The organism is Streptococcus oralis, from assembly GCF_026782375.1.
Taxonomy (GTDB): domain Bacteria; phylum Bacillota; class Bacilli; order Lactobacillales; family Streptococcaceae; genus Streptococcus; species Streptococcus oralis_CL.
On the sequence record NZ_JAKUWJ010000004.1, the window covers coordinates 1 to 57671 of the forward strand.

Here is a 57671-nt window from a genome sequence, read left to right on the forward strand (position 1 = left end):
CCCTGTGAGATATGGAAGTCGCTTAGCTTTTATCCGCCATAGCTCAGTTGGTAGTAGCGCATGACTGTTAATCATGATGTCGTAGGTTCGAGTCCTACTGGCGGAGTCAGATAAAAAGAACACCTGGTGGTGTTCTTTTTTCTTATGTTACTATTAGTTCGTCTCACCTAACGAACTGAGATAAATAAACTACCTGCTATGAGAGAGTGTGTTGTTTGTTATGCCAATAAAAATCCAAATGCTATACAATAAAGGTCTTTAAGCTAATTGTAGAGTAAAAGGAGAAACCATGGTACAAAAGGCTCATAGTTATCAAAAACAAAGTGGCACTGTAAGTATCACATTGTGTTTAATCCTAAGTACTGACGAAAAGTTATCATCTGTAGGTACTGGCTGATAATTTGACCTTATATTCCCGAGTGCAGATTATCCGTTAGAAGTTTGGTTATGATTTTATAAATGAAGTAAACTTCTCAAAATTCAAAACTTAATTTTTGAATCTATAAATGTCTTTATATTTTATTTTTAGTTCGTTTGGCTTTAAATTCTACTTTTATAGGATTTGAAGCTTTTTTAGCCCTTATTTTTGTTAGACTAGTGTTAATAATAAGAAAGGGATTTTTTATATGCTTCAAAATTTTTATGATCGAGCATTTGTTTTTTTGAAATTAGTTGAACAAGAATATGCTTCTTTAGGGCAGAGTCGTGCTGAGTGGGAATCACTTCATCTTCGTTTTTTACTTTATTACTTGATAAGATTTAGAATTACAAGCGTTAAAGACTTTAATTTATATCATTTTCAGACGGCATATCGCTTGTATCTTGATAAATTCCTTCAAGAAGGTGCCGTCCTAAACTAGTAAGGGTCATATATTTCATTTATCACGAACAATAATGAATATTTAATTTGTTAATTTAAGGATTTTATTTAAAATATAAGGATTTGATTTTTATAATTTACAGAAATTCCAAATCTTTTCTAGTGTTTCTTCTTGATAAAATAGTGTTTTTTTCTTATAATAAATTGTAAGATATAATTGCGGGTGAAATTCCTGCCATGTATATGAGAAAGGACGAGCTCCTAGTAGCTCAGACGAATTTTATTATGACTTCAGTTGTTGTTGTAGGTACCCAGTGGGGTGATGAAGGTAAAGGGAAAATTACAGATTTTCTTTCAGCTAATGCAGAAGTGATTGCTCGTTATCAAGGTGGTGATAATGCTGGTCATACAATTGTGATTGATGGCAAGAAATTTAAGTTGCACTTGATTCCGTCAGGTATTTTCTTCCCTGAAAAGATCTCTGTCATCGGGAATGGGATGGTTGTAAATCCTAAATCTCTAATAAAAGAGTTGACTTATCTTCATGAAGAAGGTGTGACAACAGATAATTTGCGCATTTCGGACCGTGCGCATGTCATTTTGCCATATCATATTGAATTAGACCGTCTACAAGAAGAAGCTAAGGGCGACAATAAAATCGGGACTACTATCAAGGGTATTGGTCCAGCCTATATGGATAAAGCTGCTCGTGTTGGAATTCGTATTGCAGATCTTTTGGATAAGGATATTTTCCGTGAACGCTTGGAACGCAATCTTGCGGAAAAGAATCGTCTGTTTGAAAAATTGTATGACAGTACTCCTATTTCAATTGATGATATTTTTGAAGAATACTATGAGTATGGTCAACAAATCAAGCAATACGTGACAGATACATCCGTTATCTTGAATGATGCGCTTGATAATGGCAAACGTGTGCTGTTTGAAGGTGCGCAAGGTGTTATGCTAGATATTGACCAAGGTACGTATCCATTTGTTACATCGTCAAACCCTGTCGCTGGTGGTGTGACAATTGGGTCTGGTGTTGGTCCAAGTAAGATTGACAAGGTTGTAGGTGTCTGTAAAGCTTACACAAGTCGTGTAGGAGACGGACCTTTCCCAACTGAATTATTTGATGAAGTGGGAAATCGCATCCGTGAAGTAGGTCATGAATACGGTACAACAACTGGCCGTCCACGTCGTGTGGGTTGGTTTGACTCAGTTGTGATGCGTCACAGCCGCCGTGTATCTGGGATTACCAATCTTTCATTGAACTCTATAGATGTTTTGAGTGGTTTGGATACTGTGAAAATCTGTGTCGCCTATGATCTTGATGGTCAACGTATTGATTACTATCCTGCTAGTCTTGAGCAGTTGAAACGTTGTAAGCCAATCTACGAGGAATTGCCAGGTTGGTCAGAAGACATCACTGGAGTCCGTAATTTGGAAGACCTTCCTAAGAATGCACGTAACTATGTTCGTCGTGTAAGCGAGTTGGTTGGTGTTCGTATCTCAACTTTCTCAGTAGGACCTGGTCGTGAACAAACTAATATTTTAGAAAGTGTTTGGTCATAGGAGATTTTTAAGATTAGTTTAAGACAGGTTGGGTATACTATAGACAGTTACAAGAAGACCTCCTAACTTGTTGTAACAAATATCCTAAACTTTTCTTTTTCATAATAATCTCCCTATTAAGTCACCGCATTCGGTGGCTTTTTTTGTGTTGAGAATCATGATATAATAATAAAATCGATAAGTAGGAAAAGAGAAGAACGATGAATTATACAGTTGAAGAAAAAGAAGCCTTTATGAGAGAGGCTTTGAGAGAGGCTGAGATTGCCTTAGAACACGATGAAATTCCAATTGGTTGTGTGATTGTCAAGGATGGAGAAATCATTGGTAGGGGGCATAATGCGCGCGAGGAGTTGCAACGGGCGGTCATGCATGCAGAAATCATGGCTATAGAGAATGCGAATGTGAGTGAAGAGAGTTGGCGCCTGCTGGATTGCACGCTTTTTGTGACCATTGAGCCTTGTGTCATGTGTAGCGGGGCGATTGGGCTTGCCCGTATTCCAAACGTGGTTTACGGGGCTAAAAACCAGAAATTTGGTGCAGCTGGGAGCTTGTACGATATTTTGACAGATGAGCGTCTCAATCATCGTGTAGAGGTGGAAACGGGAATTTTGGAAGATGACTGTGCAGCGATTATGCAGGACTTTTTCCGAAATCGACGGAAAAAATAATTTCTCTTTAAAAACAGAAGGGAATGTGGTATAATGAATAGTGGAGCAACAGTTCTGCGTGAAGCGGGTCAGGGGAGGAATCCAGCAGCCCTAAGCGATGTGAATTGTGTGCTCTTTTTTCGTGCTTTTTTCGAATAAATAAGATAAAATAGCCTAGAATAAATGATTATAGAAAAGAGAAAAATATGAAAATTCGTGGTTTTGAATTGGTTTCGAGTTTTACAGACGAAAATTTATTGCCGAAACGAGAGACAGCTCACGCGGCTGGTTATGATTTAAAGGTTGCTGTGCGTACGGTTATTGCGCCAGGAGAGATTATCTTGGTTCCGACAGGGGTTAAGGCCTATATGCAGCCGACAGAAGTGCTCTATCTTTATGACCGTTCATCAAACCCTCGCAAGAAGGGCTTAGTCTTGATTAACTCGGTTGGGGTCATTGATGGGGATTATTATGGAAATCCTGGGAATGAAGGCCATATCTTTGCTCAGATGAAAAACATTACTGACCAAGAAGTGATTCTTGAAGTTGGAGAACGTGTGGTCCAGGCTGTCTTTGCACCATTTTTGATTGCAGATGGAGATGAGGCAGACGGCGTGCGAACTGGTGGATTTGGGTCAACTGGACACTAAGATGAAGATTATCTTTGTACGTCATGGGGAGCCAGATTATCGTGAATTAGAGGAACGTTCTTATACAGGTTTTGGGATGGATTTAGCACCTTTATCTGAGAAAGGACGGCAACAAGCTCAGGAACTTTGGCAAAATCCTTTGCTACAATCGGCTAATCTACTAGTGACTTCAGCAGTAACGAGAGCTTTAGAAACGGCTTTTTATGTATCTTGTGCTACTGGCCTTCCTTTGAGGGTGGAGCCTTTGTTACACGAATGGCAGGTCTATGAATCAGGCATAGATAGATTTGAAGAGGCTAGAACACTATTTCTAGAAAACAAGGGGGAGTTACTTTCTAATAGCCCTATTCAATATGAGACAGCTACGGAAATGAAGTCTCGGTTTCTAGAATGTATGGCTAAGTATAGAGACTACCAGACTGTGGTAGTTGTCGCTCATCGAATGCTCATGCGCCAATTTGTATCAAACGAGAAGATTGATTTTTGCCAAGTGATTGAGTGTGAGATAGAGATTTAGAAAGAGGTTTATCATCGCAAAGAAAAAAGCGACATTTGTATGTCAAAATTGTGGGTATAATTCCCCAAAATATCTAGGGCGTTGTCCTAACTGTGGGTCTTGGTCTTCTTTTGTAGAAGAGGTTGAGGTTGCCGAGGTCAAGAATGCGCGTGTGTCCTTGACAGGTGAGAAAACCAAGCCCATGAAACTGGCTGAGGTGACTTCCATCAATGTCAATCGAACCAAGACGGAGATGGAGGAATTCAACCGTGTACTTGGAGGCGGAGTGGTACCAGGGAGTCTCGTCCTTATCGGTGGGGATCCAGGGATTGGGAAATCAACCCTTCTCTTACAAGTATCGACTCAGCTGTCCCAAGTAGGGACTGTTCTCTATGTCAGTGGGGAGGAGTCTGCCCAGCAGATTAAACTCCGTGCAGAGCGCTTGGGGGATATTGATAGCGAGTTTTATCTCTATGCAGAGACCAATATGCAGAGTGTTCGCGCAGAAGTAGAAAAAATTCAGCCAGACTTCCTCATTATTGACTCCATCCAGACTATTATGTCTCCTGAGATTTCAGGGGTGCAGGGGTCTGTTTCTCAGGTGCGTGAGGTGACCGCTGAGCTTATGCAGCTGGCTAAGACCAATAACATTGCCATCTTTATCGTAGGGCATGTGACCAAGGAAGGGACCTTGGCTGGTCCGCGTATGTTGGAGCATATGGTGGATACGGTGCTTTACTTTGAAGGGGAGCGCCACCATACCTTCCGTATTTTGAGGGCAGTCAAAAACCGTTTTGGTTCCACTAATGAGATTGGGATTTTTGAGATGCAGTCGGGTGGATTGGTTGAGGTACTCAATCCGAGTCAAGTTTTCCTAGAGGAGCGTTTGGATGGGGCTACTGGTTCATCCATCGTGGTAACTATGGAAGGGACCCGTCCGATTTTGGCGGAGGTTCAGGCTTTGGTAACACCAACCATGTTTGGAAATGCTAAGCGTACGACGACTGGACTTGATTTCAATCGTGCAAGTCTGATTATGGCTGTTTTGGAAAAACGAGCAGGGCTTCTCTTGCAAAATCAGGATGCCTATCTCAAATCTGCTGGCGGTGTGAAATTGGATGAGCCTGCTATTGACTTAGCCGTTGCAGTGGCTATTGCCTCTAGTTACAAGGACAAGCCTACCAATCCTCAGGAATGTTTTGTGGGTGAACTGGGCTTGACCGGAGAAATTCGGCGCGTGAATCGTATCGAGCAACGTATCAATGAAGCGGCAAAACTGGGCTTTACCAAGATTTATGTACCCAAGAATTCCTTGACAGGAATCACTCCACCCAAGGAAATTGAGGTTATTGGTGTGACAACGGTTCAGGAAGTTTTGAAAAAGGTCTTTGCATAATCCGTGACAAATCCTCTTAAAAATGATAAGATAGGAGAAATATTTGACTATCAAATTTTCGAGGAGGGAATCGTGTCGTATTTTGAACAGTTTATGCAAGCCAATCAGGCTTATGTTGCCCTACATGGGCAGTTAAATCTGCCACTTAAACCCAAAACAAGAGTAGCCATTGTGACCTGTATGGACTCACGTTTGCACGTTGCGCAAGCTCTGGGCTTGGCACTTGGGGATGCTCATATCTTGCGGAATGCGGGTGGTCGAGTGACTGAGGACATGATTCGTTCGCTGGTGATTTCCCAGCAACAAATGGGGACAAGAGAGATTGTGGTATTGCATCATACAGACTGTGGTGCTCAGACCTTTCAAAATGAAAGTTTTCATGAACATTTGAAACACGAGCTCGGGGTTGATGTGTCTGATCAAGATTTTTTACCATTTCAGGATGTTGAAGAGAGTGTGAGAGAGGATATGCAATTGCTTAGAGAGTCTCCACTGATTCCTGATGATGTGGTTATTTCAGGTGCTGTCTATGATGTGGATACAGGAAGTATGAGAGAAGTATACTAACTTTGTCTCGAAAAAATCTCATCCTAGCATAAAATCGATTGTTAAAATGTAGGATTTTTAGTTTTAATATAGCTAATATAAAATAGCACAAAACAAGGGTATAAATGTTTACTCTTGTTTTATTTTTGATTGAAAAATAAAGGAAAAAGCGCTACAATGGTAGATGGAAAATGTTGTGTAAAAACAAGTGATACATAAATACCGGAGGAAATCATGTCTTTTTCTGATTTAAAGCTGTTTGCCCTTTCTTCTAATAGAGAATTGGCAGAGCGTGTGGCGCAAGAAATTGGGATAGAGTTGGGGAAATCGACTGTTCGCCAATTTTCAGATGGGGAGATTCAGGTCAACATCGAAGAATCAATCCGTGGAAAACACGTCTTTATCCTACAATCAACTAGTTCACCTGTAAATGATAATTTACTTGAAATTTTGATTATGGTGGACGCTTTGAAGCGTGCTAGTGCAGAATCTGTCAATGTTGTTATGCCCTACTATGGCTATGCACGTCAGGATAGAAAAGCGCGCGCGCGTGAGCCAATCACTGCAAAACTCGTTGCAAACATGCTAGAAGTTGCTGGCGTAGATCGTTTGTTGACGATTGATTTGCACGCTGCACAGATTCAGGGATTCTTTGATATTCCTGTAGATCACTTGATGGGTGCTCCATTGATTGCGGACTATTTTGAACGTCGTGGCATGGTCGGCTCTGACTACGTGGTTGTCAGCCCAGACCATGGTGGGGTGACTCGTGCTCGTAAATTGGCAGAGTTTTTGAAAACTCCGATTGCGATTATTGACAAGCGCCGTAGTGTAGACAAGATGAATACCAGTGAAGTGATGAACATCATTGGTAAGGTCGAAGGTAAGACTTGTATCTTGATTGACGATATGATTGATACAGCTGGAACTATTTGTCATGCGGCGGATGCTCTTGCTGAAGCAGGTGCTGTTGAAGTTTACGCAAGCTGTACGCACCCAGTTCTTTCTGGACCAGCTATGGACAATATCCAAAAATCAGCTATTAAAAAATTGGTTGTTTTGGATACTATCTACCTACCAGAAGAGCGTTTGATTGATAAGATTGAACAAATTTCGATTGCTCATCTTCTGGGCGATGCTATTATTCGTATCCACGAAAAACGTCCTCTTTCTCCATTATTTAGTATCGAGAAAAAAATCTAAACTTTCACTTGAATAAACGAATTTCCTGGCAAGCTTTTTCTCTTGCTAGGAATTTTTTTTGTAGTCAAAATCTGCAAGCCTTCTCAAAATATGCTATACTGATGAAAAAGGAGGATTTCTATGAGCCAAGAATTTATCAATCCAAGTGATGGTGTGATCCGTCAGTATCTTGCAACCAGTAAAACGTTAGCAGTAGTAGGCTTGTCCGATCGTGAAGAAACAACTAGCAACCGAGTGACTAAGGAAATGCAGGCTCGGGGCTATAAAATCATTCCAGTCAATCCCAAGGTTGCAGGTGGGGAAATCTTGGGAGAGAAGGCTTATGCGAGTCTAGCTGAGATTCCTTTTCCTGTGGATATTGTCAATGTATACCGACGGAGCGAGTTTTTACCAGATGTGGCGCGTGATTTTCTCAAGGCTGATGCCAAGATTTTTTGGGCACAACTGGGACTTGAAAGCCTAGAAGCGGAAGAAATCTTGCGTGCTGGAGGATGCGACGACATCGTGATGAATCGCTGTATCAAGAGAGAACACACACGCTTAATTCTTGAACAATAAAAGGTAGCCATTGGCTACCTTTTGTGTTAAAAAATACCAATCAAAACTTGCATGCCAAGACTGGTAAGGATGATGGCAATCCAGCAAAGGCCTCCAAGAAGAATGGACTTGCCGCTGGATTTGATCAATCCAATGAGATTGGTTTTGAGACCGATGGCGCTCATGGCCATGACGATAAGGAATTTGGAGAGTTGCTTAAGAGGGGTAAAGATACTACCGGACACACCGAGAGAGGTAAGGAGAGTCGTTAAGAGAGAAGCCAAGATAAAGTAAAGGATAAAAAGTGGGAAGACTTTTTTTAGTTGGAAACCCTGGCTATTTTTTTGTTGGCGACTTTGCCAGAAGGAGAGAAAGAGCGTGATAGGAATAATGGCAAGGGTGCGTGTGAGTTTAACAATGGTTGCAGACTCAAGGGTATTGGTCTGATAAAGACTGTCCCATGCGCTGGCTGTGGCCGTTACAGAAGAAGTATCATTGACCGCAGTTCCTGCAAAGAGGGCGAAGCCTTCATTTGATAGGTGAAGCCAGGTTCCTAGAGTTGGAAAGATGAGTGCCGCTAAGACATTGAAGAAAAAGATAACGGAAATGGCTTGGGCGACTTCTTTTTCCTTGGCATGGATAACGGGTGCTGTCGCAGCAATGGCAGAACCACCACAGATCGAAGACCCCACTCCAATCAAGGTAGCCAGTTTAGTATCCAAAGCAAAAAAGCGCTGGAAGAGGTAGGCAACAATCAAGGAAATCGAAATGGTGGAGAGGATAACAGGTAGCGAAGATTGCCCAACTGCGAAGACTTGCGAGATATTGAGACCAAAACCGAGCAAAATAACGGCATATTGAAGCAATTTTTTTGAACTAAAGATCAAGCCGGCATCCAGTTGTTTATAGGCTGATAGAAAAGGGTGAAGGAGCATCCCTATAAAGATAGCAAAGACAGGTGCTCCCACGACAGGAAAGAATCCTCCTAGGTACCAGGATATGAAAGAAATGAGAAGGCAGGCCAAGATTCCTGCTCCATTTTTTGATAAAAATGACATATAAACCTCCGAAAATAAGCACTTATTATTATAGTCCTGTCGAGAAGAAAAGTAAAACAGAAAGTGAAAATTCTTGATTTCAGATGGATTTTGCGGTCAGGGAGCTTTTGTAGTATAATAGTACTATGTTCTGTAAGTAAGGGGGTATCTATGGACTTAACCAAGCGCTTTAATAAACAGTTAGATAAGATTCAAGTGTCCTTGATTCGTCAGTTTGATCAGGCCATTTCAGAGATCCCTGGAGTTCTGCGTTTGACCTTGGGAGAGCCTGACTTTACGACGCCAGATCATGTCAAGGAGGCAGCCAAGCGAGCCATTGACCAGAATCAATCCTACTATACAGGGATGAGTGGATTACTGACCTTGCGCCAGGCAGCTAGTGATTTTGTAAAAGAAAAATACCAGTTGGACTACAATCCTGAAAATGAAATCTTGGTTACTATCGGAGCGACAGAGGCTTTATCTGCTACTTTGACAGCTATCTTGGAAGAGGGGGACAAGGTGCTTTTGCCAGCTCCTGCTTATCCAGGCTATGAGCCTATTGTCAACCTAGTTGGGGCAGAGATTGTCGAGATTGATACAACTGAAAATGGTTTTGTCTTGACTCCTGAAATGTTGGAAAAGGCCATTTTGGAGCAGGGGGACAAGCTCAAAGCGATTATTCTTAATTATCCAGCTAATCCGACAGGGATTACCTATAGTCGAGAGCAGTTGGCAGCCTTGGCAGCCGTTTTAGGCAAGTATGAGATTTTTGTGGTCTGTGATGAGGTCTACTCAGAATTAACCTATACAGGGGAAAATCATGTATCATTGGGAACTATGCTGAGAGATCAAGCCATTATCATCAATGGCTTATCTAAGTCTCATGCCATGACAGGTTGGCGTTTAGGCTTTATCTTAGCACCAGCAAACTTCACAGCTCAACTCATCAAGAGTCACCAGTACTTGGTGACTGCCGCAAATACCATAGCCCAACATGCTGCAGTAGAAGCCTTGACCGCTGGTAAAAACGATGCAGAGCCTATGAAGAAGGAATATATCCAGCGTCGGGATTATATTATTGAGAAGATGACAGCTCTTGGCTTTGAAATTATCAAACCAGACGGTGCCTTCTATATCTTTGCTAAGATTCCAGCAGGTTACAATCAAGACTCCTTTGCTTTTCTCAAGGATTTTGCCCAGAAGAAGGCTGTTGCTTTTATCCCGGGTGCTGCCTTTGGGCGTTACGGAGAAGGCTATGTTCGTCTGTCTTATGCAGCCAGCATGGAAACGATCAGAGAGGCCATGAAACGACTTGAGGAGTACATGAGAGAAGCATGATTCAATCTATCACGAGCCAAGGTTTCGTACTCTACAATCGTAACTTTCGGGAGGATGATAAGCTAGTCAAGATCTTCACCGAGCAGGCTGGCAAGCGCATGTTTTTCGTCAAACACGCAGGTCAGTCTAAATTAGCACCTGTTATCCAGCCCTTGGTGCTGGCACGATTTCTCTTGCGAATCAACGATGATGGACTCAGTTACATTGAGGACTATCATGAGGTGATGACCTTTCCCAAAATCAATAGCGACCTCTTTGTCATGGCTTATGCGACTTATGTTGCGGCTCTTGCAGATGCTAGTTTGCAGGATAATCAGCAGGATGCTCCCTTGTTTGCCTTCTTGAGAAAGACTCTAGAGTTGATGGAAGAAGGTATAGATTATCAAGTTTTGACCAATATTTTTGAAATTCAAATCTTAACCCGATTTGGAATCAGCCTCAACCTTAATGAGTGTGTCTTTTGCCATCGGGTAGGTCAGGCCTTTGACTTTTCTTTCAAATATGGAGCCTGCCTCTGTCCAGACCATTACCATGAGGACGAGAAACGTTGCCATCTGAATCCCAACATCCCTTATCTGCTCAATCAATTTCAGGCTATTGATTTTGAGACCTTGGAGACCATTTCGCTTAAGGCTGAAATCAAGCAAGAGCTACGCCAATTTATGGATCAACTCTACGAAGAGTACGTTGGGATTCACCTAAAATCAAAGAAATTTATTGATTCCCTAGCCGACTGGGGACAATTACTAAAAGAGGAAGACAAATGAAAAAAATCGCAGTAGATGCTATGGGGGGCGATTATGCACCTCAAGCCATCGTTGAGGGTGTCAATCAAGCCCTAGCTGACTTTTCAGATATTGAGATTCAACTTTACGGAGATGAAAGCAAAATCAAGCAATATCTAACAGCCACAGAGCGCGTTAGCATCGTCCATACGGATGAAAAAATTGATTCCGACGATGAGCCGACAAAAGCTATCCGTAAGAAGAAAAATGCCAGCATGATATTAGCGGCTAAGGCAGCCAAAGAGGGAGAGGCAGATGCTGTTCTTTCCGCAGGAAACACAGGTGCCTTGTTGGCAGCAGGATTCTTCATCGTGGGTCGTATCAAGAATATCGACCGACCTGGACTTATGTCAACATTGCCAACTATAGATGGAAAAGGCTTTGATATGCTTGACCTCGGTGCTAATGCGGAAAACACTGCTCAGCACCTCCATCAATACGCTATTCTCGGCTCCTTCTATGCCAAGAATGTTCGTGGGATTGCAAAACCACGTGTTGGTTTGCTCAACAACGGAACAGAAAGCAGCAAGGGAGACCCGCTTCGTAAGGAAACTTACGAATTGCTAGTAGCTGATGAAAGTTTGAACTTTATCGGAAACGTGGAAGCGCGTGATCTGATGAATGGCGTTGCGGATGTTGTCGTGACAGATGGTTTCACGGGAAACGCAGTGCTCAAATCTATCGAAGGGACAGCTATGGGAATCATGGGCTTGCTCAAGACAGCTATTACAGGTGGTGGCCTTCGAGCGAAGCTAGGTGCTCTCCTTCTCAAGGATAGTCTTAAAGGGTTGAAGACACAGCTCAACTATTCAGATGTTGGAGGGGCAGTCTTGTTTGGTGTCAAAGCACCTGTTGTTAAGACCCATGGCTCAAGTGATGCCAAGGCTGTGTACAGTACGATTCGCCAGATTCGTACCATGCTAGAAACAGACGTAGTTGCCCAAACTGCACGTGAATTTTCAGGAGAATAACAGATGACAAACAAAGAAATTTTTGACCGTATCGTGACCATTATCCAAGAAAGACAGGGAGAAAACTTTGTCGTAACAGAAGCCTTGAGTTTGAAGGACGACCTTGATGCAGACTCAGTGGACTTGATGGAGTTCGTTTTGACGCTAGAAGATGAATTTGGAATCGAAATCAGCGATGAGGAAATTGACCATCTTCAAAGTGTAACAGATGTAATTGAAACCATTAAAGGTAAAATATAGCCAAAAGCAACATGCAAGTCATGTTGTTTTTTTGTTTGCAGAAAAAAGAAAAACGTTAAAATTTTTAGTAGAAATTGCGAATAAAGAGACGAGAAAGAAAAAAAGGAGGATTATCTATGTATGTAACCGGTTTTTATCCCTGGTTCATTAAGTGGTTTTTAAAATAAAAATGAATGAATTGTTCATTTTCGAATTGTTTTTCGAATAGATAGATAAGAAGAAAAGGAAGGAGACTACGCGATGTATTTACCAATCTTATTGCCATGGTTGATTAAATGGTATTTAAAATAGATGAAATTTACCTGTTCATTTTAAATCACTTCTCGAATAGATAAGTGAGAAGAAAAGGAAGGAGAGAAAAAATGATTTCAGTTATTTTTCCAATCTGGTTTTTAAAATGGTTTAAAGCTTAGAGACCATAAACTAAAAAATAAAAATAAAGGAGAAAAAAGATGACAAACTTTGACAAAATGGAACAGAACTTTGTAGCTCTTACAGAAGAAGAGTTGATGGATGTGGATGGGGGAGCATGGCCGATTGTAGCTTGGGTGATTGCTAATCCTGTGACAGCAGCTAAAATTGCTGGTGGAATTACTGCAGTAGGAATTGCAGGTTATAATTATGTGACGGGTAGATGGTAATAGAAGGAGGAGATGATATGGAAAAATCTATTTTAGAATTTGAAACAATGACTGATACGGACTTGCAGGAAATTCAAGGGGGAGCCTTTCCCCTTCTTATCCCTGTGGCAGTCGGTTTTGTAAAAGGATTTGTATATACAGGTGGAGCTATTTTAACAACTCGAGCACTCTTTTCAGGTAAATAGGAGTCTGCTATGAAAAAAATCTTATTAGGATTTGCTGAGGGGTATTTTGTCGTATCGATCATTATTTATATCGTAACGTATTTGATTATGAAAAATCCGATTAATACCCTGTTTTATCCAGAAACCTATCCAATTCTGCTTGGTCTGTTTTATCTAGGATACAAGTACAAAACAAAAGAAAGTACGAATGGAAATTGATTGACCGTCAGATCGGAGTTTGAGATGAAAGTTGTTCAATTACTAGGAAAAGCTTGGCTAGAGACCACTGTATTATTTAGCTCGATAGCTTATCTAATTATTAGAATCGTAGCTGATGTAAACAAAATAAATCTACCTACGATTTCCTTGTTTTTAGTGGTTTTTATTTTACTGTGTCGTGGCCAAGGAGAATAGAATGAATAGGATTGTAAAATATTTTCTACTATATTATTTTCCTATTTTTAATGAATATTTTCAACTTTACGATTCTAGCAACTCTTGGCTTTCAGCTAACAATGAGTGAAAGTAGTTATATGGTACCCCCGGTGTTTGCGTTTATCGTTTTATACGCCATTCACAAAAGAAGTGGGAAAGGTAAGAAATCTGTGTAATTGAATATTCTAGGCAGGACTCTTGTTCTGCCTATTTTCTTTGGTAAAAGTGCTGTTCAGGTGAGGATATTGTTTTTTCAGAAATAATTCCCTTATTTCTTCCTTGTTTGGTTAAAATAATCTTACAAAGTTTTTAAGAGATTATTAGAAAAAAGGAGATGGATATGAAATTTGGGAAAAGGCACTATCGTCCCCAGGTGGATCAGATGGATTGTGGCGTGGCTTCCTTGGCCATGGTATTTGGCTACTATGGTAGTTATTACTCCTTGGCTCATCTACGAGAACTAGCTAAGACGACCATGGATGGAACGACTGCTTTGGGTCTTGTAAAAGTGGCAGAGGAGCTTGGTTTTGAAACGCGGGCTATCAAGGCGGATATGACGCTCTTTGATCTGCCAGATTTGACCTTTCCTTTTGTGGCTCATGTGCTCAAGGAAGGGAAGTTGCTCCACTACTATGTGGTGATAGGTCAGGATAAAAAGCATATTCATATCGCTGATCCGGATCCTGGTGTCAAGCTGACTAAGATTTCCCGTGAGCGATTTGCTCAAGAGTGGACAGGGGTTAGTATTTTTATGGCACCATCTCCGGGCTATAAACCTCATAAGGAGAAGAAACAGGGGCTCCTATCCTTCTTGCCGATTTTACTCAAACAGCATGGCTTAATTACCAATATCGTCCTAGCGACACTCTTGGTAACATTGATCAATATCGTGGGTTCCTACTATCTTCAGTCCATCATTGATAGTTACGTGCCAGACCAGATGCGCTCGACCTTGGGCATCATCTCAATAGGACTAGTCATCGTCTATATTCTCCAGCAGATTTTGTCATATGCCCAAGAATACCTTTTACTTGTTCTGGGGCAACGGCTGTCCATCGATGTGATTTTGTCTTATATCAAGCATGTTTTTCACCTGCCAATGTCCTTTTTCGCGACACGCAGGACAGGGGAAATCGTTTCTCGTTTTACAGATGCCAATAGTATCATTGATGCGCTGGCGTCGACCATCTTGTCTATCTTTTTAGATGCGTCGACCATTTTGATTATTTCGCTTGTCTTGTTTTCACAAAATATGACGCTCTTTTTCATTAGTCTGCTTGCACTTCCTATCTATACCGTGATTATCTTTGCCTTTATGAAGCCTTTTGAAAAGATGAATCGGGATACTATGGAAGCCAATGCGGTTCTATCTTCTTCTATCATCGAGGACATCAACGGTATTGAGACTATTAAGTCTTTGACCAGTGAAAATTCACGCTATCAAAAGATTGATAAGGAATTTGTAGCTTATCTGAAAAAATCCTTTACCTACAGTCGGGCAGAAAGTCAACAAAAGGCTCTGAAAAAAGTTGCCCAGCTCCTGCTCAATGTTGCCGTTCTCTGGATGGGAGCTGTTCTGGTCATGGATGGTAAAATGAGTTTGGGCCAGCTGATTACTTATAACACCCTGCTTGTTTATTTTACCAATCCTTTGGAAAATATCATCAACCTACAAACCAAACTTCAGACAGCGCAAGTTGCCAATAACCGTCTGAACGAGGTCTATCTGGTAGCTTCGGAGTTTGAGGAGAAGAAAACAGTCGAAGATTTGAGCATGATGAATGGAGATATGACCTTTAAGCAAGTCCACTATAAGTATGGCTATGGTCGTGATGTCTTGTCGAATATCAATTTGACCATTCCTCAAGGCTCTAAGGTAGCTTTTGTGGGGATTTCAGGATCAGGTAAGACCACCTTGGCCAAGATGATGGTTAATTTCTACGATCCAAGTCAGGGAGAGATTAGTCTGGGTGGTGTCAATCTCAATCAGATTGATAAAAAAGCCTTGCGCCAGTACATCAACTATCTGCCTCAACAGCCCTATGTCTTTAACGGAACGATTTTGGAGAATCTGCTCCTTGGAGCCAAGGAAGGGACGACGCAGGAAGATATCTTACGAGCAGTTGAATTGGCTGAGATTCGGGAGGATATCGAGCGCATGCCACTGAATTATCAGACAGAATTGACTTCGGATGGGGCAGGTATTTCTGGGGGGCAACGGCAGAGAATTGCTTTGGCGCGTGCTCTCTTAACGGATGCGCCTGTTCTGATATTGGACGAGGCGACTAGTAGTCTGGATATTTTGACAGAGAAGCGGATCGTGGATAATCTCATGGCTTTAGACAAGACCTTGATTTTCATCGCCCACCGCTTGACCATTGCTGAGCGAACAGAGAAGGTTGTTGTTTTGAATCAGGGCAAAATTGTCGAAGAAGGCAACCATGCAGACTTGCTTGCACAGAATGGCTTTTACGCTCATTTGGTCAATAGCTAGAAAGAGGAGAGGATGAAACCAGAATTTTTAGAAAGTGCGGAGTTTTATAATCGTCGTTACCATAGTTTTTCCAGTCGCGTGATTGTACCCATGTCGCTTCTGCTCGTGTTTCTGTTTGGATTTGCAGTCTTTGCAGAGAAGGAAATTAGTTTGTCTACCAGAGCCACTGTCGAACCTAGTCGGATCATTGCCAATATCCAGTCGACTAGTAATCAACGGATTGTGGCAAATTATCTGGAAGAAAACAAGTTGGTCAAGCAAGGGGATCTGCTCGTTCAGTACCAGCAAGGGGCGGAGGCTGTCCAGGTTGAGGCATATGCCAGTCAATTGGATATGTTAAAGGATCAAAAAAAGCAGTTGGGGTATTTGCAATCCAGTTTGAAAGAGGGGAGTGATCAATTTCCAGAGGCGGACAAGTTTGGATATCAGGAGATGTTTCGAGACTATCTCAGCCAAGCTAGTAGTCTTAGGAGCAATGTTTCGCAGCAAAATGCCAGCATCTCCTCGCAGAATGCGGCAGCAAGTCAGAGCCAGGCCGAGATTGGCAATCTTATCAGCCAAACAGAGGATAAAATTCGAGATTACAAAACAGCTAAGTCGGCGATTGAAACAGGAGCTCAACTAGATAGTCAAAATGCAGCCTACTCTTTTTATCAGACCTATAAAAACCAAGCTGGAGATGATTCGCAAGCTAAATCGCAAGTTATTGCACAGGTGGATGCACAAATTGCTCAGCTAGAGTCTAGTTTAGCTACTTATCGTGTGCAGTATGCTGGATCTGGAGCTCAACAAGCCTACGCAACGGGACTGGATAGTCAACTTGAATCCCTCAAGTCTCAGCACCTAGTCAAAGTCGGTCAGGAATTAACTCTTCTAGATCAGAAAATTTTGGAGGCGGAGTCTGGTAAGAAAGTCCAAGGAGGTCTGCTGGACAAGGGGAAAATTACAGCAAGTGAGGATGGGGTGCTTCACCTTAATCCTGAAACCAGTGATTCTACAATGGTTGCAGAGGGGACATTGCTAGCCCAACTCTATCCATCCTTGGAAAAAGAAGGCAAAACTAAACTCACGGCTTATCTTACTTCAAAAGATGTTGCAAGGCTCAAGGTCGGTGATTCTGTCCGTTTCACTACAAGCAAGGATGGTAATAAAGAGCTCGTTCTTGTTTCTGCGATTACGAATATTGACGCGACAGCTACCAAGACTGAAAAGGGCAATTTCTTTAAAATAGAGGCGGAAACCAGTCTGACTCCTGAGCAGGCAGAAAGTCTTCGCTATGGTTCAGAAGGACGTTTGACACTAATCACAGGGAAGAAAAGCTATTTGCGCTATTATTGGGATCAATTTTTGAACAGAGAATAATGTTCGTCTTTTTTCGAGATAACTGATTGAAAAACTGTAAGACAAAGGTGTTTTGCAGTTTTTTCTTTACGCAACAAGTACTATTTTGTTAATAGTTCGTAAAAATCTTGAATTTTTGTTTGTTTTGTGGTAGAATGTGCTCAAGTAATACGAAAGGCGAACTTTAAAATGTCAAAAAAATTGATCTATTCGGGAAAAGCCAAGGATATCTATACAACTGAGGATGAAAATCTCATTATTTCAACTTACAAGGACCAGGCAACTGCCTTCAACGGTGTCAAGAAGGAGCAGATTGCGGGCAAGGGAGTGTTAAATAATCAGATTTCATCTTTTATTTTTGAGAAATTAAATGCGGCTGGTGTAGCGACTCACTTTGTGGAGAAAATTTCGGACACGGAACAGCTCAATAAAAAGGTTGAGATTATTCCTTTGGAAGTCGTGCTTCGCAACTACACGGCTGGTTCCTTTTCAAAACGTTTTGGCGTAGAAGAAGGTATCGCATTTGAGACTCCAATTGTAGAATTTTACTATAAAAATGATGATTTGGATGACCCCTTTATCAATGACGAGCATGTGAAATTCCTTAAAATTGCGGATGACCAGCAGATTGCTTACTTGAAGGAAGAAACGCGTCGTATCAATGAGCTCTTGAAAGCCTGGTTTGCTGAGATTGGTCTTAAATTGATTGACTTTAAGCTAGAGTTCGGTTTTGACAAGGATGGTAAGATTATCTTGGCAGACGAATTTTCGCCAGATAACTGCCGACTTTGGGACGCTGACGGTAACCACATGGATAAGGATGTTTTCCGTCGGGGTCTAGGTGAATTAACCGATGTCTACGAGATTGTCTGGGAAAAGTTGCAAGGTTTAAAATAACATCTTTAAGGTCATTTGGAAAAATTGCAAGAGCTGAAATAAAGGAATAAGAATTGATGGATAAACGTATTTTTGTTGAGAAAAAGGCTGATTTTCAGGTCAAGTCAGAGAGTTTGGTAAGAGAGCTCCAGCACAACTTGGGATTGTCAACTTTGAAAAGTATTCGCATTGTGCAGGTTTATGATGTCTTTGATTTGGCAGAGGACTTGTTTGCGCCTGCAGAAAAACATATCTTCTCTGAGCAGGTGACAGACCATGTATTGGACGAATCGGCTGTGCAGGCTGATCTTGCTAACTATGCTTTCTTTGCTATCGAAAGCTTGCCTGGTCAATTTGACCAGCGTGCAGCTTCTTCACAGGAAGCCTTGCTTTTGCTTGGTAGCTCAAGTGATGTAACGGTCAACACAGCACAATTGTACTTGGTTAATAAAGATATTGATGTGACTGAGTTGGAAGCGGTCAAGAACTACCTGCTCAATCCAGTGGATTCTCGTTTCAAGGATATCACGACAGGAATTGCCAAGCAGGAATTTTCTGAGTCAGACAAGACAATTCCGAAATTGACTTTCTTTGAAAGCTATACGGCAGAAGACTTTGCCCGCTACAAGGCCGAGCAAGGGATGGCCATGGAAGTGGATGATTTGCTCTTTATCCAAGATTATTTCAAGTCAATCGGGCGTGTGCCGACGGAAACAGAGCTCAAGGTCTTGGACACTTACTGGTCTGACCACTGCCGTCACACGACTTTTGAGACAGAGTTGAAGCAGATTGATTTCTCAGCTTCTAAATTCCAAAAACAATTGCAGGCGACCTACGACAAATATATCGCTATGCGCGAGGAGTTGGGCCGTTCTGAAAAACCGCAAACCTTGATGGATATGGCAACTATTTTCGGTCGTTATGAGCGTACTAATGGGCGTTTGGACGATATGGAAGTGTCTGACGAAATCAATGCCTGCTCGGTTGAAATCGAAGTGGACGTTGATGGTGTCAAGGAACCTTGGCTCCTCATGTTTAAAAATGAAACCCACAATCACCCAACGGAAATTGAGCCTTTTGGTGGCGCTGCAACCTGTATCGGTGGAGCTATTCGTGACCCATTGTCAGGTCGTTCCTACGTTTATCAAGCCATGCGTATCTCAGGTGCTGGAGATATTACAGCACCGATTTCTGAAACTCGCGCTGGTAAATTGCCGCAACAAGTTATTTCTAAAACAGCTGCTCATGGTTATTCTTCTTACGGGAATCAAATCGGGCTTGCGACGACCTACGTTCGTGAGTACTTCCACCCAGGCTTTGTAGCTAAACGCATGGAGTTGGGTGCCGTTGTTGGTGCAGCTCCAAAGGAAAATGTGGTTCGTGAAAAACCTGAAGCGGGAGATGTCATTATCCTCCTCGGTGGTAAGACTGGCCGTGATGGTGTCGGTGGTGCGACAGGTTCTTCTAAGGTTCAAACAGTTGAGTCTGTAGAGACTGCTGGAGCAGAGGTTCAAAAAGGGAATGCCATCGAAGAACGCAAGATTCAACGTCTTTTCCGTAATGGCGCTGTCACTCGTCTTATCAAGAAATCCAACGACTTTGGTGCTGGTGGTGTCTGTGTAGCTATCGGTGAATTGGCAGACGGTCTTGAAATTGACCTCAACAAGGTTCCTCTTAAATACCAAGGTTTGAATGGTACAGAAATTGCCATCTCTGAATCACAAGAACGGATGGCAGTTGTGGTGCGTCCTGAAGACGTAGATGCCTTCGTTGCAGAATGTAACAAGGAAAATATTGATGCGGTTGTTGTGGCAACAGTGACTGAAAAACCAAATCTTGTCATGCACTGGAATGGTGAAACGATTGTTGACTTGGAACGTCGTTTCCTTGATACCAATGGTGTGCGTGTGGTCGTAGATGCTAAGGTTGTGGACAAGGATGTCGAACTTCCAGAAGAACGTCAAACATCTGCTGACACACTAGAAGCTGATACCCTTGCGGTTCTATCTGATCTCAACCATGCCAGTCAAAAAGGCTTGCAGACCATCTTTGACTGCTCGGTCGGTCGTTCTACGGTCAATCACCCACTTGGCGGTCGTTACCAATTGACACCGACTGAGGCTTCTGTGCAGAAATTGCCAGTTCAACACGGTGTGACTCACACTGCGTCTGTCATGGCCCAAGGATTCAATCCATATGTGGCAGAATGGTCTCCATATCATGGCGCTGCCTATGCGGTTATCGAAGCAACTGCTCGTTTAGTTGCTGCTGGTGCAAACTGGTCCAAGGCTCGTTTCTCTTACCAAGAGTATTTTGAGCGGATGGACAAACAAGCTGAACGTTTCGGTCAGCCAGTAGCAGCTCTCCTAGGTTCTATCGAAGCACAAATCCAACTTGGCTTACCATCTATCGGTGGTAAGGACTCTATGTCTGGTACCTTTGAAGAATTGACCGTACCACCAACCTTGGTCGCTTTTGGGGTGACGACGGCAGATAGCCGTAAAGTTCTTTCTCCTGAGTTCAAGACTGCTGGTGAAAACATCTACTACATTCCTGGTCAAGCCCTCTCTGCAGAGATTGATTTTGATTTAATTAAGCAAAACTTTGCTCAATTTGAAGCCATCCAAGCTGACCACAAAGTAACATCTGCATCAGCTGTCAAATACGGTGGTGTTCTTGAAAGCTTAGTTCTTGCTACTTTTGGAAATCATATTGGTGCAGAGGTAACCTTGCCTGAACTTGAAACGGCTTTGACAGCTCAATTAGGCGGATTTGTCTTCACCTCTCCTGAAGAAATCGCTGGAGTAGAGAAAATCGGTCAAACAAGCGTAGACTTTACACTGACTGTCAACGGTGTGAAGCTAGATGGACTGAAACTTGACAGTGCCTTCCAAGGAACATTGGAAGCAGTCTACCCAACTGAATTTGCCCAAGCAAAAGAACTGGAAGCAGTGCCAGCTATCGCTTCTGAGATAGTCATTAAAGCTAAAGAAACTATTGAAAAACCAGTGGTTTACATCCCAGTCTTCCCAGGAACCAACTCGGAATATGACTCAGCCAAGGCTTTTGAAAAAGAAGGAGCAGAGGTCAACTTGGTGCCATTTGTGACCTTGAATGAAGAAGCTATTGTCAAGTCAGTCGAAACCATGGTTGACAATATTGGCAAGGCTAACATCCTTTTCTTCGCGGGTGGATTCTCAGCTGCGGACGAGCCGGATGGATCAGCTAAGTTTATTGTCAATATCCTGCTCAATGAAAAAGTGCGTGTAGCTATTGATAACTTTATCGCTCGAGGTGGCTTGATTATTGGTATCTGTAATGGATTCCAAGCCCTCGTCAAATCGGGTCTCCTTCCATATGGGAACTTTGAGGATGCTAACAGTACCAGCCCAACCCTCTTCTACAATGATGCCAACCAGCACGTGGCTAAGATGGTGGAAACTCGTATTGCCAATACCAACTCACCATGGCTTGCTGGCGTGAAAGTTGGTGACATCCATGCCATCCCAGTCTCACACGGTGAAGGTAAGTTTGTCGTGACGGCTGAGGAATTTGCAGAGCTCCGTGACAATGGCCAAATTTTCAGTCAATACGTAGACTTTGACGGCAAGCCAAGTATGGATTCTAAGTACAATCCAAATGGTTCAGTCAACGCCATCGAAGGAATTACCAGCAAGAACGGTCAAATCATCGGTAAGATGGGTCACTCAGAACGTTATGAAGACGGTCTCTTCCAAAACATCCCAGGAAATAAAGACCAGCATCTGTTTGCGTCGGCTGTGCGTTATTTCACAGGGAAATAAAAGGTATAAAAAATGACATACGAAGTAAAATCTCTTAATGAAGAATGTGGTGTTTTCGGTATCTGGGGGCATCCAGATGCTGCTAAATTGACCTATTTTGGTCTCCACAGTCTTCAGCACCGTGGTCAGGAGGGGGCAGGAATCCTCTCCAATGATCAGGGGCAATTGAAGCGTCATCGCGATATGGGGCTTTTATCAGAAGTGTTCAGAAATCCTGCTAATTTGGATAAATTGACAGGGACCGGAGCGATTGGACACGTGCGTTATGCGACTGCTGGCGAAGCTTCTGTAGATAATATCCAGCCCTTCCTCTTTCGCTTTCATGATATGCAGTTTGGATTGGCTCACAACGGAAACTTGACCAATGCCGAATCGCTCAAGAAAGAATTGGAACAAAGAGGAGCTATTTTCAGTTCAACTTCGGACTCGGAAATCTTGGCTCACCTCATTCGCCGTAGTCACAACCCTAGCTTGATGGGCAAAATCAAAGAAGCGCTCAGCCTTGTCAAAGGTGGCTTTGCTTATATCTTGCTGTTTGAGGATAAGTTGATTGCTGCGCTTGATCCTAATGGCTTCCGTCCGCTTTCTATCGGAAAAATGGCAAACGGAGCGGTGGTGGTTTCGTCTGAAACCTGTGCCTTTGAAGTCATTGGTGCCGAGTGGATTCGTGATGTGAAACCAGGAGAGATTGTAATCGTGGATGACAATGGGATTCAGTATGATAGCTATACGAATGATACCCAGTTGGCGATCTGCTCTATGGAGTATATCTACTTTGCCCGTCCTGACTCTAATATCCATGGTGTTAATGTCCATACAGCTCGCAAACGTATGGGGGCTCAATTAGCGCGTGAGTTCAAGCACGAAGCGGATATCGTAGTCGGTGTGCCAAATTCCTCACTCAGCGCAGCTATGGGATTTGCAGAAGAATCTGGTCTGCCAAATGAAATGGGTCTTATCAAGAATCAATACACGCAACGCACCTTTATCCAACCGACTCAAGAATTGCGGGAGCAAGGGGTGCGGATGAAACTGTCTGCTGTTTCGGGTGTCGTTAAAGGCAAACGTGTGGTGATGATTGATGATTCCATTGTTCGTGGGACAACCTCTCGCCGTATCGTTCAGCTTTTGAAAGAAGCAGGTGCGTCCGAGGTTCACGTTGCTATTGGCAGTCCAGCGCTAGCTTATCCATGCTTCTACGGGATTGATATCCAGACGCGTCAGGAGTTGATTGCGGCTAATCATACGGTTGAAGAGACTTGTCAAATCATTGGTGCAGATAGTCTCACCTATCTTTCTATTGATGGCTTGATTGAATCCATCGGGATTGAAACAGATGCGCCAAATGGTGGGCTTTGCGTCGCTTACTTTGACGGGGACTACCCAACTCCTCTCTACGACTATGAGGAAGAATATCGTAGAAGCTTGGGGGATAAGACCAGTTTTTACAAATAGACGGATAAAGACTCTCCATGAAAGGAAAGGAAGAGAAGATGGCAAATAAAAATGCGTACGCCCAGTCGGGTGTAGATGTTGAAGCAGGTTATGAAGTTGTTGAGCGGATCAAAAAGCACGTGGCTCGTACGGAGCGTGCGGGTGTCATGGGAGCTCTTGGTGGCTTTGGTGGCATGTTTGACCTTTCAAAGACAGGGGTAAAAGAGCCTGTCTTGATCTCAGGGACTGACGGTGTCGGGACCAAGCTCATGCTAGCTATCAAGTACGACAAGCATGACACGATTGGGCAGGACTGTGTAGCCATGTGTGTCAATGATATCATCGCTGCAGGTGCGGAGCCCCTCTATTTCCTTGACTACGTCGCGACAGGAAAGAATGAACCAGCTAAGCTAGAACAAGTCGTTGCTGGTGTGGCAGAAGGTTGTGTGCAGGCTGGTGCTGCCCTCATCGGTGGTGAAACAGCTGAAATGCCTGGTATGTATGGCGCAGATGACTATGACTTAGCTGGATTTGCGGTTGGTGTGGCTGAAAAATCCCAAATCATCGATGGTTCAAAGGTGGCAGAAGGGGATGTTCTTCTCGGACTTGCTTCAAGTGGGATTCACTCAAACGGCTACTCACTCGTCCGTCGTGTCTTTGCGGACTACACAGGTGAGGAAATTCTGCCAGAATTGGAAGGAAAGAAACTCAAAGAAGTTCTTCTTGAACCAACTCGTATCTACGTTAAAGCTGTTCTGCCACTCATCAAGGAAGGTTTGGTAAACGGTATTGCCCACATCACAGGTGGTGGTTTCATCGAGAATGTCCCTCGCATGTTTGCAGATGATCTAGCAGCAGAAATCGAAGAAGACAAAGTTCCAGTCCTTCCGATTTTCAAAGCCCTTGAAAAATACGGTCAGATCAAGCATGAAGAAATGTTTGAAATCTTCAACATGGGTGTGGGGCTTATGCTTGCAGTGAAACCAGAACATGTGGAACGTGTCAAAGAACTTCTCGACGAACCAGTTTATGAAATCGGTCGGATTGTCAAGAAGACAGATGCAAGTGTGGTGATAAAATAATGGCTAAAAAGATTGCTGTTTTTGCCTCTGGCAACGGCTCAAACTTTCAGGTGATTGCGGAACAATTTCCAGTAGAATTTGTCTTTTCAGATCACCGGGATGCCTATGTACTTGAGCGTGCCGAAAATCTTGGAGTTTTATCCTATGCCTTCGAACTCAAGGAGTTCGAGAGCAAAGCAGACTACGAAGGAGCTATTGTCGAGCTCTTGGATGAGCACGAGATTGATCTAGTCTGTTTGGCGGGTTATATGAAAATCGTCGGTCCAATTTTTCTAGCATCTTATGAAGGCCGTATCATCAATATTCACCCGGCTTACCTGCCAGAATTTCCAGGAGCTCATGGGATTGAGGATGCTTGGAATGCTGGCGTTACTGAGAGTGGCGTGACCATTCACTGGGTGGACTCCGGTGTGGATACAGGAAAGGTTATTAAACAAGTGCGTGTGCCAAGGCTAGCGAATGATACCATTGACAGTTTTGAAGCTCGGATTCATGAGGCGGAGTACAAGTTGTATCCAGAAGTTATTAGAGAATTGTTGGACAATTAAATGAAAAAATGGTTGGAAACACTTGCCTTGATTACCTTGGCAATCATTCTACGTTTACTGGTAAATTTTTTCTTCCCAGAGATTCCCTATTGGGGGAGATTTTTACTGACAGTAATTTTGGGAGTCTTGGTAATCGTCTCCCTACACTTTATGAATCGAAAAATTCGTAGGTAGAGAATTTGAAAATGAAAGGAAAAAACATGACTAAACGCGCCTTAATCAGCGTCTCAGACAAAGCGGGCATTGTTGAATTTGCCCATGAACTCAAAAAACTTGATTGGGACATTATCTCGACAGGTGGAACCAAGGTTGCCCTTGATAATGCTGGGGTGGAGACCATTGCCATCGATGATGTGACGGGCTTCCCAGAAATGATGGACGGTCGTGTCAAGACCCTTCATCCAAATATCCATGGTGGACTCTTGGCTCGTCGTGACCTGGATAGCCACTTGGAAGCGGCTAAGGATAATAATATCGAATTGATTGACCTTGTTGTGGTAAATCTTTACCCATTCAAGGAAACCATTCTTAAACCAGACGTGACTTATGCGGATGCCGTTGAAAACATTGATATCGGTGGTCCATCAATGCTTCGTTCAGCAGCGAAGAGTCATGCCAGCGTGACCGTTGTTGTAGACCCTGCTGACTATGCTGTTGTTCTTGACGAATTGGCAGCAAACGGCGAAACATCTTATGAAACTCGCCAACGTTTGGCGGCTAAGGTTTTCCGTCACACAGCAGCTTACGATGCCTTGATTGCAGAATACTTCACAGCTCAAGTGGGTGAAAGCAAACCTGAAAAACTCACTCTGACTTATGACCTAAAACAAGCTATGCGCTATGGGGAAAATCCTCAACAGGATGCTGATTTCTACCAAAAAGCCTTGCCAACGGCTTACTCAATTGCTTCGGCTAAACAGCTCAACGGTAAAGAATTGTCCTTTAACAATATCCGTGACGCTGATGCAGCGATCCGCATCATCCGTGATTTCAAAGACCGTCCAACCGTTGTGGCTCTCAAACACATGAACCCATGTGGAATCGGTCAGGCTGATGACATCGAGACTGCTTGGGACTACGCTTATGAGTCTGACCCAGTGTCTATCTTCGGTGGGATTGTCGTTCTTAACCGTGAGGTGGATGCTGCGACAGCTGAGAAGATGCATGGCGTTTTCCTTGAAATCATCATCGCACCAAGCTATACGGATGAAGCGCTAGCCATTTTGACCAACAAAAAGAAAAACTTGCGTATCCTTGCCTTGCCATTTGACGCTCAAGAAGCGAGCGAAGTGGAAGCAGAATACACAGGCGTAGTAGGTGGACTTCTGGTGCAAAACCAAGACGTGGTCAAGGAAAGCCCAGCTGACTGGCAAGTGGTAACCAAACGCCAACCAACCGAGACAGAAGCAACTGCTTTTGAGTTTGCATGGAAAGCTATTAAGTATGTCAAATCAAACGGTATCATCATCACTAATGATCACATGACGCTTGGTGTTGGCCCAGGTCAAACTAACCGTGTGGCTTCTGTTCGTATCGCCATTGACCAAGCCAAAGACCGTCTTGATGGCGCAGTCCTTGCTTCTGATGCCTTCTTCCCATTTGCCGATAATGTGGAAGAAATCGCCAAAGCAGGGATCAAGGCCATCATCCAACCAGGTGGGTCTGTCCGTGACCAAGAGTCTATCGAAGCGGCTGATAAATACGGCTTGACTATGGTCTTCACAGGAGTAAGACATTTTAGACATTAATTAAATAGAGGCTGAGCAAAAAGTCTTTAAAATCAGAAAACGCATAATATCAGGTATCGAAAATCCCTGATATTATGTGTTTTATTGTGAGAAGACTTACTCTATTTTCGCCTGAAATTGGGTTTTTACCCAGTCTCTTTTTCGAAATTAAGTAGTAGATTCATAAAAAATTATGAGAAGAGAAACTTGTTGGTAGGTTAGAAAAACATCATAATTTTAGAATAAAGGTGATAAATAAAGTTATGATAAATCGTGTTAGAAGTAGATATTTTTGATATAATGAATGTTAGAAGGGCAAAATTAAGGAGGGGATTAATTTGGAAATTAAAAAAAATTATTTAATAAATAGATTTTTTTCCAGAAATACTATAAAAAACCTCGTACAAAATAAAAAAGATCCAATTTTTGAGTGTGTATCGCAGCATCATAAATTAGGTAATAATTTGTCTATAATTCAAAATACTTATATGAAACTCTCTCAATCATATAGAAATGAATATTTTTATAAAAATACGTTGTTAAATAAATTATTATTAGGGGTACATAGTATAAATACTACTACTGCTTTGACTGAAATACCTGTTGGAAATGCAAAACCAGATTTTATTTTAATAAATGGAAAAGCTGTGGTATATGAAATCAAAACTGAATTTGACAATTTTGACAGGTTAGAAAATCAAATCACAGAATACTATAGAGCATTTAATCACGTTGCAATTGTTACTCATGAAAAAAATGTAAATCTAGCTTTGGAGAAGATCAGGTTGTTAAAAAAACCTGTAGGTCTTTATGTGCTCCAAAGAAACAGCAAAATTAAAACAATAATTAAACCAGAGAAGTACAATACTGATTTAGATAGGGAAATAATTTTTAAAATACTTCGTAAGGGGGAATATGAAAATATTATTGAGAAACATTTTAATTCGTTACCAGATGTGTCTCAATTTGAGTATTATGACGTTTGTAAATTATTAACCAAAAAGATTCCATTGGAACAGTTTTATTCGGACTTTCTTATGGAATTAAAGAAGAGAAATTCAATAGATAAAGATTTATTTGCAGATGTTCCTTATGAACTTAAATTTTTGGTGTATTTCATGAATTTTAAACCTAAGGATTTTAAGGCATTAAAGCAGTTTTTAAATGAATAAAGGAGTATTTATATGTATTTTCCATATTTGAGAGGAAGGAAGTATGAGTTAATTGCTCTTAGAGAATTGTTAGAAAATAATAAATTAGGAAGCGCTGTAATTCCAATTATTGAACCGGTAAGATTATCTCCTACACTGGTAAGTACTTTGGAGAGTTTTAAAGATAAGAGGCAGAAATGTTCCATTGTAATGAATCCAGGTGTAGGATCTTTTTTGGAGGAATATAGCGATTTTTCTAAAAGTAATCTTGCTACTCGATTGGATAGTTTGATTGATGAAAGTGAGAATTTTTATTATGTTTCGTTGATAAGTAAGGATTATAGTTTAGAAGATAATTTTAAGTCTATTGCGGATATTGGCAAACAAATAACAGTATGTAAGAAGCCCGATGATTTACAAGGATATAATAAAAATTATATGGATCAAGAGACGGCGTATAATTTTATTTCAGAAATAGGAAGACTAAAAAGAGAAGTTCAGGGAAATAAAGTCAAGATTGTTGACAATTTTGTTAAATTAGCAAGAAATACAGATTATTCAGACAAAGATGATGAATTCTTCTCAGATGATCATAAATATTTTATAGCAGATGAATATAAGGGATTTTCTGACTATTCCATTGTAGGAGAGGAGTATAGTGAATCAGGTTTTGCTCCTTATGCGGTCGCCATTCACATCGTTTATTTTGATTCTGATGAAAATCTAAGAATTCACCATTTTGTATCAGAAACAAACCAAGATCCAACAAACCCAGCTGGTAAGTTTAAGGAAGCACTTGAAAAATTAATTATATTTGTCAATGAGGGCCGAGTGGAAAGAACGCTGGCGATAAATGAATTCGAAAAATTGTATAAAACGGGTTCTTATCCAGGTCTTGGCACAGTAAAGAAATTGTCCATTATGCATCATATTGAATTGGTTAGTAAGTATCTTGACCGGAGCAGTGGAGACAGTGAATGAAAATTTGTAAAGATTGTTTTGCAGATGAGATTCTTAAAAACGAAGTTAATATAGCTGAAAGGCAAGCTAGCTGTGATATTTGCTCAAATAATAATGTTTGTGTTTATGATACACAGTATGACTACTATTTAATTCCATTTTTGAGCTCTCTCGTTTCTATTTTTTCTCCAGTAGATAAAATAGAAAATTTCCCAGTTGGGCAAGAAACGCTTCTAAAAACAGAAATAGCTGCAAATTGGAATATATTTACTACTAAAGAGGAGTTCAAGATTCACCAAATGCTTTCTGAGATTTGTAAAAATCTATTCGAAGAAAGTCCTGAATTGTTAACACACCCTGTTGGAGTAAAGCAGATGTATGACCCAATCTATTTACAAGAACATTCATTGTTCAGTAAGAGTTGGGAACGCTTTGTTGATGATATTAAATATAACAATCGTTTTCATTCAAATCAAATTAATAAATGTATTTTAAAAAAGTATTGCGAAGCGATCCAAAAGACTTATTCAGAAGGAGAACAATTCTATAGGTGTAGGATTTCAAAGGACGGGAAACAATTTGAATCAGAAGATATAGGAGCGCCGCCTAAAGGTAAATCTGCTGACGGAAGGGCTAATTCTAAAGGAGTTGCTGTGCTTTATTTAGGTGATTCAGAAACGACAACAATACATGAAACAAGAACAGGGCTATATGACCATGTATGTATTGGAACTTTTAAGTTAAATTCTCCCATAACAGTCATTGATTTTAAAAAAATAAATGAAATTAGCCCTTTTCAAGATGGAATTATTGATGATATTGCTGAATTAGCGATTAATAAAAAACATCTAGAAAAGATCGATTCTGAGATGGGGAGAGTAATGAGAAAGTCTGATGACATTCTAGATTATATACTTACTCAATACATAGCTGATTTTGTGAAATCTCTAACCAAACCAATTTCTGGAGAATTAATTTATCAAGGAATTGAATTTCGTAGCGTTATGAATCCCGAAGGATTCAATTTAGCTATATTTACGCCGAATTGTTTTGAGGTAACTGATATAAGGATGAAACGAATAAATCATATTTCTTATAGCTGGTAAGCTTAATACCTAGCGAAGCTTTTCTACATATTTTAGAGATATTCTGCACCCAATACCGCCTTGTTTTATAATGAGGCGGTATTGAGTGTTTAAAGACTAAAAATGGAATAGGCTCAGTAAGTTTACTCGATGTTGTATTTTTTCTCGCAAATATAATTAGATTAAAACGAACGTTTGTGATATAATATTAGTAAATAATTCGCAAAAGAGGTTGAGAAATGAAGCTGTTAGTTGTTGGTTCGGGTGGTCGTGAACATGCCATTGCTAAGAAGTTGCTTGAGTCAAAAAGCGTTGAAAGGGTTTTTGTTGCCCCTGGAAATGACGGAATGACTCTGGATGGTCTGGAATTGGTAAATATCTCTATTTCCGAACATTCTAAGTTGATTGACTTTGCAAAGGCCAACGATATTGCTTGGACTTTCATAGGTCCAGATGATGCTTTGGCTGCAGGTATCGTGGATGACTTTAATCAAGTTGGGCTTAAGGCTTTTGGTCCGACTAGGGCTGCAGCGGAGCTGGAGTGGTCCAAGGATTTTGCTAAGGAAATCATGGTCAAGTACGACGTTCCGACAGCAGCCTATGGCACATTCTCAGATTTTGAGGAAGCCAAGACCTATATCGAAAAGCAGGGGGCTCCTATCGTGGTCAAGGCGGATGGCTTGGCCCTTGGGAAAGGTGTCGTTGTTGCTGAGACAGTCGAGCAAGCGGTCGAAGCCGCTCACGAGATGCTTTTGGACAATAAATTCGGGGATTCAGGTGCGCGTGTAGTTATCGAGGAGTTTCTTGAAGGTGAGGAATTTTCTCTCTTTGCCTTTGTTAATGGGGACAAGTTCTACATCATGCCAACAGCTCAGGACCACAAACGTGCCTATGATGGCGACAAGGGGCCTAACACTGGTGGGATGGGTGCCTTTGCGCCAGTTCCACACTTACCACAGAGTGTGGTTGACACGGCAGTGGAGACTATTGTCAAGCCAGTCCTTGAGGGGATGACCCAAGAAGGGCGTCCTTACCTTGGTGTCCTTTACGCAGGGCTTATTTTAACAGCTGACGGACCTAAGGTCATCGAGTTCAATGCTCGTTTTGGAGACCCCGAAACTCAGATTATCTTGCCTCGTTTGACATCTGACCTTGCACAAAATATCACGGATATCCTCGATAGCAATGAGCCAGCTATTACTTGGACGGATAAGGGTGTGACACTAGGTGTGGTTGTAGCATCAAACGGCTACCCACTCGCTTATGAGAAAGGTGTCAAGCTTCCTACCAAGACAGAAGGCGACATCATCACTTACTATGCCGGAGCTAAATTTGCTGAAAATGGGGAAGACCTTCTTTCAAACGGAGGCCGTGTCTATATGCTCGTCACCACTGCTGATACCGTCAAAGAAGTCCAAGAAACCATCTACAAGGAACTTGACAAACAAAATACAGAAGGCCTCTTTTACCGAACAGATATCGGAAGCAAAGCAATTAAGTAAAGATATAAGAATAACGCGACGAAGTCGCCAAACACGCTAATGGTCGTTTAATTTGCGAGCGTTAGCGAGCTGATATAGAGCAATCACCGCCGTTGTGAAAGAACGATTGGATTATAAGCCAATCGTTCAGGGAAATCGGAAGACCTTGGGCTTCCGATTTAGGCATGAGACACCTTTGGTGGCTGCTGCCGTCCCTCACAACCTAAGGTGATTGTCAAAAAAAAGGAAGAAATAGGATTAAAAATGAAACCAGTAATTTCCATCATCATGGGCTCAAAATCCGACTGGGCTACCATGCAAAAAACCGCCGAAGTCCTAGACCGCTTCGGTGTAGCCTACGAAAAGAAAGTTGTTTCCGCACACCGTACACCAGACCTTATGTTCAAACTTGCCGAAGAAGCACGTAGTCGTGGTATTAAGGTTATCATCGCAGGTGCGGGTGGCGCTGCTCACTTGCCAGGTATGGTAGCTGCCAAAACAACCCTTCCTGTCATTGGTGTACCAGTCAAATCACGTGCTCTTAGTGGCGTGGACTCGCTCTACTCTATCGTTCAGATGCCGGGCGGTGTACCTGTTGCGACCATGGCTATTGGTGAAGCAGGTGCGACCAATGCGGCCCTCTTTGCCCTCCGTCTCCTTTCAGTAGAGGATCAGGCTATTGCGACAGCATTGGCAGATTTCGCAGAAGAACAAGGAAAAATCGCAGAGGAGTCGACGAATGAGCTCATCTAAAACAATCGGAATTATCGGTGGTGGTCAGCTGGGTCAGATGATGGCCATTTCTGCTATCTACATGGGTCACAAGGTTATCGCGCTGGATCCTGCGGCGGATTGCCCAGCCTCTCGTGTGGCGGAAATCATCGTGGCGCCTTATAATGATGTGGACGCCCTCCGTCAGTTGGCGGAGCGTTGCGATGTCCTGACCTATGAGTTTGAGAATGTCGATGCTGACGGTTTGGATGCCGTTATCAAAGACGGTCAACTCCCACAAGGAACAGATCTACTTCGGATTTCCCAAAACCGGATTTTTGAGAAGGACTTTCTTTCCAACAAGGCACAAGTCACTGTGGCACCCTACAAGGTCGTGACTTCAAGCCAAGATTTGGCAGATATCGACCTCTCTAAAAACTATGTCCTCAAGACTGCGACGGGTGGCTACGATGGCCATGGTCAAAAGGTTATTCTTTCAGCAGACGATTTGGAAGAAGCCTATGCGCTAGCAGATTCAGCAGACTGTGTTTTGGAAGAATTTGTCAACTTTGACCTTGAGATTTCTGTCATCGTGTCAGGAAATGGCAAGGACGTGACAGTTTTCCCAGTTCAGGAAAATATTCACCGAAACAACATCCTTTCAAAAACTATTGTGCCTGCCCGCATTTCAGAAAGTCTAGCAGCCAAAGCCAAAGCTATGGCGGTGCGAATCGCAGAACAACTCAACTTGTCTGGAACCCTTTGCGTGGAAATGTTTGCGACCGCTGATAACATCATTGTCAATGAGATTGCCCCACGCCCACATAACTCTGGTCACTATTCAATCGAAGCCTGCGACTTCTCTCAGTTTGATACCCATATTCTAGGCGTTCTGGGAGCACCATTGCCAGCCATCAAACTACATGCACCTGCTGTCATGCTCAATGTCCTCGGCCAGCATGTCGAGGTCGCTGAAAAATATGTCACAGAAAATCAAAGCGCCCACCTCCACATGTATGGTAAAATAGAAGCGAAGCACAACCGCAAGATGGGACATGTGACTTTGTTTAGTGATGTACCGGATAGTATGGTTGAGTTTGGGGAGGGGATTGATTTTTGAAATGACAGAAGAATTTGATGAATTGCTGGATGATGAAATAACGACCGTAACACTGACTTATACGGACGATTTGATTGTTCCATAGATTGCGGATAGAGAGGGGATTCATATTTTAGAGAGAGAGCTGGCAATCAGCTAGTCTTAGAATATTCTTGTTCCGTGAAGGAAGTTAAGGATTATCTGAGTAGTTACGGCCTGCCTAGACTTCCTGAGAGAATTTCATTTGAATTTTCTATACATGAAGACTCAGAAAATGATAATCTTTAAAGCTAAATGGAGACCAGTTTATGATTCAAATTATTGTCAACGCTTTTGTGGAGGAAGGAAAAGAAATCGCCGTTGTGGAAGTACTCTTTGTCATTGCCGACCATGAAAAAGTAAAAGCCAATATCAGGAATTAAAAATTCAATATCCAAACAATTATCTGGCTATCTATGATTCGCCATTGGATACGGATCTAAGTAGCTTGCCGCACTATCCGTCGGTAGCTATAAGCAAGGAGGAATTTGATTAGTCTATGAAAACTATCGGTCTGATTGGTGGTATGAGTTGGGAGAGTACCACATCTTACTACCAAATCATCAACGAAACCATCAAAAAAGAGCTGGGTGGCTTGCATTCAGCTAAGATTCTACTTTATAGTGTTGATTTTGCAGAGATTGAGCATTATCAGGCAGTTGGAGACTGGGAGAAAAGCGGTCAACTGTTGGCAGATATTGCTCAGCGTTTGGAGCAAGCAGGTGCGGATTTCATCGTTATTTGTACCAACACCATGCACAAGGTTGCTCCGCAGATACAAGAAAAGATTACGATTCCAATCTTGCATATTGCGCAGGCAACTGCGCAGGCCTTGTTGGCTGACGGTATTCAAAAAGTCGGCCTCCTAGGAACCAAATACACCATGACTCAAGATTTTTACAAGGAAAAATTAATAGAGTCTGGGTTAGAAGTACTGATTCCAGACCAAGCTGGCATTACGGAGGTTAATCGAATCATTTATGACGAACTCTGCCTAGGGGATATCAAAGAAAGCTCAAAACAGGCTTATCTTGCCATTATAGATGAATTGAAAAAAGCAGGTGCTGAAGCTGTTATCTTGGGTTGTACCGAGATTGGTCTCCTCGTCAAGCAATCCGACACCGACCTGCCTCTCTACGACACAACAGTGATCCATGCAGAGAAAGCAGCGGAGTGGGCGGTAAATAAGTGACCATAGAAGACAAGCATAACCGTAGGGTAGGACATGTGACTTTGTTTAGTGATGCGCTAAATAGTGTGGTTGAATTAGGGAAAAGGATTGATTTTTAGGAGAAGACTATGATTCAAATCATCGTTAACGCATTTGTTGAAAAGGATAAGACTGGAGTAGTCGTCGAAGTCTTGTATGCTAGTAGCGATCATGAAAAAGTGAGAGCTAAGTATGAAGAGTTGGTCGCTCAATATTCTGAAAACTATTTAGTTATCTATGATTTGCCGATGGATACGGATTTGAATACACTGGATCATTATCCATCTGTGTGGATTGGGAAAGAGGAGTTTGAGTAATATGAATTGGGAAAAGATTGCGCTTTTTGTTGGTTTGATTGCAGACGCATTATCTATATATTTAGCCTTTAAAAATGATAATGAAAATGGTATAACAGTTCAAAATTATAGCGTATATATCGAGCAGAGGAGGACAGAATATAGAAGAGAATATAAAAACACAAGTGGCTCTGCAAATTCTGAGGACATAATTGTGTTTATTCTTATTGCATTGGGAATAATATTTTCATTTTCTGTAGGGATATACTTATATTTGATCTTAAAAGGATATCTTCACTTTATTATTGGATTTTTAATGCTAATTGTTGTTATGAGATTCAAAAGGTTAAATTATCCCATATCATCCTACCTTTTCCAGATTGGTATACCAATTTTTATTATAATTACAAGATTTTCTTTCACTGAGTCAACAAATCATTTTTTTGATAGTTTCTCCACCCTAAATCTAAATACAACAAAACCATTTGAATTAGGAAGTAATATAGGGGTAGTATGGAATAGTTTGTTTAGTAAAATTCTTTCGGATAATATGGTGGAAAAAATGACATTTTTTGTTATTGTTTTTGTTATTTTAGTAATAGGTTTATGCATTAGTTCATTACTAAAAAATATTGTATTTCCGAATCGTTTTAAACCAATGAAAATTGGAGAATTCATCACTTATATTTTATTGTTAATTTTTTTAATGAATATTAACAATCCTTTGGTAATTGATAGCTTTAGATCAATACTCAATAGAGTCTTAGAATTTTTTAAAGATTTTTTTAAGGGGTTTAGTAGTAAAACAAATTAGAAATCTCCATCCGATAAAATAATTTTAATCAGATTAGTAAGAATATAATAAAAAGGAACAAGGGCCCACGTATTTACCAAAACTGAATACGGGTTACGGACTTCCTTAAAACTTAAACTAAAAAATTGAAAACTAGAAAGGGAATGGGCATCTAGTTTGCAGAACTGAACCCGGGCGGAAAGCTCGGAATTTAGATAAACCTCCTAGGACGTAAGCATCCGTCGTTGGTTTCCTAAAATTCAGTCGCTTTCTAGTCGCCCTTGGTATCTTAAACATGATCAACCGTTACTCTCGCCCTAAGATGGCGAACATTTGGAGTGAAGAAAATAAATACCGTGCTTGGCTTGAGGTGGAAATCTTAGCTGACGAGGCATGGGCTGAGTTGGGGGAAATCCCTAAGGAAGATGTGGCTTTGATTCGTGAAAAAGCGGACTTTGACATCGACCGTATTTTGGAAATTGAGCAGCAAACTCGTCACGATGTGGTGGCTTTCACACGTGCGGTTTCTGAAACGCTTGGTGAAGAACGCAAGTGGGTTCACTATGGTTTGACTTCTACTGACGTGGTCGATACTGCCTATGGTTACCTCTACAAACAAGCCAACGACATCATCCGTAAGGACCTTGAAAACTTCCTCAACATCATCGCTGACAAAGCGAAAGAACACAAGTTTACTATCATGATGGGACGTACCCACGGTGTGCACGCTGAGCCTACAACTTTTGGTCTTAAATTGGCAACTTGGTACAGCGAAATGAAACGTAACATCGAGCGTTTCGAACATGCGGCTGCTGGCGTGGAAGCTGGTAAGATTTCTGGTGCGGTTGGGAACTTTGCCAACATTCCACCATTTGTAGAGCAATACGTCTGCGACAAGTTGGGTATCCGTGCCCAAGAAATCTCGACACAGGTCCTTCCTCGTGACCTTCATGCTGAGTACTTTGCAGTTCTTGCTAGCATTGCAACTTCCATCGAGCGTATGGCAACGGAGATCCGTGGTCTGCAAAAGTCTGAACAACGTGAAGTAGAAGAGTTCTTTGCCAAAGGGCAAAAAGGTTCATCTGCAATGCCTCACAAACGCAACCCTATCGGTTCTGAAAACATGACAGGTCTGGCGCGTGTTATCCGTGGTCACATGGTGACGGCCTATGAAAACGTCGCTCTCTGGCACGAACGTGATATTTCCCACTCATCAGCTGAGCGTATCATCACACCAGATACGACCATTTTGATCGACTACATGCTCAACCGTTTTGGAAATATCGTCAAGAACTTGACAGTCTTCCCTGAAAACATGATCCGTAACATGAACTCAACTTTCGGTCTTATCTTCAGTCAACGTGCCATGTTGACCTTGATTGAGAAAGGCATGACCCGTGAGCAAGCCTATGACTTGGTGCAACCAAAAACAGCTTACTCTTGGGATAACCAAGTAGACTTCAAACCGCTTCTTGAAGCAGATCCAGAAGTGACATCACGCCTGACTCAAGAGGAAATCGATGAAATCTTCAACCCAGCATACTACACCAAACGAGTAGAGGATATCTTTGAACGTATCGGACTTGGTGATTAATCCTAACAATAAAAAGCGAGATTCAATCTCGCTTTTTTGTATGCTTATCGAAGAGGTTTAGTTTTCTTTTCTCTTAGTCAGTCCGTAGGCTGCTAGAGTCGCCATGAGTCCTGCTGCGACCAAACCTGCAGAGTCTTGACTTCCTGTTGCAGGGAGTTGTTTTTCATCTGCTTTGGCAGTAGTTGGTGCAGTTTGCTCAGTTTTCTCAACGGCAGTGCCGACTTCAACAACTTGAGTGACCGCTTCCTGTGTTACCACGCTATTGACAAGCGTTCTTTCTTCTTTTCCATCAGCAGTAGTACTTACAGAGTAGAAGGCAGTACGGTGGCCGTTAGCTCCTTTAGTAACAACTTGTGTTTGTCCTTTTGGCAATTGAGGATTTTCACGTGTCACAGTAGTGAATGGAATTTCTTCTTCTTGGATGTCCAGTCTCGGTTTTGTTTCTGCAGCTGGAGCAAGACCGTGTTCATCCCCTACATGGGTTACAAGGGTTCCGACTTCAATAACTTGGGTCACTGCTTCTTGGGTCACAAGGCTATCTACAAGAGTTTTCACTTCCTTACCGTCAGCACTAGTGCTCACAGAGTAGTAATGACTGCGACGACCGTTAGCTCCTTTAGTAACGACTTGCGTTTTCCCTTTGAGCAAGAGTGGATTTTCACGTGTCACAGTAGTGAACGGAATCTCTTCTTCTTGGATATCCAGTCTTGGTTTCGTTTCGGCAGCTGGAGCAAGACCACTTTCATCCCCTTTGTGAGTAATAGGGGCACCGATTTCAACCACTTGGGTCACAGGTTCTTTGGTTACTTGGCTATCTAGAACGGTTTCTGTTTGTTTACCATTTTCAGTAAGGACAGAGATGTAATGAGTGCGTTCGCCATCTACACCTGGTGTGACAATCTTTTCTTGCTTAGCTTGGAGGCTCGGATTTTCTTTTTTGATAACTTCAAATGGAATCTTTTCTGCTCTTGTGATGAGTTCCGGTTTGGTTTCAACGTTGGCAGCTAGTTCGTTTTCATCGAGGCTTCCTGAGTGAGTTGCCGCTGGTTTGAGGCCTAGGCGGGCTGCCTTGAGTTTAGCTACAAGAGCGTCTAACTCGGCTTGTTTGCTGCGATTGAGGTTGTAGTTGAGAGCCTCTTTAGCTGCATTTAGAGCATCCAAGCTTTCCTGGCTGTATCCTTCCAAGTTAGTAGGGATTTGAGCAAGCTCCTCACGGAGAGCATTGTAGTCAGCACGGAAGTAGTCTTTGTTGTGATCTGCGAAGGCAGTCATGAGTTCAAAGATTTCTTCTTCCTTGTACTCGGCACTTGGTTTGTCTGCCCAGATAGCAAGCATACTACCAATAGTAGGAAGGTCAACCTCTGGATACTTGGTAGAAGCAAGCTGGTTAAATGGCACTTTACCAGAGTTTTCAAGTGCTTTTGATAGTGGATAGGCTTCGTCAGGTTTGTGATTACCTAAAACATAGTACCAGTCTCCGTTGGTATTGAGAAGTTTGTAGCCTTTGCTTGCCAGATACTGAGGAGTTGCAAGGTTATAGCCCCACCACCCTTTAGACCAGTAAGAGATGATGACATCCTTGTCAAACTCAACATCATCCTTGTCCTCGTAGTAGAAACCATCGTTGAAGGCCATCGGTTGAAGGCCTCTTTCTTTGGCCATGGCAGCAAGAGTGTTGGAGTACTCAGCAAACTTGCCATAGAGATTGTAGTATTTCAGATAATACCAGCCTTGAGCGTTGGTAGCATCATTGGCATATTCGTCTGTACCGTAGTTAAAGATCTTAGTCTTGCCTGCAAAGAAGTCCATGTACTTGCCGATAAGGGCTTTGACAAAGTTCATCGCTTCTTCGTTTTCAAGGTCCATGGTTGTTTTGGAGACCTTGTCAAAGTAGGCTTGAGGATTTTGGATACCTAATTTTTCCATAGCGACAAGCATGGCATCCATGTGACCTGGGCTGTTGATCGCTGGGATGAGTCCAATCCCTTTTGATTTTGCGTACTCGATCAATTCAGTGATTTCAGCCTGACTAAGAGTGGTTCCGTTTGGATCATCGTAGTAAGCTTTTGTTCCTTCAATGATGGCATTTTTGACATCGTCACTTGCATAAGTTTTGCCGTTAGCTGTGATGGTCATGTCATCAAGGAGGAAGCGAAGTCCGTCATTTCCTAGGAGGAGATGCACATCAGAATATCCAAGTTCACTAGCTTTATCAATGATACGTTTGAGTTGTTCAGCTGAGAAGTACTTACGTCCAGCGTCAATTGAGATCACCTTGTTCTTGGCAAGTTTTTCAACTTCACGTTTCGCGTCTTCTTCTTTTTGAGCTTCTGGTGTGAAGGTTAGGTTGCTAACAGCTTCTTGGTGTTTCGCGATTGCCTGGTCAATGGTGTCTTGTTGGGCACGACTGAGGTTGCTATCGAGTGAGCGAATGGCTTTTTCAGCTTCTTTGACAGCCGCGACACTTTCTGCAGTATATCGGTTAAGGTCTGTTGGGACTTCTTTAAGGGCTTGCTCAGCAGACTCATAGTCGGCAGCAAAGTATTCAGCATTTGCATTTGCGAAGCTACGCATGAGTTTGAAGAGACGTGATGGAGAATAGCGTGCTGATGGAGTATCTGCCCAAGCAGCTACCATACCACCGATGAACGGAATATCTGCTCCTTCAGATTTTGGAACAGAAGTGATTGGAGTGTTCTTAATCCCATTGAGACCTTGGTCGAGGTTGTACCAGCCTTGGCCGTCGGCATTTCGTCCGAGAACATAGTACCAAGCATCGTTGGTATTAAGAATTTGGTGACCTTTCTCAACTAGAAGTTTAGAAGAAGCGACGTCGTAACCGCCCCATCCACCAGTCCACATAGAAACGATGATATCTTTGTCAAAGGTTCCAAAGCTAGTGTCGCTATTGTAGTAGATACCATCGTTAAAGGCCATTGGTTTGAGACCGTGAGATTTAACAATGCGAGCTAGGTCATTAGCATAAGCGATAAATTTGTCATAACCCTTATCTGGGAAGCCATCTTCTGGATACCACTTGTAGGCTTGAAGAACGCTCCATCCTTTGGCATCTGTAGCATCATTGGCGTACTCGTCTAGTCCGATATTGAAAATATCAGTTTTGCCAGCGAAGTAAGCAGCATACTTGTCGATCAGAGCTTTAGTAAACTCAACAGCTTCTTTGTTATCCAGGTCAACGGTACGAGCAGATTCCTTGCCAAAGTAGTTGAAGTTCGGTTTTTGGATACCTAGTTCTTTCATGGTATGCAAAATGGCATCCATGTGGCCAGGACTGTTAACAGTTGGGATTAGTCCGATACCTTTATCTTTAGCATAGTTAATCAAGTCCGTCATTTGGCTCTCTGTTAAATGGTTGCCATTTGGATCCTTGTAATAGGCATCAGTTCCATTTTCGAGCGCACGTTTGACATCATCACTTGCATAGGTTTTGCCATTGGCTTTGATGGTCATGTCGTCCAACATGAAACGCATGCCATCGTTTCCAACTAGTAAATGAAGATCAGTATAACCATAGTGTTTAGCTTTGTCGATGATTTCTTTGAGTTGCTCAGGCGAGAAGTACTTGCGTCCAGCATCAATTGAGATCATTTTTCGTTTAGCCAGTTTTTCATTTACCTGAGCTGCTCGTTCAGTGTTAGGAGTGGTTACTGCAGGTGTGGCTGCTTCATTTTTCTTTTCTGAAGGAGAGTTTTCTGCAGGAACTTCAGTTGGAGCAGGACTTTCTTTCTCAGTAGTCGGAGTAGGATTAGCATTTTCTGTCACAGCTGGTGCAGTTGTTTCTTCCGTTTTTGGAGCAACTGTATGAGGAGCATCCGTGTCTTCTTTGACCTCCTCTTTTACAGGTTCTTCAGCCTTTTCTTCCAGTTTTTCTGGGGCCTTGGGCTCTCCAACCTCATTGGGTGTTTGAGGACTCTCCTGGACAGTTTGAACTGTTTCCTCAGCTGTTGGAGCCGGAGTAATCCCGTCGGCAGCTACGACTTGTGCGCTAAAAGCAAATCCTATAAGTACAGAAGCTGCTCCAACCGCGTATTTACGAATGGAGAAGCGCTGTTTCTTTTCTAGTTTCATGACAAAACCTCCTTGTTGTTATCGCATATGATAGCGTTTACATAAAACCAATTTTATTTTATTATCTAAGGGGTAAAATGTCAAGTGGGTTTATATAAGAACTATAATAAATGGAGGAAAACATAAGATTTAGGAGAAAATTGTCAATAAAAGATAAAGATAGAAGGAAAAACGAAGCAAATATTTAACTTGTTTTTAGTAAAAACGCTACTAATTAAATAAGAACCTTTCATAGCATTTTCATAGCTTCTTTCTCGTGCTATAATTAAATACAGAAAAAGCCTGAGCTGGGCTCAGGCTTTTTCTTAATGACCTCGGTTACATGAGATGAATTTGATTTTGTAGTAGTCTGCTCGCTTATAAGTTTCACTATAGGCAAGGACTTGGCCAGTGGCCTCAAGTTTTGTAGTCTTGGTTTGGAAGACAGTTGGGAATTGTGTATCGATTCCAAGTACAGAAGCAGCATGCTCTGGTGTTGGAAAGGCAATCTCGTTGATTTCCTCAAAATGCTCATCACTCATGTGAATGCGGTAATCCAATTTGAAACGTTTATAGATAGAACTATAATAATCAAGATTTGGATAGTTGGCATTGATATATTGTTCAGGAACATAAGATGTGTGGTAGATGTATGTAACGTCATTTGTTTGACGAATACGTTCAATCTTATAGTAGAATTGATCTCCACGTAGGCCGAGTTTCTCTAAATATTCAAGCTTGTTTCCGCGCTCGATAGAAAGGACAGTAACTTTATCGTCTTTTGTTTCAAAGATTTCAACATCTGAAAACTCAACGAGTTTGTGCTTACGTGCACGTGAAACGAAAGTTCCTTTACCTTGTTGACGGACAATATAGCCGTCTTTTGCAAGGTCGTTCAAAGCACGAACAACGGTGATTGAACTAACATCGTACATCGCAATCAATTCTGCTTCTGTATAAAATTTATCTCCACTCGCAAATTGACCTGAGATGATTTTGTTTTTTAATTCATCTTTAATATATTGGTATTTTGGAATAGCCATAATTTCACCTCGATTCTCTTTCTCCAACCTTGATTTTACCATAAATACTAAGAAAATAGTAGTATTTAGGTAAAAAAAATTAAAATAATCGACTAAAGATGTTATGTTACATGTAAAAAATTTCATTTTTTAGCCTTGTGAATTATCATACATAAAAAAACGACTTTCATGCGATTTTTTGATAATTTCGGTAAACGGTAAGTAAAAAAATAGAAAAATTTTAAAGAATTTTCTAAAACCTATTGACAAATGCAAAAGATTTGATTATATTTAATATTATAATAAATGAAAGCGCAAACTTAATTAGTCAGAGGTAGTAACATGACAAGCTTTAAAATTGAGGACGATTTCTATTTAGATGGAAAACCGTTCAAGATTTTGTCCGGCGCCATTCATTATTTTAGAATTCCAGCGGAGGATTGGTATCATTCGCTCTACAACTTAAAAGCGCTTGGCTTTAATACAGTCGAGACTTATGTAGCATGGAATTTACATGAACCTATTGAAGGTGAGTTTAATTTTGAAGGTGCTATGGATTTGGAGAGATTCCTCCAAATCGCACAGGATTTGGGTCTATACGCCATTGTGCGTCCGTCTCCATTTATCTGTGCTGAGTGGGAGTTCGGCGGTTTACCAGCTTGGCTCTTAACTAAGAACATGCGAATCCGTTCATCCGATCCGGCTTATGTTGAGGCAGTTGCTCGCTATTATGACCAATTATTACCAAGGCTTGTGCCTCGCTTGTTGGAAAATGGCGGAAACATTCTCATGATGCAAGTCGAAAATGAATATGGATCTTATGGAGAAGATAAGTCTTATCTGAGAGCGATTCGAAAATTGATGGAAGAACGAGGGATTGATTGCCCACTCTTTACTTCAGACGGTCCTTGGAGGGCTACTCTGAAAGCTGGAACCTTGATTGAAGATGACCTCTTTGTGACAGGAAACTTCGGATCTAAGGCTCCTTACAACTTTTCACAGATGCAAGAATTCTTTGATGAGTATGGCAAAAAATGGCCCCTCATGTGTATGGAATTCTGGGATGGCTGGTTCAACCGTTGGAAAGAACCAATCATCACGCGTGATCCAAAAGAGTTGGCAGAAGCTGTTCGAGAGGTGTTAGAGCAAGGCTCCATCAACCTTTATATGTTCCATGGCGGAACAAACTTTGGTTTCATGAATGGTTGCTCGGCTCGAGGAACTCTAGATTTGCCACAAGTTACATCTTACGATTATGATGCCCTTCTCGATGAAGAAGGAAATCCAACTGCTAAATACCTAGCAGTCAAGAAGATGATGGCAACACACTTCCCAGAGTATCCACAGTTGGAACCACTTTACAAGGAAAGCATGGAAATGGAATCCATTCCACTAGTCGAAAAAGTTTCCTTGTTTGAAACCCTGGACAGCTTGGCAAGTCCAACTGAAAGCCTCTATCCAAAAGCGATGGAAGAACTTGGTCAAAGTTATGGCTACCTTCTTTATCGTACTGAAGCAAGTTGGGATGCAGAAGAGGAACGTCTCCGTATCATCGATGGACGTGACCGAGCTCAACTCTATGTAGATGGTCAATGGATTGCCACTCAATACCAGACAGAAATTGGTGAAGATATCTACTGTCAGGGAAATCGAGAAGGTTTTTCAGAGATTGACATCTTGGTCGAAAATATGGGGCGTGTTAACTACGGACATAAGTTCTTGGCAGATACGCAACGTAAAGGAATTCGTACAGGTGTCTGCAAGGATCTACACTTCATGTTAAATTGGAAACAATATCCACTTCCATTGGATAATCCTGAGAAAATTGATTTTTCAAAAGGATGGACAGAAGGACAACCGGCCTTTTACGCTTTCGACTTTACCGTTGAAGAGCCTAAGGATACCTACTTAGATTTATCTGAGTTTGGTAAGGGAATTGCCTTTGTCAACGGGCGTCACCTAGGACGTTTCTGGAATGTCGGCCCGACCCTCTCACTTTATATCCCTCATAGTTATCTCAAGGAAGGTGATAACCGCATTATCATCTTTGAAACTGAAGGCGAATATAAAAAAGAGATTCATTTAACTCGTAAACCTACACTAAAACACATAAAGGGGGAAAACTTATGACAATTGTAGGATGCCGTATCGATGGACGTTTGATCCACGGTCAAGTAGCCAATCTTTGGGCAGGGAAACTAAACGTTTCGCGCATTATGGTTGTAGACGATGAAGTCGTTAACAACGATATTGAAAAGAGCGGCTTGAAACTTGCGACACCACCAGGTGTAAAACTTAGTATCTTGCCAATTGAGAAAGCGGCAGCGAATATCCTTGCTGGTAAATACGATAGCCAACGTCTCTTTATCGTTGCACGTAAACCAGACCGTTTCCTTGGTTTGGTTGAAGCAGGTGTTCCGCTTGAAACACTCAATGTTGGCAATATGTCTCAAACACCAGAAACTCGCCCTATCACGCGTTCTATCAACGTGGTAGATAAGGATGTGGAAGACTTCCACAAACTGGCAGAAAAAGGTGTGAAACTCACTGCTCAAATGGTTCCAAATGATCCAGTTTCAGACTTTTTGAGCTTATTAAAATAGGAAAAAATTTTTAGGAGGTCATTGTTATGATACAATGGTGGCAAATTTTACTTCTCACTTTGTACTCAGCTTATCAAATCTGTGATGAGTTGACAATCGTTTCATCTGCAGGTTCCCCTGTATTCGCTGGTTTTATTACCGGTTTGATCATGGGAGATGTGACAACTGGTTTGTTTATCGGTGGTAGCTTGCAGTTGTTCGTTCTTGGGGTTGGTACCTTCGGTGGTGCTTCTCGTATCGACGCAACTTCTGGTGCGGTTCTTGCAACAGCATTCTCTATCTCTCAAGGTATTGATACAGATCTTGCGATCACAACAATCGCTGTACCAGTAGCAGCACTTTTGACATACTTCGACGTTCTTGGACGTATGACTACTACTTTCTTTGCACACCGTATTGACGCTGCAATCGAACGCTTTGACTATAAAGGAATCGAGCGCAACTACCTACTTGGTGCAGTGCCTTGGGCTCTTTCACGTGCCCTTCCAGTATTCTTCGCCCTTGCTTTTGGTGGAGAATTCGTACAAGGTGTTGTAAACCTTGTTAAGGAATACCAATGGGTTGCAGACGGTTTGACACTTGCAGGACGTATGCTTCCAGGTCTCGGATTTGCAATCTTGCTTCGTTACCTTCCAGTTAAACGTAACCTTCACTACCTTGCAATGGGATTCGGTTTGACAGCTATGTTGACTGTTCTTTACTCATATGTAACAGGTCTTGGTGGAGCTGTTGCGGGTATCCTTGGTACTCTTCCTGCTGATGTTGCTGAAAAGATTGGCTTTGCTAACAACTTCAAAGGTTTGTCTATGATCGGTATCTCTATCGTAGGTATCTTCCTTGCAGTTGTTCACTTTAAGAACAGCCAAAAAGTAGCTGTAGCAGCACCTTCTACACCATCAGAAAGTGGGGAAATCGAAGATGACGAATTCTAATTACAAACTTACAAAAGAAGATTTTAATCAAATCAACAAACGTAGCTTGTTTACTTTCCAATTAGGTTGGAACTATGAGCGTATGCAAGCTTCTGGTTACCTTTACATGATCTTGCCTCAATTGCGTAAAATGTATGGGGATGGAACTCCTGAATTGAAAGAAATGATGAAAGTTCATACTCAATTCTTCAATACTTCTCCATTCTTCCATACCATTATCGCTGGTTTTGACCTTGCCATGGAAGAAAAAGATGGTGTAGGTTCAAAAGATGCCGTTAACGGTATCAAGACAGGTTTGATGGGACCATTTGCTCCTCTTGGAGATACAATCTTTGGTTCACTTGTACCTGCTATCATGGGATCTATCGCAGCAACTATGGCTATCGCTGGCCAACCATGGGGTATCTTCCTTTGGATCGCAGTTGCAGTTGCTTATGACATCTTCCGTTGGAAACAATTGGAATTTGCTTACAAAGAAGGGGTTAACCTTATCAACAACATGCAAAGTACTTTGACAGCTTTGATTGACGCTGCATCTGTACTTGGTGTCTTCATGATGGGTGCTCTTGTAGCAACAATGATCAACTTTGAGATTTCTTACAAATTGCCAATCGGTGAAAAATTGATTGACTTCCAAGACATCTTGAACTCAATCTTCCCACGCTTGCTTCCAGCAATCTTTACTGCCTTTATCTTCTGGTTGCTTGGTAAGAAAGGTATGAACTCTACTAAAGCGATCGGTATCATTATCGTTCTTGCAGTAGGTCTTTCATTCATCGGTAAATTCTTGCTTGGAATGGGCGCATAATTTATGGTGAAATCGTTAATTTTGGTGAGTCATGGTCGTTTCTGTGAAGAACTTAAAGGTAGCACGGAAATGATCATGGGCCCACAAGACAATATTCATGCAGTGGCTCTTCTTCCAGAAGATGGTCCAGAAGAATTTACTGCAAAATTTGAAGCTGCTATCGAAGGATTGGATGATTTCCTAGTCTTTGCGGACCTTCTCGGTGGTACACCATGTAACGTGGTAAGCCGCTTGATTATGGAAGGTCGCAACGTGGAACTTTACGCAGGAATGAATCTTCCAATGGTGATTGAATTTATCAATGCTAGCCTTACAGGTGCAGATGCGGACTATAAGAGCCGTGGTGCAGAAAGCATTGTAAAAGTCAATGATTTGTTAGCGGGCTTCGATGATGACGAAGATGAATAAGATGTGACTTAGAGCATCTTATATAGAATATACATGGGAATGGGAGTCACTCCCATTCCCATATTTTCAATAGGAATGAAACAACAATAGATTAGAGGAACTCTATGCTAAATTACACAAAAGAAGAATTACTTGAACTGGGTGCAGAAATCACGACTCGTGAGATCTATCAACAGCCTGATGTATGGAAAGAAGCTTTTGAAGCCTATCAAGCGAAACGTGAAGAAATTGCAGCCTTTCTGCAAGGTATCGCTGATAGACATGACTATATCAAGGTCATCTTGACGGGTGCTGGTACTTCTGCTTATGTGGGAGATACCTTGGTGCCTTACTTTAAGGAAGTCTATGATGAACGCAAATGGAATTTCAATGCCATTGCGACAACTGATATTGTTGCCAATCCAGAAATCTATCTGAAAAAAGATGTGGCAACTGTCCTTGTATCCTTTGCTCGTAGCGGGAATTCACCTGAAAGTGTGGCAACAGTTGATTTGGCCAAAGCCTTGGTGGATGACCTCTATCAAGTGACCATTACATGTGCTGCAGATGGGGAATTGGCTCTTCAAGCCCATGGCGATGACCGCAATCTCTTGCTCTTGCAACCAGCTGCCTCTAATGACGCTGGATTTGCTATGACTTCTAGCTTTACGTCCATGATGCTAACAGCTCTCTTGGTTTTTGATCCTACAGAATTTGCTGTTAAAGCTGAACGTTTTGGAGTTATTTCTAGTCTTACCCGTAAAGTTCTAGACAATGCAGCAGATGTCAAAGAGCTGGTTGACCTCGACTTTAACCGTGTTATCTACCTAGGTGCTGGTCCTTTCTTTGGACTTGCTCATGAAGCTCAGCTCAAGATTTTGGAATTAACAGCTGGTCAAGTAGCGACTATGTATGAAAGTCCAGTTGGCTTCCGTCACGGTCCAAAATCACTGATCAACGAAGATACAGTTGTTTTGGTCTTTGGTACAACGACAGACTACACTCGCAAGTACGACTTGGACTTGGTTCGTGAAGTGGCTGGTGATAAGATTGCTCGTCGTGTTGTGCTTTTGAGTGATCAAGCCTTTGGTCTTGAAAATGTCAAAGAAGTGGCTCTTGGCTGTGGTGGAGTCTTGAACGATATTTACCGTGTCTTCCCTTACATCATTTATGCCCAACTCTTTGCCCTTTTGACTTCGCTTAAGGTCGAAAACAAACCAGATACACCGTCTCCTACAGGTACAGTAAACCGTGTGGTACAAGGTGTTATCATTCATGACTATCAAAAATAAGGAAGTGTCTATGAGTAAATTACAATTAAGTCCTAATAAAGTAGCTTGCTTGCAAAAACTCTCTGACGAGAACGGCATTATCTCAGCTCTTGCCTTTGACCAACGTGGTGCTTTGAAACGCCTCATGGCTCAATACCAAACAGAAGAGCCAACAGTTGCTCAAATGGAAGAACTTAAAGTATTGGTTGCAGATGAATTGACAAAATACGCATCCTCTATGCTCCTTGACCCTGAGTATGGTCTTCCAGCTACAAAAGCGCTTGATGCCAATGCTGGACTTCTCCTTGCTTATGAGAAAACTGGCTACGACACAACAAGCACCAAACGCTTGCCTGACTGCTTGGATGTTTGGTCTGCAAAACGCATCAAGGAACAAGGTGCAGATGCTGTTAAGTTCTTGCTTTACTATGACGTAGACAGCTCTGACGAACTCAACCAAGAAAAACAAGCCTACATCGAACGCATCGGTTCAGAGTGTGTGGCGGAAGACATTCCATTCTTCCTTGAAATTCTTGCTTACGATGAAAAGATTGCGGATGCAGGTTCTGCAGAATACGCAAAAGTGAAACCACACAAGGTTATAGGTGCCATGAAGGTCTTCTCAGACCCAAGCTTCAACATCGATGTCTTGAAAGTGGAAGTTCCAGTCAATGTTAATTACGTTGAAGGCTTTGGCGATGGTGAAATCGTGCATACACGCGAAGAAGCAGCAGCCTTCTTCAAAGCACAAGATGAAGCAACAAATCTTCCATACATCTACTTGAGTGCGGGTGTATCAGCCAAACTCTTCCAAGAAACACTTGTCTTTGCTCACGAATCAGGCGCAAACTTCAACGGAGTTCTTTGCGGCCGTGCGACATGGGCTGGATCAGTTGAAGCCTACATCAAAGACGGTGAAGCGGCAGCTCGTGAGTGGTTGCGTACAACAGGATTTGAGAACATTGACGAACTCAACAAGGTTCTTCAAACAACAGCGACTTCATGGAAAGAACGTGTGGAAGCATAAAACAAGTATAGAAGAATCCCTTTTTGTTAAGAAAATACTCAAGTTTTTCTGACAAAGGATTCTGAAAATAGAAACTACAACCATAGATGGTGCATACACTTTCTATGGTTTGTTTACTTAATAGAAATAGAAAAAAGGAGATGAAAATGAAAGCATACACAGAGCGTGTATTTGGAAATCATGAGGGCAAGGATGTCTTGGCCTATCGCTTTGAGACTGATAGTGGCTACCAACTAGAAATTATGACCTATGGTGCGACCATCTTGCGCTATGTCACACCCGACAAGGCTGGAAATTTTGCTAATGTTATCTTAGGCTTTGATGATTTTGATAGCTATGTAGGCAATAGTCCCAAGCATGGAGCAAGTGTAGGTCCTGTAGCAGGCCGTATCGCTGGAGCGACTTTTGAACTCAATGGCCAGACCTATGACCTTGAAGTCAATAATGCTAGCAACTGTAACCACAGTGGTTCAACAGGTTGGGATGCGAGCTTGTTTGAATTGGTTGAGGTGAGCGACCATGGCTTGACTCTCTACACAGAGCGTACAGACGGGACAGGAGGATTTCCTGGTAATCTTAAGATTTGGATCAGCTACCACTTGGAAGAAACTGGTGCTTACGAAGTTAGCTATAAGGTGACGACAGATCAGGATACGCTGGTCAATCCAACTAATCACAGCTACTTCAACTTGTCTGGTGATTTTACGCAGGCAGTTGACCGTCATGTCTTCCAGCTAAATACGGAGGGCATTTACCCAATTGCTCCGGACGGTGTGTCAGCAAAAACTCCAGATGCTGATCGCGATGTGGTGAAACACATCTACAATGGTGCTTTGCTCAAGGATATCTTTTCAGAGGACGATGAGCAAATCCAACTGGTATCTGGTTTGGACCACCCATTTGCCCTCCCGGCAGGTCATGACAATGCTGGTTTCCTTTATGACCAAAACTCAGGTCGCTTCCTACTGTTCAAGACAGAGGCCCCTTGCTTTGTGGTCTACACAGCAAACTTTGTGGATGAGAGTGTCATCATCGGAGGCCAGCCAATGGTGCAACACAATGGGATTGCCCTTGAAGCGCAAGCTTTACCAGATGCCATTCACAGCGACCTCAAAGACCAAGTCATTCTCAAAGCAGGGGAAACTTTCACCAGCAAAACTCGTTACGAGCTTGTTGTAAAATAAAAAGAAGAGCTGGTTTCCAGCTCTTTTGAGTTGTCTTCGTTGACATTCTATCTCAATAGTGTATAATTGATGTAATTAATAAAGTTACAACAAATGGAGACACCCTATGACTTATGCATACCAAAGCCACATTTACCTAGCAGAGGCTGTTTTAAATGTCAAGGATTTGACGAGTCAAACGGCTTTTTATCACCAGATTATTGGCTTAGAGATTTTATCTCAAACAGAGACAGAAGCGATTTTGGGACTTGGCAGAAAAGCCTTGGTCCATTTGATACAGGCAGAAAAAGCTGGGGAAGTAAGGGAGCATTATGGGCTCTACCATCTAGCGATTTTGTTGCCGACACGAAAAGCCTTGGCAGATGTCCTGAAACACTTAAGTGATTTGCGCATTCCTCTGGTCGGAGGAGCGGATCATGGATACAGTGAGGCCCTTTATCTGGAAGATTTGGAAGGAAATGGCATTGAACTCTACCGTGATAAGCCAGTTTCTTCATGGGATATTCGAGAAGACGGACGCATTATCGGTGTGACAGAGGCCCTTGCGGCTCAGGATATCTATGAGTTAGGGGAAAAGGTAGATCCCTTTATCCTAGCTGAAGGGACGAGAATGGGGCATATCCATCTATCGGTTAAGGATAGTCGCGCAGCGAGTCAGTTTTATCAAAAGGTGTTGGGGCTAGAGGATAAATTTACTATTCCGAGTGCTAGTTGGATAGCAGCTGGGAAGTACCATCACCACCTAGCTGTCAACGAATGGGCTGGAAAAGGTCTAGCTCCGCGTAAATCGGGCATGCCTGGCTTGGCCTACTACGTCCTTGAGGTCGAAAGCAAGGAAGAACTCTTAGCCATCGTTCAGCAAGCACAGGAGCTAGAAGCTCCGATCAAGTGGTTACATTCGAGTGAAGTGGATCTTGTAGACCCAGATGGGATTGTGACTCGCATTCGCTTGGCACGATGAGATGTGAAAAACACATCATATACATAGAAAAAGGCGGACAAGCTCGCATTCTGTTTTTAGAATGCGAACTTGTTCGCTTTTTTATGAAATGACGAAACCTTTCTTGGATCTAGCAATGGTATCTGCCGGGGATATTTTCCCTTTTCTGGGGGTTCATGCTATAATACTAATAAACTTTTCTTTCTCTAGGAAGGCAAATGCCGAAAAAGCTAGAATGCTGGCAATCGTTGTCACGATGCTTTTAAGAGAAAGTAGGACTCTGTTTGAACATCCGTATTGAGTTTAGGAGACGGGAAATAAGATGGACACAAGTGTAAAAAATTTAATCAGTATGGGGCCTCTGGAGGATTCTTTTATCTATTATGATCTGAAGAATCAAGTATTCTACAGCGTAAAACAAGGCATGAATTATTCAGCTATTGCAGCCCCTATTGCAATCTATTCCTTCCAACGGCTGTCAAAGTTGCTCAACCAAACCTTTGGAGATGTCTCATCCCCTCTTAATCTAATCTTCTTTATCCTGATGTCTCTGTTTTTGGTTTTCGGGACCATTCTCCTTGCCAAATCTACCCGACGCAACATGAAGACAGATAGATTTAGAAAAGTTCGGTTGACAAAAGCCAATATCAAAACACTTAGGAGAAAATCTAGGGCGTTGACAGTAGTTGGCTACATTTTTGTTTTAATAACGATTTTTTCAGCCTATCGTTATCTGGCTGTTTCTGATTTTCAATTTTTAATTATGTACATGTTAGGGATTGGTATTCTTACATATATAGTTTATGATTTTCGGATGAAAACGCGCAAACGACTGTTCAAAGAGCTGATGGAGATATTACAGGACGATAGCCGAGGAAAAGAGGGAGAAATGTGAGATGAGAAAAATCATTTATATAGGCCAAGGAAACCAGCAATCCGTCTACTATAATACAAGGACGAGAGAGGCTTTAGCGACAGAATCTAGTACCTCGTCAGAAACCGACGGTGCCATCAGTTCAAAGAAATCCAAGTGGCCTTGGCTTCTCTTCTTTGCTTTCTTGCTAGTTGCTATCATCAGTATTTGGATTCGTTCCTTGATAGCGCCTTTTAAATTGAGTGAGTGGATGATTCCGATCCATCTAGCCGCTATCCTTTTCGTTTTTATCGGAAGTGTTTATGGATTTGAAAAACTGTTCTACAGTGGGGCTAAGTCGCTTATCCCAGCAAGTGAAGAACAGTTTAAAGAAGCAGTTGAAAGTAGTAAATTTTGGAAAAAATCTCCGGATAAGGAACCAACAGTCGATAAAATCATCTTGTATCTATTTGTTATCCTCGTTCTTCTATTTGTTTTTGTTATTGTTGTGTTCTTTGCCATACCTGGGACCTTCATTCCCTACTATGAACATGAATGGTTTGAGCCGTCCATGTTCATGGTGCCCATCGGAGCAACGATCGTCCCAATTAGTGTCGTACTGCTCTTGTTCCAAAACAACCCTATCCGCTGGCTCTTAGCCGTACGAAAATACAAGCAGGGGAAAGTATTATTTAGGGAAGAGAAGAACTAGAAACACGAGAGAAACGCTATTACCATTACCAGTGGTTGGTGATGGTGATGTTTTATCAACAACCTATGATAAAATTGAAGTTTCTGATTATAGTGATTAGTGAAAACTGTGGTGATTTTATATGAGAAAAATAATTTTTATTGGACAGAGCGGTGATAAGGCCGTTTACTATAATACGCGAACAAAAGAGGCTCTTGTAGCAGATAAGAGTGCCTTGTTAAATACAGAAGGGGCTAGGAGATCGAATAGGGGGATTGCTCCTTTAATTGCTATATTCTCTTTGTTAGGTTTACTCGGAGGATTTGTTGCAATACCAATTTTCTCAGGCCTTCGTTATAATAGTGGGATGGTTCCTATTTTTATTCTTTGTCTTTCCTTTATCCTATTTGGATTTATATGGATGATGGAAGAGGCCTTGTATAAAGAGGTGAAACAGGTTCAAGGGGCAAGTTCTCAACAGTTTGCGAAAGCTGTTGATTCAAATCTGTTCTGGGACAATTTCAGCGATAAAAAAGCGACGTTTGGGAAAATGTTGGCTTTTATGATTGTTATGCTATTAGTTTTTATGACTACTATAGTAATATTTGTTGCTACTATCCCAAGTATTATTGACTCATTCAATAAGCAAGAGACATTTGATATACAAATCTTTTTCTCGCTTTTAGCAGGTCTCTTTCCTGCCTTGTTGTACCTTTTCTTATTCCAAAACAATCCAATACGCTGGTTCTTAGCTGTGCGAAAATATGAACAGGGGAAAGTGCTATTTAAGGAAGAGAAGTAAGAAGAGGATAGTATGAAAGAAAAGTATATTGAATTTTTAAATATGGCAGTTGTGGATACTAGTCCTATAAAGCGTTTTGATATTATATAAATCACTGATGAGGGAAGATAATGAAAAAAATAATGAAATCAAAATTAGTTCAAGTCCTACTTCTTGCACTCACTGTCATAGGGCTATACTTTGCTTATCAGGCATATCGCAGACATGAACTTACTCAGTTTGTTATGTGGAGTCCAAGGGTAAAAATTGTGAGTTATGAATTCATGGATGATAACAAGGCAGTAGCAATTAAATGGGATAATGATGCGGAGTTAAAAGATGCGAAAGAGGCTAAGAAATATGATAATAGGATAAAAGTTGAGGTAAATACAGTGACCAATGGTGAACGTTTTATTGTTCGCCAGAGTTACAAATTAAAATCAGCTACGTATAAGTATTGGGTTCTTGAAGAGGATGCGGTTCCATATTTGAAAAGTAATATTCCAGAGCAGGGAGAGTACTGGTTGTTAGACGTCTATGATACGAAAGATGGGACAATCAAACAAAAAACTTATGATGTATTTCAGATGGTGAGGGAATATAATAAGGATTATATTCCAAGAAGGTTTCGTGGGTATAAGTTTTACTTGTATACGGAACAAGGAAAAACTTACTTACCAATTAGTATGGATACTGGCCAACAGCCAGAATCGAAAACTGAAAATGGGCTTATTGATATAGAGGAAGGAAAGATAATAGCAGCTATTCCATCTGATAAAACTTCCAAAGAGCTTTACAATAAAGAAGAGACTACAGAACATAAAGATAACTTCGAAGATATACTTAATCAACATGGTAGACTTTCAAATCAAAATTTCACCTTAGTTTTATCTGATTTTTTTCTAAATAAGTCTGTATCAAATGGTCAATTTAGTTCTTTAGCAGATAAATATCCTAAAGTGTTTTCAATCTTGAAATCCGGCCCATCTTCTAGATTATATTTCCTTGGAAAAGAAGACGTCCGCTTTAAAATCTCTCTCTTAAAGCTAGTTCTTTCAGAAGGTACCAATATTTTCAAGGATATCACTATTCCAGCAGCTAGTTCAAAAGATGGCCAGGAACATTTGGTTCAAAGCGAAGAAGAGTTCTTACAATATTATAAATCCAGTACGGAGGAAGAATAATGGGACAAAAGCATTTGTCTTATATTCCAATAGATATTGATAGTTGATATTGAATTTTAAATAGGGAGGAAAAAATGAAGAAGTTAGTTGTCGTCATCCTGTTATTGCTTCTTGGAGCTTGCTCTAATGGAAAGGAAGCAGGGGGAACAGAGAAAAGTACACGTGAGACAGTTGTAAGTAAAGAGAAAGAATTGAAATTTGTAGTAGCACCACAATATGAAGGCCAAACGTCAGATTTAATTGAACTTGGTAAAAAATTGACCAAAGAACATCCAGAAATTGGAAGTAAGGGAAGTATGGCTATCTACTTTACAGGAGCCGTCTCAGATGGTAGAGCAGCACTAATGCTCGTCAATAAAACTGACGTAGATATCAAAAAAGATTTGGAGTTTTCACTGAGCTGGTCCTATGATGGCAAGGCCATTTTTGATAATCAAAAGATCAGCTATACTATCAAGGATAGTGGTGAGTTACCTTCTTACACAACTACATTAATTTTGTTACCACTTAATTCAGAACAATTGGAGCTTGTTGACTCGATGTCAGATCCATCTAAGATGAGACTTTCAATGTCCGATGTGAAGAGCGTAGAATAAGATAGGAGTTGAATATGACAACAGAAACCATTTTATTTTTAGTTGCTACCATCGTTATTCTTTTATCCTTGATCTTTTTATCTGGTACATATCTCTACCTTTCTTTTCGGGATAAAAAGATGGTACGTCTTGCCAAATCGTCTGTTAAGGGAACGGTTGTGGGCTATAGTAATTTTCAGACTGGGAATCCTCCGATTGTTGAATATACGGTTAACGGAACTACTTATAGCAAACCATTACGGTATTTTATAATCAGAACGGTTTCGCTTCCATGGGGGCCTATAAGTACATCTGATAACTTTACAAGAGAGGACATGTTGGCAAATTCACTAACCTTTTATCGTAATTCTTTTATATCGTTTAATAACTTAATGCGAACGCATTTCCCAGTCTATTCGAAGATGACGGTATGGTATGATCCTGAAAAACCAAAAAGGGCTTATGTGGAACGATACTGTGGAATCAACAAACTTTATAAATTGTTAGGCGTCGGTAGTGCTATATTGTTAATCATGGTCTACGCCGTTGTAGTGCTTGCTTATTTGTTAAAGAGGTGAGGTAATCCACATAATGTCACAAGAGAGATATTTGCAGATCAAAAAAGAGCATCAAGTTCGTAAGTTTGTGGGGCGTTCCCTCTTCATTCTTCTCGCTATCCTCGATGTTCTACTGGTATCAAGTCATTCCAATTATGTCCCGCTTGTAACGGTGGCTATGGTAACGATTGTGCCTTTTAATCATTATCTACTTGGTCCTCTTAGGAGACAGAAAAAAGCCATAGAAAAAGAGCATCCAGAATGGAAAATACTCAGTACAAAGGGAGTAAAGGTTCCCTCGGCTGAAGCTAATAAAAGAACTTTTGCTGGCATTGGGATCTTGATGGCCTTGCTGTTGTCTTTTGGGCTATTCTATAAACCTGTGAAACAGCCGAACGACCAAGTAAACAAGCCACCTAAGCTTGATTTTAACACGCCTGGAACGTCCAAGTCTTCTGAGTCGTCCAGTTCCTCTAAGACCAAAGAATCCAGTTCCTCAGAGTCGAAATCCTCGTCTTCGACTGAACAAAGTTCTAAAACCGAAAGTTCAGGAACAAAGCCGTCAAAAAGCGAATCCAATAATCCTTATTACCAGATTCCAGGACTTACTGACGAACAGGTGAGAGATATCATATCAAAATCGGTGAAAGATTTGAGAGAAAAACAGTCAAAAGAAAAATCCGAAGAGTAGACTCGAGGGCATCGATGTCCTTTCTGGATGAGTTAGTTTTAAGATTTTACTGTATAAAATAACAGGAGGAGTTCATATGAATAAAGAAGTAATTGGTTTGATAGTTGGGACAATCGTCATCTTCCTATCTTTTGTATTTGTGTGTGGGACCTTTCTCTATCTCTATCTTCGAGATCAGAAGTTGGTCCGTCTTGCCAAGTCATCCGTACAGGGAACGGTTATCGGCTATAGCCGTTTTCGTGAGGGGTATCCACCTATCGTCGAATACACGGTGGATGGGATTGCTTATAAGAAAACCTTGCAGTATTTTATGTTTAAAACGGTCACAATTCCGTGGGGGACTACTAAATTTTTAAAGGACTATACAAGAGAAGATATGCTAGCGCCTTCGATCACTCGCTACAGCAACTCCTTTGTTTCCTTCAAACGCTTGATGCAGACCCATTTCCCCCTTCATTCGGAACTGACGGTCTGGTATGATCCAGACAAGCCGACCAGGGCCTATGTCGAACGTTACAGCGGAATGGACAAGTTTTACAAGTGGTTTGGTATCGGATTTGGGCTGGCTCTAGTTCTGGTCTATGGGATAGTGATCCTAGCCTTTTTGTCCAATTTGTCCAAGATATACGCATAAAGGTCAGTTGGTTGAAAGGAAACGTGACTTCCCATCGAGCTTTAAGAAGGACAGAGTTTCTTTTCCATTTCCATGCTTATCAATCTTTTCTATCTGATACAGAGGAGAGGTTGCCTCCTACAAATACAGACAGGAAGTGAATTTTGACAAAGACCCTTATTCGAGATATAATGAAGAAAAAGTGACCAAGGATAAATTAATGACAAACTCAAAGTACATCACACGTCTGAAACGTTCAGAGGGCCAGTTGCGTGGGAT

General features: G+C 41.7%; 57 protein-coding genes, 1 tRNA gene, 1 other RNA gene and 3 pseudogenes (1 of these 62 running past the window's edge). 59 read left to right on the forward strand and 3 right to left on the reverse strand.

Features of this window, described 5'->3' with window-relative positions:
• Positions 1 to 32: 32 nt before the first annotated feature.
• The 11 genes from MK409_RS07885 to MK409_RS07935 all read left to right on the forward strand — a co-directional run bounded on the left by MK409_RS07885 (position 33) and on the right by MK409_RS07935 (position 7888).
• Positions 33 to 106 (forward strand) — tRNA-Asn (locus tag MK409_RS07885).
• A gap of 520 nt (positions 107 to 626) precedes the next feature.
• Positions 627 to 860, forward strand: coding sequence for a sigma(X)-activator ComW (gene comW / locus MK409_RS07890; protein ID WP_061410103.1), 234 nt, complete (start codon positions 627 to 629; stop codon positions 858 to 860).
• A gap of 245 nt (positions 861 to 1105) precedes the next feature.
• On the forward strand, positions 1106 to 2392 hold the full coding sequence (locus MK409_RS07895; RefSeq protein WP_268705929.1) for an adenylosuccinate synthase: 1287 nt from the start codon (positions 1106 to 1108) through the stop codon (positions 2390 to 2392).
• Between the two features lie 200 nt (positions 2393 to 2592).
• The gene (tadA, locus tag MK409_RS07900) at positions 2593 to 3060 is read left to right on the forward strand and encodes a tRNA adenosine(34) deaminase TadA (RefSeq protein WP_001110101.1); all 468 of its coding nucleotides are present in this window, start codon (positions 2593 to 2595) and stop codon (positions 3058 to 3060) included.
• Positions 3061 to 3092: 32 nt separating this feature from the next.
• Positions 3093 to 3191, forward strand: an RNA gene (gene ffs, locus MK409_RS07905) — signal recognition particle sRNA small type.
• 54 nt (positions 3192 to 3245) lie between these two features.
• A complete protein-coding gene (locus MK409_RS07910; protein ID WP_268705930.1) occupies positions 3246 to 3689 on the forward strand; it encodes a dUTP diphosphatase in 444 nt (147 codons plus the stop codon).
• Between the two features lies 1 nt (position 3690).
• Positions 3691 to 4206 (forward strand): histidine phosphatase family protein, encoded by a 516-nt coding sequence (locus MK409_RS07915; protein WP_162284787.1) that lies wholly within the window; start codon positions 3691 to 3693, stop codon positions 4204 to 4206.
• Positions 4207 to 4219: 13 nt separating this feature from the next.
• Positions 4220 to 5581 carry a DNA repair protein RadA gene (gene radA, locus MK409_RS07920; RefSeq protein ID WP_268705999.1) on the forward strand — a complete coding sequence of 454 codons (1362 nt, stop codon included), beginning with the start codon at positions 4220 to 4222 and terminating at the stop codon, positions 5579 to 5581.
• 72 nt (positions 5582 to 5653) lie between these two features.
• Entirely contained in the window at positions 5654 to 6148 is a 495-nt protein-coding gene (locus MK409_RS07925; RefSeq protein WP_002876632.1) for a beta-class carbonic anhydrase, read from the forward strand.
• Between the two features lie 213 nt (positions 6149 to 6361).
• Entirely contained in the window at positions 6362 to 7330 is a 969-nt protein-coding gene (locus MK409_RS07930; protein ID WP_000010175.1) for a ribose-phosphate diphosphokinase, read from the forward strand.
• Positions 7331 to 7450: 120 nt separating this feature from the next.
• Positions 7451 to 7888: a CoA-binding protein gene (locus tag MK409_RS07935; RefSeq protein ID WP_261240882.1), complete on the forward strand. Its 438-nt coding sequence runs from the start codon at positions 7451 to 7453 to the stop codon at positions 7886 to 7888.
• Between the two features lie 26 nt (positions 7889 to 7914).
• Here MK409_RS07935 and MK409_RS07940 read toward each other — a convergent pair whose 3' ends face one another.
• Positions 7915 to 8925, reverse strand: coding sequence for a YeiH family protein (locus MK409_RS07940; protein ID WP_268705931.1), 1011 nt, complete (start codon positions 8923 to 8925; stop codon positions 7915 to 7917).
• 150 nt (positions 8926 to 9075) lie between these two features.
• Between MK409_RS07940 and MK409_RS07945 the strand changes: the two genes are divergently transcribed.
• The 30 genes and pseudogenes from MK409_RS07945 to purB all read left to right on the forward strand — a co-directional run bounded on the left by MK409_RS07945 (position 9076) and on the right by purB (position 37205).
• A complete protein-coding gene (locus MK409_RS07945; protein WP_268705932.1) occupies positions 9076 to 10245 on the forward strand; it encodes a pyridoxal phosphate-dependent aminotransferase in 1170 nt (389 codons plus the stop codon).
• On the forward strand, positions 10242 to 11012 hold the full coding sequence (gene recO, locus MK409_RS07950) for a DNA repair protein RecO (protein WP_268705933.1): 771 nt from the start codon (positions 10242 to 10244) through the stop codon (positions 11010 to 11012). Before MK409_RS07945 ends, recO begins: the two co-directional genes overlap by 4 nt.
• Positions 11009 to 12001 (forward strand): phosphate acyltransferase PlsX, encoded by a 993-nt coding sequence (gene plsX, locus MK409_RS07955; RefSeq protein WP_268705934.1) that lies wholly within the window; start codon positions 11009 to 11011, stop codon positions 11999 to 12001. The genes recO and plsX overlap by 4 nt, the downstream gene beginning before the upstream one ends.
• Positions 12002 to 12004: 3 nt before the next feature.
• Positions 12005 to 12241, forward strand: coding sequence for an acyl carrier protein (locus MK409_RS07960; RefSeq protein ID WP_000182270.1), 237 nt, complete (start codon positions 12005 to 12007; stop codon positions 12239 to 12241).
• A gap of 452 nt (positions 12242 to 12693) precedes the next feature.
• The gene (locus MK409_RS07965) at positions 12694 to 12882 is read left to right on the forward strand and encodes a class IIb bacteriocin, lactobin A/cerein 7B family (RefSeq protein WP_000180817.1); all 189 of its coding nucleotides are present in this window, start codon (positions 12694 to 12696) and stop codon (positions 12880 to 12882) included.
• Positions 12883 to 12899: 17 nt separating this feature from the next.
• Positions 12900 to 13067 carry a bacteriocin gene (locus MK409_RS07970; protein ID WP_000415688.1) on the forward strand — a complete coding sequence of 56 codons (168 nt, stop codon included), beginning with the start codon at positions 12900 to 12902 and terminating at the stop codon, positions 13065 to 13067.
• Positions 13068 to 13076: 9 nt separating this feature from the next.
• Positions 13077 to 13265, forward strand: a complete 189-nt coding sequence (locus MK409_RS07975) for a hypothetical protein (protein ID WP_268705935.1) — start codon at positions 13077 to 13079, stop codon at positions 13263 to 13265.
• A 196-nt stretch (positions 13266 to 13461) separates the two neighbouring features.
• Positions 13462 to 13657 (forward strand): annotated as a pseudogene (locus MK409_RS07985) (hypothetical protein).
• A gap of 164 nt (positions 13658 to 13821) precedes the next feature.
• On the forward strand, positions 13822 to 15975 hold the full coding sequence (gene comA, locus MK409_RS07990; protein ID WP_268705937.1) for a peptide cleavage/export ABC transporter ComA: 2154 nt from the start codon (positions 13822 to 13824) through the stop codon (positions 15973 to 15975).
• A 12-nt stretch (positions 15976 to 15987) separates the two neighbouring features.
• Entirely contained in the window at positions 15988 to 17337 is a 1350-nt protein-coding gene (comB, locus tag MK409_RS07995) for a competence pheromone export protein ComB (protein ID WP_268705938.1), read from the forward strand.
• A 168-nt stretch (positions 17338 to 17505) separates the two neighbouring features.
• Positions 17506 to 18213 carry a phosphoribosylaminoimidazolesuccinocarboxamide synthase gene (gene purC / locus MK409_RS08000; RefSeq protein WP_268705939.1) on the forward strand — a complete coding sequence of 236 codons (708 nt, stop codon included), beginning with the start codon at positions 17506 to 17508 and terminating at the stop codon, positions 18211 to 18213.
• 56 nt (positions 18214 to 18269) lie between these two features.
• Complete coding sequence (locus tag MK409_RS08005) at positions 18270 to 21995, forward strand: phosphoribosylformylglycinamidine synthase (RefSeq protein WP_268705940.1); 3726 nt, start codon at positions 18270 to 18272, stop codon at positions 21993 to 21995.
• Between the two features lie 12 nt (positions 21996 to 22007).
• Positions 22008 to 23450 carry an amidophosphoribosyltransferase gene (gene purF / locus MK409_RS08010; RefSeq protein ID WP_268705941.1) on the forward strand — a complete coding sequence of 481 codons (1443 nt, stop codon included), beginning with the start codon at positions 22008 to 22010 and terminating at the stop codon, positions 23448 to 23450.
• 38 nt (positions 23451 to 23488) lie between these two features.
• Positions 23489 to 24511, forward strand: a complete 1023-nt coding sequence (purM, locus tag MK409_RS08015) for a phosphoribosylformylglycinamidine cyclo-ligase (protein ID WP_268705942.1) — start codon at positions 23489 to 23491, stop codon at positions 24509 to 24511.
• Positions 24511 to 25059 carry a phosphoribosylglycinamide formyltransferase gene (gene purN, locus MK409_RS08020; protein WP_268705943.1) on the forward strand — a complete coding sequence of 183 codons (549 nt, stop codon included), beginning with the start codon at positions 24511 to 24513 and terminating at the stop codon, positions 25057 to 25059. The genes purM and purN overlap by 1 nt, the downstream gene beginning before the upstream one ends.
• The gene (locus tag MK409_RS08025) at positions 25060 to 25233 is read left to right on the forward strand and encodes a hypothetical protein (RefSeq protein ID WP_164497069.1); all 174 of its coding nucleotides are present in this window, start codon (positions 25060 to 25062) and stop codon (positions 25231 to 25233) included.
• Between the two features lie 26 nt (positions 25234 to 25259).
• Positions 25260 to 26807, forward strand: coding sequence for a bifunctional phosphoribosylaminoimidazolecarboxamide formyltransferase/IMP cyclohydrolase (purH, locus tag MK409_RS08030; RefSeq protein ID WP_268705944.1), 1548 nt, complete (start codon positions 25260 to 25262; stop codon positions 26805 to 26807).
• A 317-nt stretch (positions 26808 to 27124) separates the two neighbouring features.
• Positions 27125 to 27958, forward strand: a complete 834-nt coding sequence (locus MK409_RS08035) for a sce7726 family protein (protein WP_268705945.1) — start codon at positions 27125 to 27127, stop codon at positions 27956 to 27958.
• Positions 27959 to 27970: 12 nt separating this feature from the next.
• Complete coding sequence (locus MK409_RS08040) at positions 27971 to 28918, forward strand: sce7725 family protein (protein WP_268705946.1); 948 nt, start codon at positions 27971 to 27973, stop codon at positions 28916 to 28918.
• The gene (locus tag MK409_RS08045) at positions 28915 to 30003 is read left to right on the forward strand and encodes an RES domain-containing protein (protein ID WP_268705947.1); all 1089 of its coding nucleotides are present in this window, start codon (positions 28915 to 28917) and stop codon (positions 30001 to 30003) included. Before MK409_RS08040 ends, MK409_RS08045 begins: the two co-directional genes overlap by 4 nt.
• Positions 30004 to 30221: 218 nt before the next feature.
• On the forward strand, positions 30222 to 31484 hold the full coding sequence (purD, locus tag MK409_RS08050; protein WP_268705948.1) for a phosphoribosylamine--glycine ligase: 1263 nt from the start codon (positions 30222 to 30224) through the stop codon (positions 31482 to 31484).
• A 94-nt stretch (positions 31485 to 31578) separates the two neighbouring features.
• Complete coding sequence (locus MK409_RS08055) at positions 31579 to 31695, forward strand: phosphoribosylaminoimidazole carboxylase (protein ID WP_080980075.1); 117 nt, start codon at positions 31579 to 31581, stop codon at positions 31693 to 31695.
• A gap of 32 nt (positions 31696 to 31727) precedes the next feature.
• A complete protein-coding gene (purE, locus tag MK409_RS08060) occupies positions 31728 to 32216 on the forward strand; it encodes a 5-(carboxyamino)imidazole ribonucleotide mutase (RefSeq protein WP_268705949.1) in 489 nt (162 codons plus the stop codon).
• The gene (purK, locus tag MK409_RS08065; RefSeq protein ID WP_268705950.1) at positions 32203 to 33294 is read left to right on the forward strand and encodes a 5-(carboxyamino)imidazole ribonucleotide synthase; all 1092 of its coding nucleotides are present in this window, start codon (positions 32203 to 32205) and stop codon (positions 33292 to 33294) included. Before purE ends, purK begins: the two co-directional genes overlap by 14 nt.
• A 287-nt stretch (positions 33295 to 33581) precedes the next feature.
• Positions 33582 to 33808, forward strand: a pseudogene (locus MK409_RS08070) (phosphoribosylaminoimidazole carboxylase).
• 3 nt (positions 33809 to 33811) lie between these two features.
• Entirely contained in the window at positions 33812 to 34504 is a 693-nt protein-coding gene (locus MK409_RS08075; protein WP_268705951.1) for an aspartate/glutamate racemase family protein, read from the forward strand.
• Between the two features lie 2 nt (positions 34505 to 34506).
• Positions 34507 to 34602, forward strand: a pseudogene (locus tag MK409_RS08965) (phosphoribosylaminoimidazole carboxylase); the annotation flags it as partial.
• A 9-nt stretch (positions 34603 to 34611) separates the two neighbouring features.
• Positions 34612 to 34839, forward strand: a complete 228-nt coding sequence (locus tag MK409_RS08080; RefSeq protein ID WP_268705952.1) for a phosphoribosylaminoimidazole carboxylase — start codon at positions 34612 to 34614, stop codon at positions 34837 to 34839.
• Position 34840: 1 nt separating this feature from the next.
• The gene (locus tag MK409_RS08085; RefSeq protein WP_268705953.1) at positions 34841 to 35632 is read left to right on the forward strand and encodes a beta-carotene 15,15'-monooxygenase; all 792 of its coding nucleotides are present in this window, start codon (positions 34841 to 34843) and stop codon (positions 35630 to 35632) included.
• Positions 35633 to 35906: 274 nt separating this feature from the next.
• Positions 35907 to 37205, forward strand: a complete 1299-nt coding sequence (gene purB / locus MK409_RS08090; RefSeq protein ID WP_268705954.1) for an adenylosuccinate lyase — start codon at positions 35907 to 35909, stop codon at positions 37203 to 37205.
• Between the two features lie 57 nt (positions 37206 to 37262).
• On the opposite strand, the gene strH is transcribed toward purB, so the two are convergent.
• Entirely contained in the window at positions 37263 to 41294 is a 4032-nt protein-coding gene (gene strH / locus MK409_RS08095; RefSeq protein WP_268705955.1) for an LPXTG-anchored beta-N-acetylhexosaminidase StrH, read from the reverse strand.
• Between the two features lie 305 nt (positions 41295 to 41599).
• Entirely contained in the window at positions 41600 to 42358 is a 759-nt protein-coding gene (locus MK409_RS08100; RefSeq protein WP_193750115.1) for a GntR family transcriptional regulator, read from the reverse strand.
• Between the two features lie 279 nt (positions 42359 to 42637).
• Between MK409_RS08100 and MK409_RS08105 the strand changes: the two genes are divergently transcribed.
• The 18 genes from MK409_RS08105 to MK409_RS08190 all read left to right on the forward strand — a co-directional run.
• Positions 42638 to 44425 carry a glycoside hydrolase family 35 protein gene (locus tag MK409_RS08105; protein WP_268705956.1) on the forward strand — a complete coding sequence of 596 codons (1788 nt, stop codon included), beginning with the start codon at positions 42638 to 42640 and terminating at the stop codon, positions 44423 to 44425.
• Positions 44422 to 44898 carry a PTS sugar transporter subunit IIB gene (locus MK409_RS08110; protein WP_000156956.1) on the forward strand — a complete coding sequence of 159 codons (477 nt, stop codon included), beginning with the start codon at positions 44422 to 44424 and terminating at the stop codon, positions 44896 to 44898. The genes MK409_RS08105 and MK409_RS08110 overlap by 4 nt, the downstream gene beginning before the upstream one ends.
• 26 nt (positions 44899 to 44924) lie before the next feature.
• Complete coding sequence (locus MK409_RS08115) at positions 44925 to 45830, forward strand: PTS mannose/fructose/sorbose/N-acetylgalactosamine transporter subunit IIC (protein ID WP_000616995.1); 906 nt, start codon at positions 44925 to 44927, stop codon at positions 45828 to 45830.
• Entirely contained in the window at positions 45817 to 46638 is an 822-nt protein-coding gene (locus tag MK409_RS08120) for a PTS system mannose/fructose/sorbose family transporter subunit IID (protein WP_000185285.1), read from the forward strand. Before MK409_RS08115 ends, MK409_RS08120 begins: the two co-directional genes overlap by 14 nt.
• 3 nt (positions 46639 to 46641) lie before the next feature.
• Positions 46642 to 47046 carry a PTS sugar transporter subunit IIA gene (locus tag MK409_RS08125; RefSeq protein WP_004239567.1) on the forward strand — a complete coding sequence of 135 codons (405 nt, stop codon included), beginning with the start codon at positions 46642 to 46644 and terminating at the stop codon, positions 47044 to 47046.
• 104 nt (positions 47047 to 47150) lie between these two features.
• Positions 47151 to 48317 carry an SIS domain-containing protein gene (locus MK409_RS08130; RefSeq protein ID WP_000936017.1) on the forward strand — a complete coding sequence of 389 codons (1167 nt, stop codon included), beginning with the start codon at positions 47151 to 47153 and terminating at the stop codon, positions 48315 to 48317.
• Between the two features lie 10 nt (positions 48318 to 48327).
• Positions 48328 to 49323 carry a tagatose-bisphosphate aldolase gene (gene lacD, locus MK409_RS08135; protein ID WP_025168418.1) on the forward strand — a complete coding sequence of 332 codons (996 nt, stop codon included), beginning with the start codon at positions 48328 to 48330 and terminating at the stop codon, positions 49321 to 49323.
• Positions 49324 to 49469: 146 nt separating this feature from the next.
• On the forward strand, positions 49470 to 50507 hold the full coding sequence (locus MK409_RS08140) for an aldose epimerase family protein (protein WP_268705957.1): 1038 nt from the start codon (positions 49470 to 49472) through the stop codon (positions 50505 to 50507).
• A 106-nt stretch (positions 50508 to 50613) separates the two neighbouring features.
• Complete coding sequence (locus MK409_RS08145) at positions 50614 to 51468, forward strand: VOC family protein (protein WP_268705958.1); 855 nt, start codon at positions 50614 to 50616, stop codon at positions 51466 to 51468.
• A gap of 301 nt (positions 51469 to 51769) precedes the next feature.
• Positions 51770 to 52342, forward strand: a complete 573-nt coding sequence (locus tag MK409_RS08150) for a hypothetical protein (RefSeq protein ID WP_000381576.1) — start codon at positions 51770 to 51772, stop codon at positions 52340 to 52342.
• 1 nt (position 52343) lies between these two features.
• The gene (locus MK409_RS08155; protein ID WP_001226453.1) at positions 52344 to 53012 is read left to right on the forward strand and encodes a hypothetical protein; all 669 of its coding nucleotides are present in this window, start codon (positions 52344 to 52346) and stop codon (positions 53010 to 53012) included.
• Positions 53013 to 53133: 121 nt separating this feature from the next.
• A complete protein-coding gene (locus tag MK409_RS08160) occupies positions 53134 to 53793 on the forward strand; it encodes a hypothetical protein (protein WP_268705959.1) in 660 nt (219 codons plus the stop codon).
• Positions 53794 to 53903: 110 nt separating this feature from the next.
• A complete protein-coding gene (locus MK409_RS08165) occupies positions 53904 to 54956 on the forward strand; it encodes a hypothetical protein (protein ID WP_268705960.1) in 1053 nt (350 codons plus the stop codon).
• A 74-nt stretch (positions 54957 to 55030) separates the two neighbouring features.
• A complete protein-coding gene (locus MK409_RS08170) occupies positions 55031 to 55552 on the forward strand; it encodes a hypothetical protein (protein WP_268705961.1) in 522 nt (173 codons plus the stop codon).
• A gap of 14 nt (positions 55553 to 55566) precedes the next feature.
• Entirely contained in the window at positions 55567 to 56109 is a 543-nt protein-coding gene (locus MK409_RS08175; RefSeq protein WP_268705962.1) for a DUF3592 domain-containing protein, read from the forward strand.
• 13 nt (positions 56110 to 56122) lie between these two features.
• On the forward strand, positions 56123 to 56779 hold the full coding sequence (locus tag MK409_RS08180; protein WP_268705963.1) for a hypothetical protein: 657 nt from the start codon (positions 56123 to 56125) through the stop codon (positions 56777 to 56779).
• Positions 56780 to 56855: 76 nt separating this feature from the next.
• Positions 56856 to 57413 (forward strand): DUF3592 domain-containing protein, encoded by a 558-nt coding sequence (locus MK409_RS08185; RefSeq protein WP_001031653.1) that lies wholly within the window; start codon positions 56856 to 56858, stop codon positions 57411 to 57413.
• Positions 57414 to 57612: 199 nt separating this feature from the next.
• A protein-coding gene (locus tag MK409_RS08190; RefSeq protein ID WP_000185160.1) for a metal-sensitive transcriptional regulator crosses the window boundary here: on the forward strand, positions 57613 to 57671 show its start. The gene runs 199 nt beyond the window's last position; 59 of the gene's 258 nt are visible here — the first part of the coding sequence; its start codon is at positions 57613 to 57615; its stop codon lies beyond the right edge, outside the window.

Coding starts and splice junctions, on each gene's coding strand:
- plsX (WP_268705934.1), top strand. CDS start 11,009: ATGAAAAAAATCGCAGTAGATGCTATGGGGGGCGATTATGCACCTCAA.
- MK409_RS07960 (WP_000182270.1), top strand. CDS start 12,005: ATGACAAACAAAGAAATTTTTGACCGTATCGTGACCATTATCCAAGAA.
- MK409_RS07930 (WP_000010175.1), top strand. CDS start 6,362: ATGTCTTTTTCTGATTTAAAGCTGTTTGCCCTTTCTTCTAATAGAGAA.
- MK409_RS08150 (WP_000381576.1), top strand. CDS start 51,770: ATGGACACAAGTGTAAAAAATTTAATCAGTATGGGGCCTCTGGAGGAT.
- comB (WP_268705938.1), top strand. CDS start 15,988: ATGAAACCAGAATTTTTAGAAAGTGCGGAGTTTTATAATCGTCGTTAC.
- purC (WP_268705939.1), top strand. CDS start 17,506: ATGTCAAAAAAATTGATCTATTCGGGAAAAGCCAAGGATATCTATACA.
- MK409_RS08130 (WP_000936017.1), top strand. CDS start 47,151: ATGCTAAATTACACAAAAGAAGAATTACTTGAACTGGGTGCAGAAATC.
- purD (WP_268705948.1), top strand. CDS start 30,222: ATGAAGCTGTTAGTTGTTGGTTCGGGTGGTCGTGAACATGCCATTGCT.
- MK409_RS08085 (WP_268705953.1), top strand. CDS start 34,841: ATGAATTGGGAAAAGATTGCGCTTTTTGTTGGTTTGATTGCAGACGCA.
- MK409_RS08075 (WP_268705951.1), top strand. CDS start 33,812: ATGAAAACTATCGGTCTGATTGGTGGTATGAGTTGGGAGAGTACCACA.
- purK (WP_268705950.1), top strand. CDS start 32,203: ATGAGCTCATCTAAAACAATCGGAATTATCGGTGGTGGTCAGCTGGGT.
- purE (WP_268705949.1), top strand. CDS start 31,728: ATGAAACCAGTAATTTCCATCATCATGGGCTCAAAATCCGACTGGGCT.
- MK409_RS08125 (WP_004239567.1), top strand. CDS start 46,642: ATGGTGAAATCGTTAATTTTGGTGAGTCATGGTCGTTTCTGTGAAGAA.
- MK409_RS08080 (WP_268705952.1), top strand. CDS start 34,612: ATGATTCAAATCATCGTTAACGCATTTGTTGAAAAGGATAAGACTGGA.
- MK409_RS08175 (WP_268705962.1), top strand. CDS start 55,567: ATGACAACAGAAACCATTTTATTTTTAGTTGCTACCATCGTTATTCTT.
- MK409_RS07940 (WP_268705931.1), bottom strand. CDS start 8,925: ATGTCATTTTTATCAAAAAATGGAGCAGGAATCTTGGCCTGCCTTCTC.
- purM (WP_268705942.1), top strand. CDS start 23,489: ATGGCAAATAAAAATGCGTACGCCCAGTCGGGTGTAGATGTTGAAGCA.
- purN (WP_268705943.1), top strand. CDS start 24,511: ATGGCTAAAAAGATTGCTGTTTTTGCCTCTGGCAACGGCTCAAACTTT.
- MK409_RS08110 (WP_000156956.1), top strand. CDS start 44,422: ATGACAATTGTAGGATGCCGTATCGATGGACGTTTGATCCACGGTCAA.
- MK409_RS08025 (WP_164497069.1), top strand. CDS start 25,060: ATGAAAAAATGGTTGGAAACACTTGCCTTGATTACCTTGGCAATCATT.
- MK409_RS07975 (WP_268705935.1), top strand. CDS start 13,077: ATGAAAAAAATCTTATTAGGATTTGCTGAGGGGTATTTTGTCGTATCG.
- MK409_RS07970 (WP_000415688.1), top strand. CDS start 12,900: ATGGAAAAATCTATTTTAGAATTTGAAACAATGACTGATACGGACTTG.
- MK409_RS08045 (WP_268705947.1), top strand. CDS start 28,915: ATGAAAATTTGTAAAGATTGTTTTGCAGATGAGATTCTTAAAAACGAA.
- MK409_RS08040 (WP_268705946.1), top strand. CDS start 27,971: ATGTATTTTCCATATTTGAGAGGAAGGAAGTATGAGTTAATTGCTCTT.
- MK409_RS08170 (WP_268705961.1), top strand. CDS start 55,031: ATGAAGAAGTTAGTTGTCGTCATCCTGTTATTGCTTCTTGGAGCTTGC.
- recO (WP_268705933.1), top strand. CDS start 10,242: ATGATTCAATCTATCACGAGCCAAGGTTTCGTACTCTACAATCGTAAC.
- comA (WP_268705937.1), top strand. CDS start 13,822: ATGAAATTTGGGAAAAGGCACTATCGTCCCCAGGTGGATCAGATGGAT.
- MK409_RS08140 (WP_268705957.1), top strand. CDS start 49,470: ATGAAAGCATACACAGAGCGTGTATTTGGAAATCATGAGGGCAAGGAT.
- tadA (WP_001110101.1), top strand. CDS start 2,593: ATGAATTATACAGTTGAAGAAAAAGAAGCCTTTATGAGAGAGGCTTTG.
- MK409_RS07965 (WP_000180817.1), top strand. CDS start 12,694: ATGACAAACTTTGACAAAATGGAACAGAACTTTGTAGCTCTTACAGAA.
- MK409_RS08145 (WP_268705958.1), top strand. CDS start 50,614: ATGACTTATGCATACCAAAGCCACATTTACCTAGCAGAGGCTGTTTTA.
- lacD (WP_025168418.1), top strand. CDS start 48,328: ATGAGTAAATTACAATTAAGTCCTAATAAAGTAGCTTGCTTGCAAAAA.
- purH (WP_268705944.1), top strand. CDS start 25,260: ATGACTAAACGCGCCTTAATCAGCGTCTCAGACAAAGCGGGCATTGTT.
- MK409_RS08105 (WP_268705956.1), top strand. CDS start 42,638: ATGACAAGCTTTAAAATTGAGGACGATTTCTATTTAGATGGAAAACCG.
- MK409_RS08100 (WP_193750115.1), bottom strand. CDS start 42,358: ATGGTAAAATCAAGGTTGGAGAAAGAGAATCGAGGTGAAATTATGGCT.
- MK409_RS08155 (WP_001226453.1), top strand. CDS start 52,344: ATGAGAAAAATCATTTATATAGGCCAAGGAAACCAGCAATCCGTCTAC.
- purB (WP_268705954.1), top strand. CDS start 35,907: ATGATCAACCGTTACTCTCGCCCTAAGATGGCGAACATTTGGAGTGAA.
- MK409_RS08185 (WP_001031653.1), top strand. CDS start 56,856: ATGAATAAAGAAGTAATTGGTTTGATAGTTGGGACAATCGTCATCTTC.
- MK409_RS07935 (WP_261240882.1), top strand. CDS start 7,451: ATGAGCCAAGAATTTATCAATCCAAGTGATGGTGTGATCCGTCAGTAT.
- MK409_RS08005 (WP_268705940.1), top strand. CDS start 18,270: ATGGATAAACGTATTTTTGTTGAGAAAAAGGCTGATTTTCAGGTCAAG.
- MK409_RS07945 (WP_268705932.1), top strand. CDS start 9,076: ATGGACTTAACCAAGCGCTTTAATAAACAGTTAGATAAGATTCAAGTG.
- purF (WP_268705941.1), top strand. CDS start 22,008: ATGACATACGAAGTAAAATCTCTTAATGAAGAATGTGGTGTTTTCGGT.
- comW (WP_061410103.1), top strand. CDS start 627: ATGCTTCAAAATTTTTATGATCGAGCATTTGTTTTTTTGAAATTAGTT.
- MK409_RS08115 (WP_000616995.1), top strand. CDS start 44,925: ATGATACAATGGTGGCAAATTTTACTTCTCACTTTGTACTCAGCTTAT.
- MK409_RS08160 (WP_268705959.1), top strand. CDS start 53,134: ATGAGAAAAATAATTTTTATTGGACAGAGCGGTGATAAGGCCGTTTAC.
- MK409_RS07915 (WP_162284787.1), top strand. CDS start 3,691: ATGAAGATTATCTTTGTACGTCATGGGGAGCCAGATTATCGTGAATTA.
- MK409_RS08120 (WP_000185285.1), top strand. CDS start 45,817: ATGACGAATTCTAATTACAAACTTACAAAAGAAGATTTTAATCAAATC.
- strH (WP_268705955.1), bottom strand. CDS start 41,294: ATGAAACTAGAAAAGAAACAGCGCTTCTCCATTCGTAAATACGCGGTT.
- MK409_RS08165 (WP_268705960.1), top strand. CDS start 53,904: ATGAAAAAAATAATGAAATCAAAATTAGTTCAAGTCCTACTTCTTGCA.
- MK409_RS07910 (WP_268705930.1), top strand. CDS start 3,246: ATGAAAATTCGTGGTTTTGAATTGGTTTCGAGTTTTACAGACGAAAAT.
- MK409_RS07895 (WP_268705929.1), top strand. CDS start 1,106: ATGACTTCAGTTGTTGTTGTAGGTACCCAGTGGGGTGATGAAGGTAAA.
- MK409_RS08180 (WP_268705963.1), top strand. CDS start 56,123: ATGTCACAAGAGAGATATTTGCAGATCAAAAAAGAGCATCAAGTTCGT.